General features: G+C 67.0%; 50 protein-coding genes and 1 tRNA gene (1 of these 51 running past the window's edge). 36 read left to right on the forward strand and 15 right to left on the reverse strand.

The genetic code is table 11. From position 1 onward, the window contains the following. Positions 1-29 precede the first annotated feature (29 nt). Genes rluD through AC5P8C_RS09090 form a run of 4 tightly spaced genes read left to right on the forward strand, consistent with a single transcriptional unit; the run spans position 30 to position 2728 of the window. Positions 30-1019 carry a 23S rRNA pseudouridine(1911/1915/1917) synthase RluD gene (rluD, locus tag AC5P8C_RS09075; RefSeq protein ID WP_111098290.1) on the forward strand — a complete coding sequence of 330 codons (990 nt, stop codon included), beginning with the start codon at positions 30-32 and terminating at the stop codon, positions 1017-1019. Continuing rightward, a complete protein-coding gene (pgeF, locus tag AC5P8C_RS09080; protein ID WP_495218583.1) occupies positions 1019-1789 on the forward strand; it encodes a peptidoglycan editing factor PgeF in 771 nt (256 codons plus the stop codon). Before rluD ends, pgeF begins: the two co-directional genes overlap by 1 nt. A gap of 20 nt (positions 1790-1809) precedes the next feature. Next, a complete protein-coding gene (locus AC5P8C_RS09085; protein WP_019338720.1) occupies positions 1810-2316 on the forward strand; it encodes a DUF4166 domain-containing protein in 507 nt (168 codons plus the stop codon). Then, positions 2291-2728, forward strand: coding sequence for a thiol-disulfide oxidoreductase DCC family protein (locus AC5P8C_RS09090; RefSeq protein WP_495218584.1), 438 nt, complete (start codon positions 2291-2293; stop codon positions 2726-2728). The genes AC5P8C_RS09085 and AC5P8C_RS09090 overlap by 26 nt, the downstream gene beginning before the upstream one ends. Positions 2729-2853: 125 nt before the next feature. Here the strand turns inward: AC5P8C_RS09090 and otsA are convergent, their stop codons facing one another. From otsA to AC5P8C_RS09110, 4 genes are all read right to left on the reverse strand, one after another. Then, on the reverse strand, positions 2854-4218 hold the full coding sequence (gene otsA / locus AC5P8C_RS09095) for an alpha,alpha-trehalose-phosphate synthase (UDP-forming) (protein ID WP_495218585.1): 1365 nt from the start codon (positions 4216-4218) through the stop codon (positions 2854-2856). Continuing rightward, positions 4215-5996 (reverse strand): glycoside hydrolase family 15 protein, encoded by a 1782-nt coding sequence (locus tag AC5P8C_RS09100; protein ID WP_031269310.1) that lies wholly within the window; start codon positions 5994-5996, stop codon positions 4215-4217. The genes otsA and AC5P8C_RS09100 overlap by 4 nt, the downstream gene beginning before the upstream one ends. Before the next feature lie 39 nt (positions 5997-6035). Continuing rightward, entirely contained in the window at positions 6036-6794 is a 759-nt protein-coding gene (gene otsB, locus AC5P8C_RS09105; RefSeq protein ID WP_010481547.1) for a trehalose-phosphatase, read from the reverse strand. A gap of 166 nt (positions 6795-6960) precedes the next feature. Next, complete coding sequence (locus tag AC5P8C_RS09110; RefSeq protein WP_495218586.1) at positions 6961-9390, reverse strand: TonB-dependent receptor plug domain-containing protein; 2430 nt, start codon at positions 9388-9390, stop codon at positions 6961-6963. 214 nt (positions 9391-9604) lie between these two features. Between AC5P8C_RS09110 and AC5P8C_RS09115 the strand changes: the two genes are divergently transcribed. The 4 genes from AC5P8C_RS09115 (at position 9605) to AC5P8C_RS09130 (ending at position 15191) form a co-directional block, all read left to right on the forward strand. Beyond that, on the forward strand, positions 9605-10087 hold the full coding sequence (locus AC5P8C_RS09115; protein ID WP_495218587.1) for a DUF3574 domain-containing protein: 483 nt from the start codon (positions 9605-9607) through the stop codon (positions 10085-10087). Between the two features lie 36 nt (positions 10088-10123). Further along, positions 10124-10981, forward strand: a complete 858-nt coding sequence (locus tag AC5P8C_RS09120; RefSeq protein WP_495218588.1) for an XAC2610-related protein — start codon at positions 10124-10126, stop codon at positions 10979-10981. Positions 10982-11090: 109 nt separating this feature from the next. Next, positions 11091-12809 (forward strand): thiamine pyrophosphate-dependent enzyme, encoded by a 1719-nt coding sequence (locus AC5P8C_RS09125; RefSeq protein ID WP_495218589.1) that lies wholly within the window; start codon positions 11091-11093, stop codon positions 12807-12809. Positions 12810-13580: 771 nt separating this feature from the next. Further along, positions 13581-15191, forward strand: a complete 1611-nt coding sequence (locus tag AC5P8C_RS09130) for a SulP family inorganic anion transporter (RefSeq protein ID WP_134731922.1) — start codon at positions 13581-13583, stop codon at positions 15189-15191. Positions 15192-15356: 165 nt separating this feature from the next. Here the strand turns inward: AC5P8C_RS09130 and AC5P8C_RS09135 are convergent, their stop codons facing one another. Beyond that, positions 15357-16067, reverse strand: coding sequence for a glutathione S-transferase (locus AC5P8C_RS09135; protein WP_019660153.1), 711 nt, complete (start codon positions 16065-16067; stop codon positions 15357-15359). A gap of 169 nt (positions 16068-16236) precedes the next feature. On the opposite strand from AC5P8C_RS09135, the gene AC5P8C_RS09140 reads away from it, so the two are divergent. Both AC5P8C_RS09140 and clpB read left to right on the forward strand, forming a co-directional pair. Further along, complete coding sequence (locus AC5P8C_RS09140; RefSeq protein ID WP_019660152.1) at positions 16237-17058, forward strand: DUF3014 domain-containing protein; 822 nt, start codon at positions 16237-16239, stop codon at positions 17056-17058. Positions 17059-17239: 181 nt separating this feature from the next. Further along, entirely contained in the window at positions 17240-19825 is a 2586-nt protein-coding gene (clpB, locus tag AC5P8C_RS09145) for an ATP-dependent chaperone ClpB (protein ID WP_019660151.1), read from the forward strand. 72 nt (positions 19826-19897) lie between these two features. Here clpB and AC5P8C_RS09150 read toward each other — a convergent pair whose 3' ends face one another. The 3 genes from AC5P8C_RS09150 to AC5P8C_RS09160 form a co-directional block, all read right to left on the reverse strand. Next, entirely contained in the window at positions 19898-20698 is an 801-nt protein-coding gene (locus AC5P8C_RS09150; RefSeq protein ID WP_019660150.1) for a MipA/OmpV family protein, read from the reverse strand. A gap of 140 nt (positions 20699-20838) precedes the next feature. After that, the gene (locus tag AC5P8C_RS09155; protein ID WP_233653827.1) at positions 20839-22128 is read right to left on the reverse strand and encodes an ATP-binding protein; all 1290 of its coding nucleotides are present in this window, start codon (positions 22126-22128) and stop codon (positions 20839-20841) included. After that, positions 22125-22862, reverse strand: coding sequence for a winged helix-turn-helix domain-containing protein (locus AC5P8C_RS09160; RefSeq protein ID WP_019660148.1), 738 nt, complete (start codon positions 22860-22862; stop codon positions 22125-22127). The genes AC5P8C_RS09155 and AC5P8C_RS09160 overlap by 4 nt, the downstream gene beginning before the upstream one ends. A gap of 182 nt (positions 22863-23044) precedes the next feature. On the opposite strand from AC5P8C_RS09160, the gene AC5P8C_RS09165 reads away from it, so the two are divergent. Next, positions 23045-24331: an O-acetylhomoserine aminocarboxypropyltransferase/cysteine synthase family protein gene (locus AC5P8C_RS09165; protein WP_019660147.1), complete on the forward strand. Its 1287-nt coding sequence runs from the start codon at positions 23045-23047 to the stop codon at positions 24329-24331. 408 nt (positions 24332-24739) lie between these two features. Here the strand turns inward: AC5P8C_RS09165 and ybaL are convergent, their stop codons facing one another. Further along, complete coding sequence (gene ybaL / locus AC5P8C_RS09170) at positions 24740-26437, reverse strand: YbaL family putative K(+) efflux transporter (protein ID WP_019660146.1); 1698 nt, start codon at positions 26435-26437, stop codon at positions 24740-24742. Between the two features lie 483 nt (positions 26438-26920). Here ybaL and AC5P8C_RS09175 point away from each other — a divergent pair, with 483 nt between their 5' ends. Both AC5P8C_RS09175 and AC5P8C_RS09180 read left to right on the forward strand, forming a co-directional pair. Beyond that, positions 26921-27436: a hypothetical protein gene (locus tag AC5P8C_RS09175; protein WP_019338704.1), complete on the forward strand. Its 516-nt coding sequence runs from the start codon at positions 26921-26923 to the stop codon at positions 27434-27436. Between the two features lie 221 nt (positions 27437-27657). After that, on the forward strand, positions 27658-28509 hold the full coding sequence (locus AC5P8C_RS09180; RefSeq protein WP_495218634.1) for a hypothetical protein: 852 nt from the start codon (positions 27658-27660) through the stop codon (positions 28507-28509). Positions 28510-28613: 104 nt separating this feature from the next. Here the strand turns inward: AC5P8C_RS09180 and AC5P8C_RS09185 are convergent, their stop codons facing one another. Then, entirely contained in the window at positions 28614-31001 is a 2388-nt protein-coding gene (locus tag AC5P8C_RS09185) for a TonB-dependent receptor plug domain-containing protein (RefSeq protein WP_019660144.1), read from the reverse strand. Positions 31002-31336: 335 nt separating this feature from the next. Between AC5P8C_RS09185 and AC5P8C_RS09190 the strand changes: the two genes are divergently transcribed. Further along, complete coding sequence (locus tag AC5P8C_RS09190) at positions 31337-33202, forward strand: ABC-F family ATP-binding cassette domain-containing protein (protein WP_495218592.1); 1866 nt, start codon at positions 31337-31339, stop codon at positions 33200-33202. 91 nt (positions 33203-33293) lie between these two features. Here the strand turns inward: AC5P8C_RS09190 and ampR are convergent, their stop codons facing one another. Continuing rightward, positions 33294-34157, reverse strand: coding sequence for a LysR family transcriptional regulator AmpR (gene ampR, locus AC5P8C_RS09195; protein WP_019660142.1), 864 nt, complete (start codon positions 34155-34157; stop codon positions 33294-33296). Between the two features lie 174 nt (positions 34158-34331). On the opposite strand from ampR, the gene blaL2 reads away from it, so the two are divergent. The 3 genes from blaL2 (at position 34332) to AC5P8C_RS09210 (ending at position 37241) form a co-directional block, all read left to right on the forward strand. Beyond that, positions 34332-35243, forward strand: coding sequence for a L2 family extended-spectrum class A beta-lactamase (blaL2, locus tag AC5P8C_RS09200; protein WP_111101983.1), 912 nt, complete (start codon positions 34332-34334; stop codon positions 35241-35243). 85 nt (positions 35244-35328) lie between these two features. After that, complete coding sequence (locus tag AC5P8C_RS09205) at positions 35329-36543, forward strand: cation:proton antiporter (RefSeq protein WP_019660140.1); 1215 nt, start codon at positions 35329-35331, stop codon at positions 36541-36543. A gap of 53 nt (positions 36544-36596) precedes the next feature. Continuing rightward, the gene (locus AC5P8C_RS09210; RefSeq protein WP_180877699.1) at positions 36597-37241 is read left to right on the forward strand and encodes a hypothetical protein; all 645 of its coding nucleotides are present in this window, start codon (positions 36597-36599) and stop codon (positions 37239-37241) included. A 76-nt stretch (positions 37242-37317) separates the two neighbouring features. Here the strand turns inward: AC5P8C_RS09210 and AC5P8C_RS09215 are convergent, their stop codons facing one another. Next, a complete protein-coding gene (locus AC5P8C_RS09215; RefSeq protein ID WP_495218594.1) occupies positions 37318-38061 on the reverse strand; it encodes a DUF3011 domain-containing protein in 744 nt (247 codons plus the stop codon). A gap of 159 nt (positions 38062-38220) precedes the next feature. On the opposite strand from AC5P8C_RS09215, the gene aspS reads away from it, so the two are divergent. From aspS to queC, 18 genes are all read left to right on the forward strand, one after another. Beyond that, complete coding sequence (gene aspS, locus AC5P8C_RS09220) at positions 38221-39972, forward strand: aspartate--tRNA ligase (protein WP_111098900.1); 1752 nt, start codon at positions 38221-38223, stop codon at positions 39970-39972. Positions 39973-39988: 16 nt separating this feature from the next. Further along, a complete protein-coding gene (locus AC5P8C_RS09225; RefSeq protein ID WP_019660136.1) occupies positions 39989-40309 on the forward strand; it encodes a hypothetical protein in 321 nt (106 codons plus the stop codon). Positions 40310-40340: 31 nt separating this feature from the next. Continuing rightward, positions 40341-40862, forward strand: a complete 522-nt coding sequence (locus tag AC5P8C_RS09230; RefSeq protein ID WP_495218596.1) for a GNAT family N-acetyltransferase — start codon at positions 40341-40343, stop codon at positions 40860-40862. Between the two features lie 75 nt (positions 40863-40937). Next, positions 40938-41570, forward strand: coding sequence for an esterase/lipase family protein (locus AC5P8C_RS09235; RefSeq protein WP_188250405.1), 633 nt, complete (start codon positions 40938-40940; stop codon positions 41568-41570). Between the two features lie 249 nt (positions 41571-41819). After that, positions 41820-42551 carry a YebC/PmpR family DNA-binding transcriptional regulator gene (locus tag AC5P8C_RS09240; protein WP_495218597.1) on the forward strand — a complete coding sequence of 244 codons (732 nt, stop codon included), beginning with the start codon at positions 41820-41822 and terminating at the stop codon, positions 42549-42551. Between the two features lie 105 nt (positions 42552-42656). Next, positions 42657-43178 (forward strand): crossover junction endodeoxyribonuclease RuvC, encoded by a 522-nt coding sequence (ruvC, locus tag AC5P8C_RS09245; protein WP_495218598.1) that lies wholly within the window; start codon positions 42657-42659, stop codon positions 43176-43178. A 13-nt stretch (positions 43179-43191) separates the two neighbouring features. Further along, the gene (ruvA, locus tag AC5P8C_RS09250; protein WP_019660131.1) at positions 43192-43785 is read left to right on the forward strand and encodes a Holliday junction branch migration protein RuvA; all 594 of its coding nucleotides are present in this window, start codon (positions 43192-43194) and stop codon (positions 43783-43785) included. Positions 43786-43834: 49 nt separating this feature from the next. Next, positions 43835-45754, forward strand: coding sequence for a potassium transporter Kup (locus AC5P8C_RS09255; RefSeq protein ID WP_058981547.1), 1920 nt, complete (start codon positions 43835-43837; stop codon positions 45752-45754). Positions 45755-46083: 329 nt separating this feature from the next. Next, positions 46084-47124, forward strand: a complete 1041-nt coding sequence (ruvB, locus tag AC5P8C_RS09260) for a Holliday junction branch migration DNA helicase RuvB (protein ID WP_495218599.1) — start codon at positions 46084-46086, stop codon at positions 47122-47124. Further along, a complete protein-coding gene (gene ybgC, locus AC5P8C_RS09265) occupies positions 47114-47545 on the forward strand; it encodes a tol-pal system-associated acyl-CoA thioesterase (protein ID WP_005410753.1) in 432 nt (143 codons plus the stop codon). Before ruvB ends, ybgC begins: the two co-directional genes overlap by 11 nt. 10 nt (positions 47546-47555) lie before the next feature. Further along, a complete protein-coding gene (gene tolQ / locus AC5P8C_RS09270) occupies positions 47556-48335 on the forward strand; it encodes a protein TolQ (RefSeq protein ID WP_495218601.1) in 780 nt (259 codons plus the stop codon). Between the two features lie 24 nt (positions 48336-48359). Then, positions 48360-48788: a protein TolR gene (gene tolR, locus AC5P8C_RS09275; protein ID WP_005410751.1), complete on the forward strand. Its 429-nt coding sequence runs from the start codon at positions 48360-48362 to the stop codon at positions 48786-48788. Next, positions 48778-49833, forward strand: a complete 1056-nt coding sequence (tolA, locus tag AC5P8C_RS09280; protein ID WP_233653834.1) for a cell envelope integrity protein TolA — start codon at positions 48778-48780, stop codon at positions 49831-49833. The genes tolR and tolA overlap by 11 nt, the downstream gene beginning before the upstream one ends. Before the next feature lie 287 nt (positions 49834-50120). After that, positions 50121-51440 carry a Tol-Pal system beta propeller repeat protein TolB gene (gene tolB, locus AC5P8C_RS09285; protein WP_019660126.1) on the forward strand — a complete coding sequence of 440 codons (1320 nt, stop codon included), beginning with the start codon at positions 50121-50123 and terminating at the stop codon, positions 51438-51440. Positions 51441-51504: 64 nt separating this feature from the next. After that, positions 51505-52023, forward strand: a complete 519-nt coding sequence (pal, locus tag AC5P8C_RS09290; protein ID WP_005418510.1) for a peptidoglycan-associated lipoprotein Pal — start codon at positions 51505-51507, stop codon at positions 52021-52023. Between the two features lie 3 nt (positions 52024-52026). Beyond that, positions 52027-52845 (forward strand): tol-pal system protein YbgF, encoded by an 819-nt coding sequence (ybgF, locus tag AC5P8C_RS09295; RefSeq protein WP_019660125.1) that lies wholly within the window; start codon positions 52027-52029, stop codon positions 52843-52845. 176 nt (positions 52846-53021) lie between these two features. After that, positions 53022-53723, forward strand: coding sequence for a 7-carboxy-7-deazaguanine synthase QueE (gene queE, locus AC5P8C_RS09300; protein ID WP_019660124.1), 702 nt, complete (start codon positions 53022-53024; stop codon positions 53721-53723). A gap of 78 nt (positions 53724-53801) precedes the next feature. Continuing rightward, positions 53802-54467, forward strand: a complete 666-nt coding sequence (queC, locus tag AC5P8C_RS09305) for a 7-cyano-7-deazaguanine synthase QueC (RefSeq protein ID WP_019660123.1) — start codon at positions 53802-53804, stop codon at positions 54465-54467. Between the two features lie 63 nt (positions 54468-54530). Here the strand turns inward: queC and AC5P8C_RS09310 are convergent, their stop codons facing one another. After that, positions 54531-55529 (reverse strand): DUF2268 domain-containing putative Zn-dependent protease, encoded by a 999-nt coding sequence (locus AC5P8C_RS09310; protein ID WP_495218603.1) that lies wholly within the window; start codon positions 55527-55529, stop codon positions 54531-54533. Positions 55530-55707: 178 nt separating this feature from the next. On the opposite strand from AC5P8C_RS09310, the gene AC5P8C_RS09315 reads away from it, so the two are divergent. Continuing rightward, positions 55708-55783: transfer RNA gene (locus AC5P8C_RS09315), tRNA-Lys, on the forward strand. A 76-nt stretch (positions 55784-55859) separates the two neighbouring features. Here AC5P8C_RS09315 and AC5P8C_RS09320 read toward each other — a convergent pair. Together AC5P8C_RS09320 and AC5P8C_RS09325 are read right to left on the reverse strand one after the other, a co-directional pair. Next, positions 55860-56177 (reverse strand): hypothetical protein, encoded by a 318-nt coding sequence (locus tag AC5P8C_RS09320; protein ID WP_191862568.1) that lies wholly within the window; start codon positions 56175-56177, stop codon positions 55860-55862. Between the two features lie 78 nt (positions 56178-56255). Further along, a protein-coding gene (locus tag AC5P8C_RS09325; RefSeq protein WP_191862570.1) for a hypothetical protein crosses the window boundary here: on the reverse strand, positions 56256-56285 show its 3' portion. The gene runs 261 nt beyond the window's last position; 30 of the gene's 291 nt are visible here — the last part of the coding sequence; its start codon lies beyond the right edge, outside the window; the stop codon is at positions 56256-56258.

Consider the following 56285-nt stretch of genomic DNA (forward strand, 5'->3'; position numbering starts at 1 on the left):
CCCCAAAATTTCAAAGAATGCCCCCTGCCATGTCTGAACAACCTTCTGAATCGGCCCGCCAGGCCATCGTCCCCGACACCGCTGCCGGGCGCCGTTTCGACGCCGTCGTGGCCGAACTGTTCCCCGAATACTCGCGTTCGCGCCTGACCGAATGGATCAAGGCCGGGGAGGTGCTGCTGGACGGTGCCCAGGTGCGCCCGCGCGATCCGCTGCGCGGCGGCGAGGTGGTGACCCTCAACGTGGTACTGGAAACCCAGACCGACGCCCAGCCGGAGGACATCCCGCTGGACGTGCTGTTCGAGGACGAGCACCTGCTGGTGATCAACAAGCCGGTCGGCCTGGTGGTACACCCGGGCGCGGGCAACCACAGCGGCACCCTGGTCAACGCCCTGCTGTTCCGCGACCCGTCGGTGGCGGTGCTGCCGCGCGCCGGCATCGTGCACCGCCTGGACAAGGACACCAGCGGCGTGATGGTGGTGGCCAGGACCCTGGAAGCGCAGACCGCGCTGGTCGAGCAGCTGGCGGCACGTGACGTGCACCGTCAGTACCTGGCCATCGTGATGGGCGCGCTGGTGGCCGGTGGTACTGCCGATGCCCCGATCGACCGCCACCCGCGCGATCGCCTGAAGATGGCGGTGCGTGAGGACGGCAAGGAAGCGGTGACCCACTACCGCCTGCGCGAGCGCTTCCGGGCACACACCGCGCTGGAGTGCCGCCTGGAAACCGGTCGTACCCACCAGATCCGCGTGCACATGGCGCACGTGCGCCATCCGATCATCGGCGACCCGCTGTATGGCGGCGCGCTGAAGCTGCCCAAGGGCGCCAGCGACGAGCTGGTGGCCGCGCTGCGCGGCTTCAAGCGCCAGGCCCTGCACGCCGAGACGCTGGAGTTCACGCACCCGATCACCGGTGAGCCGGTGCGCAACACTGCGCCGGTGCCGGAGGACATGCTGCACCTGATGAAGGTGCTGCGCGAAGACAGCGAAGCCTTCGCCGCACGCGAGCGGGACCGCTGGTGATGGCCGCCGCGCTGCCCTTGCTGCAGGCGGACTGGCCGGCGCCTGCGGGCGTCCACGCGCTGACCACGCGCAGGCACGGCGCGGGCATCTCGCCGGCGCCGTTCGCGCAGTTCAACCTGGGCAACCGGCACGCGGCAGATGGTGATACCCCGGCGAACGTGGAGCACAACCGCCAGCTGCTGCAACAGGGGCTGGCGCTGCCGTCGGCGCCGCACTGGCTGCGCCAGGTGCACAGCAGCACCGTGCTGCGCTTCGATGCACCGCCGGTGCCCGGCGCGAGCGAGCCGGTGGCCGACGCGGCGGTAACCTCGGTGCCGGGCGTGGTGCTGGCGATCCTGACCGCCGACTGCCTGCCGGTGGTGTTCGCCGCCGCAGACGGCAGCGAGGTGGGCGCGGCCCATGCCGGCTGGCGGGGGCTGGCCGACGGCATGCTGGAGGCCACGGTGGCCGCCCTGCAGACGCCGCCGGCGCAGCTGCGGGCCTGGCTGGGCCCGGCCGCCGGGCCGTCCGACTATGAGATCGGCGAGGAGGTCTATCACGCCTTCGTCGGCCATGATCCGGCGGCCGAAGCAGCGTTCGTGGCGACGCGCCCCGGTCACTGGAAGGTGGACCTGTTCGCGCTGGCGCGGCAGCGGTTGCAGTCGGCGGGCATGGACCCGGCGCAGGTGTATGGCGGCACGGTGTCGACCATGGCCGATCCGGACCTGTATTCGCACCGGCGCGACCGTCGCACCGGGCGCATGGCGACCCTGGCCTGGATCGCGCCCTGACTCCGCCGCTGTTCGCGTGTGTGCTGGGGCCGGCCTTCGCCACCCTGGCCGCGCCGGTGCAGGCGCTGCATGCCGCGCCGTTGCCATGCCGCTACGTGGGGCAGGCGCGCATCGTGAGGGGGTGGCACTGGCTGGTGCCGCTGCTGGCTGCGTTGGCACGGTTGCCAAAGGACGGAGACGCGCTGCCGACCGAAGTGGCGTTCAGGGCACACGGGCAGGGCGAGCAGTGGGCGCGGCGTTTTGGGCGCTGGCCGATGGTGTCGCGGCTGTGGGCGCATGAGGGATACCTGCGCGAGCAGTTGGGCGCGGTGCGCTTCGAATTTGATCTGCAGGCCCGCGAAGGTGGCATCGACTGGTCGGTGCGGCGGGTCTGGGCCTTCGGGCTGCTGCCGCTGCCGAGGCGCTGGTTTGGTGGCGTGCGTTGCCGCGAAGCCTGGCAGGGTGAGCGTTACACTTTCCTGGTCGATGTGACGCTGCCCTGGGTGGGAGCTCTGATCCGCTATGAAGGCTGGCTCGAACCGCAGTGAGGCCGCCGCCGAGGCTGGGAGCGCGGTGATCGTATTCGATGGCGTATGCGCGCTGTGCAACCGCTGGGTGCGCTTCCTGCTGCGCTTCGACCGCAGGGGGCGCTATCGCTTTGCGGCGATGCAGGGCGCACAGGGCAGCGCGATGCTGCGCGCGCACGGGCTGGACCCGCAGGACCCGATGTCGTTCCTGCTGCTGGACGCGCAGGGCGCCTGGACCGATACCGATGCGATGCTGCGCGTCCTTGAGGGGCTGGGCGGCGCCTGGCGCCTGGCCGGCGTGCTGCGGCTCGTGCCGCGCGGCTGGCGTGATGCGGCGTATCGCGCGCTGGCACGCAACCGCTACCGCTGGTTCGGTCGGCATGAGGCCTGTTACCTGCCCGCACCGGAGCAGGCCGCGCGGTTCCTGGATTGATCGCCTGTCTTTTGTAGAGTCGAGCCATGCTCGACTTGCTTTTTTCTCCTGCCAATAGCAGCCGAGCATGGCTCGGCTCTACAAAACGCAGCCGAGCATGGCTCGGCTCTACAGGAACGCGTGCTTCAACCCTCCAGCGCGTCCAGGTAGCTGCGGCGCCAGTGGTTGATGTCGTAGGTGCGCAGGTGCTCCATCATCGCGTGCCAGCGCTCCTTGCGCCTGCTCAGCGACATCGTGGCTGCGGTGGCGATCGCATCGGCCACGCCGTCCAGATCATGCGGGTTCACCAGCAGTGCCTGCTTCAGTTCGTCGGCGGCGCCAGCCAGCAGTGACAGCACCAGCACGCCCGGATCCTCCGGGTCCTGCGACGCCACGTATTCCTTGGCCACCAGGTTCATGCCATCGCGCAGAGGCGTGACCAGGCCGACCGCCGCCGCCCGGTAGAAGCCGGTGAGCGTGGCATGGGTGAAGTTCTGGTTGACGTACCGCAGCGGCGTCCAGTCCGGCTCGGCATGGCCGCCGTTGATGTGGCCAGCGATCTGCTCCAGCTGGCTGCGCAACTGCCGGTACTCGGTGACATCACCGCGCGAGACCGGGGCGATCTGCAGGTAGGTCAACGAGCCGCGCTGGTCAGGGTGGCGCTGCAGGTAGCGCTCGAAGCCAAGGAAGCGCTCGGGGAGGCCCTTGGAATAGTCCAGGCGATCCACGCCGATTGCCAGCTGGCGGTCGCGCAGGCTGGCGCGAAGATTCTTCACGGCGGTCTTGGTGGCGGCTGTGGCGGCCTGGCGTGCGATCAGCTCGGTGTCGATGCCGATCGGGAAGGCTGCTGCACGGAAGCGGCGCCCGCCCGGCGCTTCCAGCTCGCCGTTGTCGAGCACGCGCCCGCCGCCGAACAGGCGCAGGTAAGTCTGGAAGCGATCGGCATCGCGCTGGGTCTGGAAGCCGACCAGGTCGTAGGCGTACAGCGCGGAGAACAACCGCAGGTGATCGGGCATCGCCTGCAGCAGGTCGGCCGACGGCATCGGGATATGCAGGAAGAAGCCAATGCGGCAGCCGATGCCGCGCTCGCGCAGCAGTGCGCCGAGCGGGATCAGGTGATAGTCATGAATCCAGACGATGTCATCCTCGCGCAGCAATGGCGCGAGCTTGTCGGCGAACAGCGCATTGACCTTGTGGTAGGTCTCGCGGGTACCGCGGTCATAGTCGACCAGATCCAGGCGGAAGTGCAGCAGTGGCCACAGCGTGCGGTTGGCAAAGCCGTTGTAGTAGCCATCGACCTCGCGCTTGCTCAGGTCCATGGTGACGTAGTCGATGTCACCGTCCTTCTGCCGGTGCAGCGTGCCGCTGCCTTCCTTTACGGTCTTGCCGCTCCAGCCGAACCACAGGCCGCCGCGCTCCTTCAGGGCGGCCAGCAGGCCGACCGCCAGCCCACCTGCGCGGTTCTCGCCGGGCACGGCCACACGGTTTGAAACCACGACCAGACGACTCACGATGCCTCCTGCCAGGACCGCGACAGGCGCATCGCGGCGGTGATCAGGCCGACGTGCGAATAGGTCTGCGGGAAGTTGCCCCAGGCCTCGCCGCTGTCGAAGGCCAGATCCTCCGACAGCAGGCCCAGGTGGTTGCGCTGCTTCAGCAGCAGCTCGAACATCTCGCGTGCTTCATCCATGCGCCCGATCGCCGCCAGCGCATCGATGTACCAGAACGTACAGATGGTGAAGCTGGTTTCCGGTTCGCCGAAGTCATCCGGCGCGACGTAGCGGTACAGCGAATTGCCGTGCTTGAGGTCGCGGCCGATGGCATCGACGGTGGCAATGAACCGGGCGTCCATCGCGTCGATGAAGCCGATGTCGGCCAGCAGCAGCAGCGAGGCATCCAGGCGATGGCCGCCGAAGGTATCGGTGAAGTGGCCCAGCTCCTCGCTCCAGGATTCGGCCATGATGCGGGCGTGGATGGTGTCGGCGCGCTCGCGCCAGTAGTGTGCGCGGTCATCACGCTTCAGGCGCACGGCGATCTTGCACAGGCGGTCGCACGCAGCCCAGCACATCGCGCTGGTGTAGGTGTGCACTTCGGTGCGGCCGCGGAATTCCCACAGGCCGGCATCGGGGACGTCGTGCAGGGCGAAGGCCTGTTCGCCCAGGGGTTCCAGGCGGGCAAACGTGTGCGCGTCGCCGGGATCCTGCAGGCGACGGTCAAAGAACAGCTGCGTGGACGCCAGCACCACGCTGCCGTACACGTCGTGCTGGCGCTGCACCCAGGCCAGGTTGCCGCGGCGCACCGGGCCCATGCCGCGGTAGCCGGACAGGCTGGGCACCTCATCCTCGTCCAGCTTGGCCTCGAAACCAATGCCATACAGCGGTTGCAGCGTACCGTCGGTGGTGGCCAGGTTGAAGATGTAACCGAGGAACTGTTCCATCGTGCGCGTTGCGCCCAGACGGTTCAGCGCGCGCACCACGAACGCCGCATCGCGCAGCCAGCAGTAACGGTAATCCCAGTTGCGCACGCTGCCGGGGGCTTCCGGAATGGAGGTGGTCATCGCCGCGATGATCGCGCCGCTGTCCTCGTACTGGCACAGCTTCAGCGTGATCGCACTGCGGATGACCGCGTCCTGCCATTCCAGGGGAATGGACAGGTAGCGCACCCATTCGCGCCAGTAGTCGCGGGTGCGCTGGAAGGCTTCCTGCACGTAGCCGCTGATCGAGCGGTTGAGCGATTCGTCCACGCCCAGGATCAGGTGGACGGGATGGCTGAGCACGAACGGCAGGCCGTCGCGCACGAAGCGGACCGGCACATCGGTGGTCAGCCGCAGCACGTGCTCGGGCAGGATCCAGCGCACATGGTTGCTGCCCCAGGTGGACTCCGGCACGCGCGCGCCCCAATCGGCCAGCGGGCGGGCGCGCACGGTGATGCGTGGGCTACCGGCCAGCGGGCGCACCTGGCGGATCAGGCTGACCGGCCGGTAGAAGCGGTCGTTCTGCCGCCAGCGGGGCGCGAAGTCGAGGATCTCCAGTTCGCCGCCGTGCGTGTCGCGCAGGACGGTGCGCAGGATCGCCGTATTGGTCAGGTACTCCTGCTCGCTGCTGGCGAAGTCTTCCAGCTCGATGGCGAAGTCACCACCGGTCTGCTGGTTGGGGCCGAGCAGGGCACAGAAGGTGGGGTCGCCGTCGAAGGTGGGCAGGCAGCTCCAGACAACGCGGGCACGTTTGTCGACCAGGGCGCCGAAGCTGCCGTTGCCGACCACGCCCAGATCAAGATCGGGTTGGGTCATCACGCGGTACATCTCGGTTGCGGCCGTGGGGGGGCCGGGTCAATAGGCATTCTCACGCAGCCAGGCGTGCACGCTGCGTATGTCGGGCAGCGCGAACACCGCCTTGCTCGGTTCCCGCTCGCCCACCAGCACGCTCCAGCCATGCTGGACGTTGGCGGCGTCGAAGCCGAATTCATCGGTGAGGTCGTCACCGAGGAACACCGGCAGGCGGCCGCGGAAGGGCAGGTACTGCATCATCCGGCGCACGGCACGGCCCTTGTCGGTGCCGACAGGCACGAACTCGACCACATGGTCGCCAGGTTGCAGGCGGTAGCTGGCACGGCCACGCACGTGGCGGTCGGCGAAGGCGCGGACATCGCTGGCGGCATGCGGCGCGCCGCGCCAGTGCAGGGCCAGGCCGACGCCCTTGTCTTCCACCAGCACGCCGGGATGGCCGTGGGCGAAGCGCATCGCCTGCTGGTGCAGTGCGTGCAGCCACTCGGCGGTGTCGTCATCGTGTTCGTCACGCAGCACACGACCATCCTGGCCACGCAGTTCATGGCCGTGCAGGCCAGCGGCAGGCAGTTGCAGGGGAGCGAACAGTTGATCCAGCTGTTCAAGCGGGCGACCACTGACCAGTGCCACGGCACCTTCCAGTCGGTCGCTGATGCGGCCGATGGCTTCACGCACATCCGGCAGCAGCTGCACGGCATCCGGGCGCGCAGCGAATTCGATCAGGGTGCCGTCGACATCGAGGAACAACGCGCAGGCGTCATCCAGCAATGGCGGTGGCGGACGCAGGGGGAGCGGTTCAGCCATGACGCCCAGCTTGCCAGCGTGGGCGTGTACGTGGGGTCGAGGGCAGGCTACGGCCTTGCTTCGGTGGGTGCCGACCGTGGGTCGGCACAAAGGGTCAGCCTGCATTGAACCCAGACAGTGCGGACCAACGGTCCGCACCCACCCAAGGCAATTACACCCAGAGCAATCAGAAGGTATAGCGAACGCGGCCGTAGTAGTAGGCGCCGTTGCTGCCGATCGGCGACAGCACGTCGTACGGCAGGTTGCCGAAGTAGTGGATATCGCTGTTGGATCGATCCGGGTAGTTGTCGGTCAGGTTCTGCCCGCCGATGGCCACGCTCCACTGCGGGGTGATGCGGTACTCCACTTCCGCGTCCAGCTGCCACTCGGCCTGGTAGGTCTGGCGCGGGATGTAGCCATCACCGAAGTTGAACACGCGGGTGGCGCTGCCGTAGCGGTTCACGCGGCTGCTCAGCGACCAGTGGTCATTGCTCCAGGCAGCCGAGAAACTGCCACGTGTACGCGGTGTGGCATCGGTCAGCGTGTTGGTCTCTTCAATCCCGAACAGCACATAATCCGGGTCCAGCGCCTGCAGCTGGGCCGGCGTGGCCAGCACGTTCTTCAGCGTGGTCTTGGTATACGCATAGGTGCCGGTCAACAGCAGCTGGCCATCGCCCAGCGACTGGCGCCAGTTGCTCACCAGCTCGGCGCCACGGGTGCGGGTATCGGCGGCGTTGACGAAGAAGCTGGCGCTCTGCAGGCCGCTGACACCGTAGTTGGCTGCCACGTAGCCGGTCAGTGCATCACCGGTGATGCTCTCCGACAGTGCGATGCGGTCGTCGATGTCGATCTGGAAGAAGTCCAGCGAGAGGTCGAAGTGTTCGCCGATGCGGCTGGTGAAGCCCAGCGACGTGTTCAGGGATTTTTCCGGTTTCAGGTCCTGCGCGCCAAGGCCACGCGCGATCGGATTGTTGACCGACAGCAGTCGGCCCTGCACCAGCTGGCCACCAGCGTTATAGCCGGTGGAGGTGGATTCGTAGCCGATCTGCGCCAGTGAAGGTGCGCGGAAGTTGTTGGAGATGGCACCGCGCAATGCAAACGCCGGCGTGAACTCGTAGCGCAGGCCGAGCTTGCCGGTCAGCTCGCCGCCGAAGTCGTCGTTGTGCTCGTAGCGCGCGGCCAGATCGGTGGAGAACTTCTCGCCGAACTGGCTGGACAGGCTGGCATAGGCGCTGGCCACGTCGCGCGACAGGGTGGCGGCGTCCTGTGGGGTCAGGCCGCCACCGGCCTGCGAGCCGGTCGGGCGGTCGGTGTACGGGCCCGCCGCATAGCTGGCCGGGTCGCCGGGGCGGGTCTGGTAGCGCTCATGGCGCGCTTCCACGCCCAGGCCCAGCGTGTGGCTGATGCTGTCGCTCTGGGTGAACACGCGGCTCAGGTCGAGGTTGCCCACGGTCTGCGCGTACTCGTAGTCGGCGGTCTTGAAGCGGGTCGGGCTGGTCGGGCCCAGCGACGCGTTGAGCGAATCACGCAGGCGGTAGGTGAAGTCGTTCTGGCCGTAATCCAGGCTGCCGTCGTAGCTCCACTCGCCCCACTGGCCGCGCACGCCGGCCACGGCCTGCACGTCGCGGTTCTCGCCTTCGGAGATCGGCCGGTAGCCGTTCGGATAGACCTGCTTCCAGTTGGCATCGCCATCGGGATAGCGGAAGTAGTTGGCGCCTTCGGTATCGCGCTGGTTGAAGGTGCCGAACGCGTAGAACGTCGAGGTCTGGCCCACCGGAATCTCGGTGTTCAGCCACAGGTTGATGTCCTTGCTCTTGCCATCGCCCAGCACGTAGTTGCGCTTGCCCTGCAGCGCCAGGTTGCCCGGGGTCTGGTCCCACGGCGGAATCTGGTCGAAGCCGGCGCGGTTGGTGCCGTTGCGGTGCTTGTATTCCAGGCCGACGCGCAGGAAGCCACCGTCTTCGCCCAGCGAGGTGCCGACCTTGGCGCTGATGTTGCCGGTCTGGCCATCGGTGAGGGTGCGGCCGATCGGCTTGAGGTCGGTGTGGTTGGCACCGTAGCTGGCCTCGATCTCGCCGCCGTCGCCGCCGTTGTCGAGGATCACGTTGATCACGCCGGCCACGGCGTCCGATCCGTACAGCGCACCGGCGCCGTCGCGCAGCACTTCGATGCGCTTGATCGCGCTGACCGGGATCGCATTGAAATCGACCGGGGTGGTGCCCTTGCCGATCTTGCTGTCGGTGTTGACCAGTGCGGTGTGGTGGCGACGCTTGCCGTTGACCAGTACCAGCACCTGGTCCGGCGACAGGCCGCGCAACTGCGCGGCGCGCACATGGTCGGCGCCACCGGAGTTGGACTGGCGCGGGAAGTTGAACGACGGCAGCAGCGCCTGCAGCGCGCTGCCCAGTTCACCGTTGACCACGCCGGCCTTGCGGATGTCCTCGGCGGTGAGCACGTCCACCGGCGAGGTTGACTCAAGCACGGTGCGATCGGCGGCGCGGGTGCCGGTGACGATCACCGTGTCCAGGTTGGTGGCGTCCTGGGCGAGGGCCGGGACGGCAGCGGAGGAAAGCGCGATGGCGAGGCCGAGCGGCGACGCGGGCAGGCGGAAGGACATGGGGGCTCCAGCAACAACGACGACGGGGAAGGGGAGATAGTTTCACTTACATCCATCCGGATGAAGCGATATATTATCTTCGCGTGATGGCCGGTGCCGATGCAAGCCCCTGCCGGCCTGGCATGAGTTGATGCCCTGCTGGCATCAGCACGCCGGGCCGGTGGCGCTGTACGCTGCCGGCTCGCCTTGTCCCCCTTCCCCCGGAGCTGTACCGATGAAACACCTTGGCCTCGTCTTTGCCGTGCTGCTGGCCACCAGTGGCTGCGCCAGCCTGTCCTCGCAGGCGCCCAGCGCCTATGCCACGGCCACCACCGCCGAACTGAAGGGCGATGCTGCACGCCCGTCCGCCGGCCACGGCTGGGTGCGCAGCGAGCTGTACTTCGGCGTGGGCGAGGTGCAGGGCGCCGGCAACCGCCCGCAGGCCGATACCATCAGCGAGGCGCAGTGGCGCACCTTCCTGGACAAGGAGGTGACCCCGCGCTTCCCGGATGGCCTGACCGTGTTCGATGCCTATGGCCAATGGCTGTTCCGCGGTGATGCCTCGCCCAACCGTCTGCGCACCAAGGTGCTGGTGGTGCTGCACGAGGACACCCCGCAGCGCCGCGCCGACATCGAAGCGATCCGCCTGGCGTGGAAGCAGCAGACCAGGCATCAATCGGTGCTGTGGTCGCGGCAGCCGGTCGAGATATCGTTCTGAGTTGAAGGTGCCGCCGCGGTGCCGCAGGGAGCAACGATGAATTACAGGGAATGCGTGCTGGGCCTGGTGCTGGCGGGAGTGCTGGCACCGTCGGCGCAGGCAAGTGGCGACGACGGCGAAACGCTGCGGTTCCAGGTGGCCGCGCATGTGCAGGCGCATGCCGATCCCCTGCAGGACGGCAGCATTGCAGTGCAGCTGTCGCCATCGGGCAAGCGCCAGACGTTGGAGGGCGCGGTGGATGCCGACGGTCATTCGCGCTGGTCGCTCGAAGATGTCGATTTCGATGGCTACCCGGAACTGGTCGCACGCGCTTCGGTGGGCATGGTCAACGAAGCGGTGGCGGTGTACCGGTTCGATCCGGCCAGTGCCGGTTTCCGCGCACTGCAGGCCGATACCCACGGCAAGGACAGTTGTGGTGACCTGATGGGGCTGAGTGTCGACCGTCCGAGCCGCACCCTGACCAGCAGCTGCCGCAGTGGCCCGATGTGGTACACCGACCAGTACCGGTTTGCAGGCGCGAAGCTCCATCTGTACCGCTCTGAGAGCGTGCTGATGCTGGGCGATACCTTGAACGCCGCGCTGCAGTGGGAACAGACCGATGAGCAGGGCCCGTTGGCGGTCTGGCGCACCTATGATCCGGCCGGCCGTGTGCTGGAAAGTGCCATCGCCGATGGCCTGGGTGCACCGCCGGATGGACCGTTGCGTGGCCAGCAGGCCACCGTGGTACCCGCGCGCCTGTTCCTGTTCGACCGCCCCGGTGCGCCCAGCACCAAGCGTTACCTGGTGCAGGGGGATCGCGTGGAACTGCTGGATGAACAGGAGGGTTGGCTGAAGGTGCGGTATCACAACCCGAAAAGCGGCGCGGTGGAGGGCTGGATCAACGTCAACGATTGACGAGACGTCTACCCGCAGTTTGCACATCGAGGCAATGGGCAACTTGCCCACGGGGGCATCACTTCATCAGGTCTAGCCTCGGACGTTCCCCCGTTCGAGGATGTATCCGATGAGCAAGCGCGTGGCCGAAATCGTGGTGGACGCCCTGCAGCAGGCTGGTGTCCGCCGTTGCTACGGCATCGTGGGCGATACGCTCAACCATGTGACCGATGCGATGCATGGCAGCGAGATCGCCTGGGTGCACGTGCGCCATGAAGAAGTGGCAGCGTTCGCCGCCGGCGCCGATTCGCTGGTGAGCGGCGAGTTGACCGCCTGTGCGGGTTCTTGTGGTCCCGGTGGCCTGCACTTCATCAACGGCGTGTTTGAGAGCAACCGCAACCGTGCGCCGATGGTGCTGATCGCCAGCCAGGTGGTGACCAGTGAGCTGGGCATGGAATTTCCGCAGGAAGTGGATTTCAAGGCGGTCTATGGCAGCTGCACGGTGTTCTGCGAGCAGGTGCACAGCCCGGAGCAGGCGCGACGCGTGGTGGCCCTGGCCTGCCAGGCGGCGATCAGCCGGCGTGGCGTGGCGGTAGTGATCCTGCCGGCCGACATCAGCCAGGCTGAGGTGAAGCACGATGTGCCGTTCTCGGTGCACTACACCCAGCCGGTGCTGCGCCCGTCCGACGCCGAACTGCAGCGCATTGCCGAGCTGCTGGGGCAGGGCAAGCGTATCGGCGTCTATGCCGGTGCCGGTTGCCAGGGCGCGCACGCGCAGCTGCTGGAACTGGCCCGGCGCCTGCAGGCGCCGGTTGCGCATACTTCGCGCGCCAAGGATTTCGTCGAGCCGGACAACCCGTACAACATGGGCATGACCGGAATCTTCGGAATCGAGTCTGGCTTCCACACGCTGATGGAGTGCGACACGCTGCTGCTGCTCGGCGCCGACTTCGCCTGGGGCCAGTTCTACCCCGACAAGGCCACGATCATCCAGGTCGACCGCGATGGCAGCCACCTTGGCCGCCGCCACCCGGTGAACCTCGGCGTGGTCGGCGATATCGCGCCCACGCTGGATGCCTTGCTGCCGATGCTGCCGCCGCGCGAGGACAGCAGTTTCCTGGACGAATGTATCGAACGTCGCGACAAGGCGCTGAAGAAGCGCGAGCAGGAAGAACAGCCCGGCGAGGGCGAGCTGATCCACCCGCAGCATCTGACCGCGCTGCTGTCGAAGCATGCCAGCGACGATGCGCTGTTCACCGCTGACGGCGGCTCGCCGATGGTCTGGGTGCTGCGGCATATCCGCGTCAACGGTCGCCGCCGCACGCTGACCAGCCTGCTGCACGGCACGATGGCCAATGCAATGCCGCAGGCCCTGGGCCTGCAGAAGGCGTTCCCCGGCCGGCAGGTGATTTCGCTGTCCGGCGATGGTGGCCTGGCGATGCTGTTGGGCGACCTGCTGACCGCGGTGCAGGAAAACCTGCCGATCAAGGTGGTGGTGTTCAACAATGGCTCGCTGAACTTCGTCGAGCTGGAGCAGAAGGTGGAAGGCCTGCTGGACAACTACACCGACCTGAAGAACCCGGACTTCGGTCGCCTGGCCGAGGTGATCGGCTTCCACGGCCGCACCGTGACCCGCAGCGAGGATCTGGAGGAAGCGGTGCAGGACTTCCTGTCGCAGCGTGGCCCGGCATTGCTGGACGTACACACCAGCCGCGCCGAGCTGGTGATGCCGCCACAGATCGAAGCCAAGCAGGTGGCCGGTACCGCGCTGTATGCGGCCAAGGCGGTGTTGAACGGCCGCTTCGACGACGTGAAGCATCTGCTGGTGGACAACTTCCTGAAGAAGTAGGGGGTGGTCGATGCAGGGCTGCGCCCTGCACCCGCCGAAACCACGGCAACCGCCGAAGCAAGGTCAAAAGCAGGTTTGCCGTGGGTAGGCGGGGTGGGGCCGGTTGCGGGGGCCGCTGCAAGTACGTCCATGTAAGCTCGGTCGCCGCTTGCTCGTGTGCGCAATCCTGCGCACACGGCAAGACCGGGGTTGGGCGTCCTGCCCAACCCGCCCGAGGCATGCCTCGGGCCCATGCGGCTCACGCCCCCGTAACCGGACCCACCCCGCCTTCGACAGCTTCCTGCAATCTGCCGGAACGGGATATTGCACTGGTGGGTGTCGACCTTGGTCGACACGGTGGATCCACGCCATGCGTGGATGAACGAAAGAATGATCGGAATGATCTTCTGTAGAGCCGAGCCATGCTCGGCTGAGAGGCTTCGCGTACAGCAGCCGAGCATGGGCTCGGCTCTACAAAGAGAGCCTGCCTTTGCTTTTGATCTTTTGATTCTTTTCCGTGGCTGGCACGCGCAGGAAACTGTCAGGGGCCGGGCGGGTAGGCTGCGCAGGGGCGTGAGCCGCATGGATGCGGCGACCGAGCTTACAGGGACGTACTTGCAGCGACCCCTGCGCAGCCTACCCGCCCGGCCCACCCCCTGAGGTCCGCTGTCCGCGACCAACCCAGCCACGAGGGGCCCCGCCGTTGGCTGGAACCCATCATTCCACGACGGAATTGGCGCGCCGGCCCCGCTGGGCCTACCATCGGCGGTCCCCACCCCCACCGCCCCTTCCATGTCCGCTCCCGCTTCCGCCGCACCGCGTCGCTGGTTCGTCGCCGGCGACTTCAACGGCTTCTTCGGCCTGGTCGTCGACAACCTCTCCATCCTCGGCTTCATCGCCATGGCCCTGGTCGGGATCTTCCAGTTCCCCGCCGACGTGGTGTTCGGCCGCATGTTCCCCGGCACGGCCTTCGGCGTGCTGATCGGCAACCTGCTGTACACCCTGATGGCGCGCCGGCTGGCCGCGCGCACCGGCCGCGACGATGTCACCGCCATGCCGCTCGGCCTGGATGCCCCGACCAGCATCGGCATGGCGCTGCTGGTGCTCGGCCCGGCCTTCATCGCTTTCAAGCAGCAGGGCATGGACCCGCACGCGGCGGGCATCGCCACCTGGCAGCTGGGCATGGCCGCGCTGGTCATCATGGGCGTGCTCAAGTTCGTGCTGTCGTTCTTCGGCGAAGCGGTCACCCGCGCGCTGCCGCGTGCCGCGCTGCTGGGCTCCATTGCTGGCATCGCGCTGGTGCTGATGGGCCTGCTGCCGCTGCTGGAAACGCTGCGCTCGCCGCTGGTCGGCTTCACCACGCTGGGCCTGCTGCTGTACGTGCTGATCGCCAAGGGCAAACTGCCGGTGCGTGGCCCGGGCGTGCTGCTGGCCTTCGTGTTCGGCACCGTGCTGTATTACGGCCTCGGCCTGGCCGGGCTGGGCGCGCCGGGCTTCCATGTGCCGGCGTGGGTGCCGCCGCAGGTGGTGCTGCCGCTGCCGACGCTGGGCTTCCTCGACGGCCTGCCCACCGCGATGACCTACCTGCCGCTGCTGCTGCCGTTCGGCCTGCTGATGGTGGTCGGCGGCATCAACGTATCCGAAAGCGCGCGCGCGGCCGGTGACGACTACCGCACCCGCGACATCCTGCTGGTGGAAGCGGTGGCCACGCTGGTGGCCGGTGTGTGTGGCGGCGTCGCCCAGACCACGCCGTACATCGGCCAGCCCGCCTACAAGCACATGGGCGCGCGCAGCGGCTATACGCTGCTGACCGGCCTGTTCGTCGGCATCGGCGGCATGCTCGGTATCATCTCCGGGCTGGTGCAGTGGTTGCCGCTGGCGGTGCTGGCACCGATCATCGTGTACGTGGCCATCGACATCACCACGCAGGCGTTCCAGGCCACGCCGCGCCACCATGCCGGCGCGATGGTGCTCGGTTTCCTGCCGTCGGTGGCCTACCTGCTGGCGATCAAGGCACCCGGCTGGATCGCACCGGATCAGCTGGCGCAGCTGCTGACCAAGCTCGACGGCCACGGCCTGCCGGAGCTGGCGGTGATCTTCACTCTCGGCAACGGCTTCATCATCACCTCGATGCTGTGGATTTCGGCGGTGGCGGCGATGGTCGATGGCCGCCTGCGCCGTGCCTGCGGGTTCCTGCTGGTGGCTGCGTTGCTGACACTGTTCGGGCTGATCCACTCGGTGGATCCGCGCGGCGGCATCTACCTGCCGTGGGACCTGGAAGGATTGGCGCGCATCATCAGTTTGCAGTTTGCCGGCGCCTACGTGGCCCTGGCGGTGCTGCTGGGCCTGCTGTCGCTGCAGAAGCAGCCGGTGCAACCGCTGGCTGATCGCACCGATCATTGACCGGTGACGCCGGGCATGGCCCGGCGCTACCGCTCCTTCCACTTCTGGTGCTCTGTAGAGCCGAGCCTGCGCTCGGCTGCTCTGAGCCGAGCATGGCTCGGCCCTACAGGGGCGTGTTGCAGGCGGCGAATGATCACAGCGCGCTCTGCCGGCCAGCGGCCGGCACTACCGTTCGGCGTCCAGCTCCGGGTAGTGGCGGAAGATGCCATTCGTGTTGAACGCCAGACGTCGTTCCGAGGCCAGATAGGCGGCGATGTTCGGCCGCTTCGCCACCCGCGCCTGCAGCGCGCGCAGTAGGGGCAGGGTGGACGCCAGTGCCTGCATGCGGCGTGGAAACATGTAGTCCAGCCCACTCAGTAGCTGGAACAGCGACAGATCCACGTACGAATGCTCGCGCAGTGCATGGCGGCCACCGTTGGCGGCCAGCACCCGTTCGAAGTAGCCCAGGAACTTCGGCAGGCGCTCGCTGCGCAGCGACGCGGCACGTGCCTTGGCCTCGGTCTTCTGCGCTTCGTAGTACTTCGATGCGGCAATCGGATGGTGGGTGTCGTGCACCTCGGCCACCAGGTCGGCGATGGTCAGCTGCAGTTGCAGCGCCTGCATCCGCCGCGAGGCCGCCTGTGGCACCAGGTCCAGCGTCGGGCCGAGGAAATCCAGGATCGCCGCGACCTGCGCGATGACCTGGCGGCCGGCCTTCAGGAACGGCGGCGCGAAGGGCTGCGGGCCTTCGCTGTGGCCCTCCAGGAACGGCTGCATCACCGCATCACCGTGCACCCGCGCCATGTCGATGTAGTCGGCGCCGGCATCTTCCAGCGCCAGCCGCACGAACTCGCCCCGGCCCTGGATGCCGGTCCAGTAATACAGCGCGTACTGCATGGCAGTGTCTCCGCAGGACAAGGCCCCCAGCCTCGCGCGCGGCATGCAAAGCAGGCGTGAGCGCGGCTTTGGCGCAGGGCGAAGCCGAACGGCAGCGGAACAGGCGGGGAACCGGCTGGAACCGGTGGGGTCACACCTTCTCCATGCGTGTGAAACGAGGTGCTGCATCATGCAGAGTGCAAAGGCGGTATGGCCCTGGGTGCTGGGTGTGGTGGTGATCGGCGGCGCGGGCGGTTGGTTGTTCCGGGATCAGCTGAAGCATCTGGCAGATGGTGTTTCGGTGCCGGTGCAGTCAACTGCCGTCAGCACCAGCGCAGCGCCACAACCGCAGGCGGCCGCGGAACCCTCGCCAGCACCGCCGCCGATCAGGCATCCGCTGGACACCGAGGCCGCCGCCGACCCGGCGCTGCCGAAGCTGGCTGACAGCGATGCCGCGGCCTGGGGCGCACTGAGCCAACTGTTCCAGGGCGAGGGGCCGCTGACCCTGCTGCTGCGCGATCACCTGATCCAGCGCCTGGTCACCCAGGTCGACAACCTGGACAAGCCAAGCGTGCCGCCCACTGCGCTGGCCGCACGGCCGCTGCCGGGCAACCTCCAGGTCGAGCCCGGCGAAGGCGGTGATCGCACCGCCGCCAGCAACGCGGCGCGCTATGCGCCCTATGTGCAGGCCTTCACCGCGCTGGATCCGGCAGCAACGGCAACGGCCTACAAGCGCTTCTATCCGTTGATCCAGCAGGCCTACGTCGACCTGGGCCGGCCCGACGGATATTTCAATGATCGCCTGGTCGCGGTGATCGACCATCTGCTGGATACCCCGGAACTGGCCCAGGCGCCTCTGGTGCAGCGCGATGAGCGCGGCCGTTACCGCTTCGTCGATCCCACCCTGCAGTCACGCTCGATCGGGCAGAAGGCCCTGCTACGCATGGATCCTGCACAGGCGCGGGCGATCAAGCAGCAGCTGCGGGCGATCCGCAGCGCGATCACCCGCTGAGCCCGTCCACCGTGCGGAACTGATCGGGATCAACGCGCCGACCACACGCGCTCCGGCATGCTGGCCGCAGGCTGACTGGCCCCGGGGTGCAGTCGCAGCCGCCCTTGAAACCGGGTGGGGCAACCGCATCTTTCCAGCATTGCCGGCCTAGGCCGGCCCTGAAGACCGATGAGGATTCGCAATGCGGATGGACAAGCTCACCTCGCGTTTCCAGCAGGCGCTGGCAGACGCACAGTCGTTGGCCGTGGGCCGCGACAACAGCATCATCGAACCGGTTCACCTGTTCAGCGCGTTGCTGGACCAGCAGGGTGGCAGCACGCGCCCGCTGCTGGCCCAGGCCGGGGTGAACGTGCCGGTGCTGCGCGAGCGCCTGACCGAGGCGCTGGACGCTCTGCCCAAGGTATCTGGCCAGGCCGGCAACGTGTCGCTGGGCAACGATCTGGGGCGCCTGCTGAACCAGACCGACAAGCTGGCCCAGCAGCATGGTGACGCCTTCATTGCCAGCGAGTGGTTCGTGCTGGCCGCGCTGGAGGATGGTGGCACGCTGGGCATGGCGCTGCGCGCCGCTGGTGCCGACAAGACGCGCCTGCAGGCGGCGATCGACAAGCTGCGTGGCGGCGAGAACGTGCAGTCGGAGAATGCCGAGGAGCAGCGGCAGGCGCTGGAGAAGTACACCATCGACCTGACCGCGCGCGCCGAGAGCGGCAAGCTCGACCCGGTGATCGGCCGTGACGAGGAAATCCGCCGCACCATCCAGGTGCTGCAGCGCCGGACCAAGAACAACCCGGTGCTGATCGGCGAGCCCGGCGTGGGCAAGACCGCGATCGTGGAAGGGCTCGCGCAGCGCATCATCAACGACGAGGTGCCCGAAGGCCTGCGCGGCAAGCGCGTGCTGTCGCTGGACATGGGCGCGCTGATTGCCGGTGCCAAGTTCCGCGGTGAATTCGAGGAACGCCTGAAGGGCGTGCTCAACGACCTGGCCAAGAACGAAGGCCAGATCATTCTGTTCATTGACGAACTGCACACCATGGTCGGTGCCGGCAAGGCCGATGGCGCGATGGATGCCGGCAACATGCTCAAGCCGGCCCTGGCGCGTGGCGAGCTGCACTGCATCGGCGCGACCACGCTGGACGAATACCGCAAGTACATCGAGAAGGACGCTGCGCTGGAGCGCCGCTTCCAGAAGGTGTTCGTCGGCGAACCCACGGTGGAGGACACCATCGCGATCCTGCGCGGGCTGAAGGAAAAGTACGCCGTGCACCACGGTGTGGAAATCACCGACCCGGCCATCGTCGCCGCCGCCACGCTGTCCAACCGCTACATCACCGACCGCCAGCTGCCGGACAAGGCCATCGACCTGATGGACGAAGCCGCCTCACGCCTGCGCATGGAGATCGACTCCAAGCCGGAGGAGCTGGATCGCCTGGAACGCCGGGTTATCCAGCTGAAGATCCAGCGCGAGATGCTGAAAAAGGAGAAGGACGAAGCCTCGCGGCAGCGCCTGGCCGATCTGGAGAAGGACATCGATGCGCTGGAGCGCGAGTTCTCCGATCTCAATGAAATCTGGAAGTCGGAGAAGGCCGCGCTGCAGGGCGCAACCAAGATCAAGGAACAGGTCGAGCAGGCCAAGCTCGAGCTGGAAGCCGCGCAGCGCCGCCAGGATTTCGCCAAGATGAGCGAGATCCAGTACGGCCTGTTGCCACAACTGGAAAAGCAGCTGGCTGCGGCCCAGGAAGCCGAGCACAAGGACTTCAAGCTGGTGCAGGACCGCGTGACCGACGAGGAGATTGCCGAAGTCGTATCGCGCTGGACCGGCATCCCGGTCAACAAGATGCTCGAAGGCGAGCGCGACAAGCTGCTGCGCATGGAAGAGGTGCTGCACAACCGCGTGGTCGGCCAGGAGGAAGCGATCAAGGTCGTCTCCGATGCCGTGCGCCGCTCGCGTGCAGGCCTGTCCGATCCGAACCGTCCGGCCGGCTCGTTCCTGTTCCTCGGCCCGACCGGCGTCGGCAAGACCGAGCTGTGCAAGTCGCTGGCCGAATTCCTGTTCGACAGTGCCGACGCGATGATCCGCATCGACATGAGCGAGTTCATGGAGAAGCACAGCGTCGCGCGCCTGATCGGTGCGCCTCCGGGCTATGTCGGCTACGAGGAAGGCGGCTACCTGACCGAGGCCGTGCGTCGTCGCCCGTACTCGCTGATCCTGCTGGACGAAGTGGAGAAGGCGCACCCGGATGTGTTCAACATCCTGCTGCAGGTGCTCGACGATGGCCGCCTGACCGACGGCCAGGGCCGCACCGTGGACTTCCGCAACACCGTCATCGTGATGACCTCGAACCTGGGCTCGCACCAGATCCAGGACATGAGCGCCGACGACAGTCCGGAGGCCTACACGCAGATGAAGGCGGCGGTGATGGGCGTGGTACAGGCGCACTTCCGTCCGGAGTTCATCAACCGGCTGGACGACATCGTAGTGTTCCACCCGCTGGACAAGCAGCAGATCAAGCAGATCGCGCGCATCCAGATGCGCGGGCTGGAGAAGCGGCTGGCCGAGCGCGGGTTGAAGCTGGCGGTCTCCGATGCGGCGTTCGACCTGCTCGGCAACGTCGGCTTCGATCCGGTGTATGGCGCGCGCCCGCTGAAGCGCGCGATCCAGTCGCAACTGGAAAATCCGCTGGCGCAGCAGATCCTGTCCGGCGCCTTCGTCAACGGCGACACCATCGAGGTTGGCAACGACGGCGGTCGCCTGGTGTTCGCCAAAGCGTGATTCACACGGGGCGCCGCCTGGCCGCAGCGCCCCGTTTCCTGCGAGGCATGCCGGGCCATGCCCGGCGCTCACTCAGAAGCGGTGCGTATAGCCGCTCATCAAGCCGAACTGGTTCGCCTTCTGCACGATCGGGCTGTCGGCGGCATCACCGAGCAGGCGCGTGCCTTCGGCCGAGATGTACCAGTTGCCGTTGCGGCCCACGCGGTGGCTCCACTTCAGGCCGACACCGGCACTGACCAGGCCGGCCTTTGGCTTGTGCTCGGCAAAGCCGGTACGCGCCGCCTGTTCCGGGCTGACGCCGTACCAGGTCTGCATGTAACCGCGGTTGCCGTAGTCGGTGGACACGCTGCCGCTGACCACGCCGCCGGCCAGGTCGAACAGCGGCATGCTCAGGTTCAGATGGATCTGCTGGGTGGCCAGGCCGTTCTCGGCCTTGTCCTCGTCCTTGCGGGTGAACTGCCAGGAGCCGCTCAGCACGGCTTCGCCCAGCGTATAACCAGCCGAGACGCCGACCAGGGGACGGGTATCGATATCACCCATGCCGCGCAGGAAGTCGGAACCGCCGAGCAGCGAGTCCTTTTCCTTGCGGATGCCGCTGGCGCCGACATACGCGCGCACGCGGGTGTGCTCACCGATGGAGGTGCCCCAGCCAATGCCACTGGTGCCCAGAAACCAGCCACCGGGCGAGGTGACATCGAAGGACAGCGACGGCGTCGCACGATACTCCTCGCTGCCGCTGTAGCGCGGTGCCACGCCGCCACCGGCGGCTAGCTCGAAGGTCCAGCGGTCATCCTGGGCGTAGGCGGTCGGTGCGGCGAACAGCGGCAACAGGGCCAGGCAGAGCAGGGCGGGGGAACGGCGAAGCTGGGACATGGAAACTCTCGACAATGGGAGGAAGGCAGCGCGCGCATCCGGCGAGTGCTGCAGGGTCGCTAGCGTGGCGATACGCCGGCGACCGATCCGTCCGCAGTTGTGCGGGAGTTGTAATCAACTGTAATTGCACCCAAGGGCGTTCAGCTGGCAGCCAGCGGCCAGTGCATCTCCAGGCGCGCGCCGCCCAACGTGGCGCGGCTGATGCGAAGCTCGCCGCCGTGGCGGACGGCAATGCGGCTGACGATGGCCAGGCCCAGGCCGAAGCCGCCGGTATCGCGGCTGCGGCTGTCATCCAGGCGGGTGAACGGGCGCATCACCTTCTCCCGATCGGCTTCGTCGATGCCGGGGCCATCGTCATCCACGCGCAGGCAGGCGCGGCCGCCGACACCGACCAGCGAGACTTCCACCTGCGAGCGCGCATGGCGCAGCGCATTGCCGACCAGATTGCTGAGTGCCAGCTGCAGCAGGCGTGGTTCGGCATCCACCCGTGGCAACGCACTGGGCTGCACGCGCAGTACCACCCCGGCACGTTCGGCATCACGGCGCGCATCGGCCAGGCAGGCCTGCAGCCAGTCATTGGCTTCGATACGCTGCATCGGTTCGCCTTCGCTGGGGTGCTCCAGGCGCTCATACGCCAGCAGTTCGCTGACCAGCCGGTTGAGTTCGGCCAGATCGCCGTGCAGCCCCTGTGCCAGCCGTGCACGGCGTTCGTGATCGTCGCTGTCCTGCATCAGGTCCAGGCCGAAGGCCACGCGCGCGATCGGCGTGCGCAGCTCATGCGAGATCGCATGGGTCAGGTCGCGCTGGCGCTGCACCAGTTCGGCCACGCGTGCCGCCATGCGGTTGGAGTGGTCGACGATGACCCGGATCTGCGAGCGTGGCGAGACCTGCGCACGTGCCTGCAGATCGCCAGCGCCGATGCGGTCGGCGTGCAGGCGCAGCGCTTCCAGGTCGCGCCAGAGCAGGCGCACCCACGCGTACAGGCTGGCGCCCACCAGCAGCAGGATGCTGAGGTAGGCGGCGATGGTCATGTACGTCGTCATCTGCACCGCGCCAGGCAGGCGCAGGTGCAGCCAGCGGCCATCGCTGCCCTCGATGGGCAGCAGGACCTGCTGGTATTGATCGCGCACGATGAAACCATCGGCCTTCACGGCCACCTGTTCCTGCGCGTCGAGTGCTGGAGGTTTGTCGAGCAGGGTCAGGGCGATGCCGTAGTGTGGCTGCCACTGCTGCAGGCGCTCACGCTGCTGGTCGGCATCCAGGCCGGCCAGGCCACTGCGCAGGGCGTACACCTGACCACGCACCTGCTGGACGAAGACGCGATCCTGCACGGGCGTGTAGATGCCGTCCAGGATGTGGTTGAGGAAGAACACCGACACCAGGAAGCAGGCACCCGTGATAAACCACAACCACAGGAACAGCCGCTTCATGCCGTCCAGGCCGACGGATTGAACTGGTAGCCACGGCCCCACACGGTCTTGATCCGCCGCGGTTCGCGCGCATCATCGCCGAGCTTGCGGCGCAGCTTGCCGATGCTGACATCGACACTGCGGTCCAGGCCGTCAAAGCCGATGCCGCGCACCGCCTGCAGGATATGGTCGCGCGACAGGATCTGCCCCGGCTGGCTGGCCAGCAGCCACAGGATCTCGAATTCCGTGGTGCCCAGCTCGACCGGCTGACCGTGCAGGTGCACTTCGCGCTGCATGCGGTCGATCAGCAGTTCGCCATGCATCAGACGGCTGGGTGTGCCGGTGTTGCTGCTGCCATGGCGGCGGCGCAGCAGGGCGCGCAGGCGGGCCAGCAGCAGGCGCGGCTCGATCGGTTTGTGCACATAGTCATCGGCGCCCGATTCCAGGCCCAGCACCTGTTCGATGTCGTCCTCGCAGGCGGTCAGCATCAGGATCGGCACATCGGAGAAGCTGCGGATCTGCCGGCACACGTCGATGCCGCCCAGGCCGGGCAGCATCAGGTCCAGCACCACCAGCTCCGGCGCGTGCTGGCGGCAGGCGGCGCCGGCCAGGTCGCCGCGGGCCACATGCTGCACGGCGAAACCATGTTCGTGGAGATAGTCGCTGACCAGTTCGGCCAGGCGACGGTCGTCCTCCACCAGCAGGACCTGCGTCGGAGTACCGTTGGCGGTTGGTGTCCAGGGGGATGGCTGCATGCGCGTGGGGCCTCCGTGCCCGGGCAGGAGCGCCCGGCGGCGAAGCCTATCAACGCCCCGTGACCGCTGCCTGAATCGCGGCCAACCTGATAACCCCCGGTATGGGCGTCATCGCCAGCAGCTTTCAGCGGCGGGCGACGGCTGGCCTATGGTGGCGGTTTCCCCGGATGGAGCCTGGCGCAATGAGCGATCCGCAGTGGCAACTGGAAACCCTGGCCGTGCACGGCGGCTACCGTCCCGACCCGACTACCCGCGCGGTGGCGGTGCCGATCTACCAGACGGTGGCGTATGCCTTCGATGACACCCAGCACGGTGCCGACCTGTTCGACCTGAAGGTACCGGGCAATATCTATACGCGCATCATGAACCCCACCACCGACGTACTGGAGCAGCGCCTGGCTGCGCTGGAAGGCGGCATCGGTGCGCTGGCGCTGGCCTCGGGGCAGGCCGCGATCACCTATGCCATCCAGACCATTGCAGAGGCCGGCGACAACATCGTCGCCTCCAGCGCGCTGTATGGCGGCAGCCTCAACCTGCTGGCGCACACGCTGCCGCAGTACGGCATCCAGGCGCGCTTTGCTGATCCGGCTGATCCTTCTGCGTTCGCCGCGCTGATCGACGAGCGCACCAAGGCGGTGTTCGTCGAATCCATCGGCAACCCGCGTGGCAACGTCACCGACATCGCTGCGATTGCGGAGGTCGCGCATGCCGCCGGGGTGCCGCTGATCGTCGACAATACGGTGGCCACGCCTTTCCTGCTGCGCCCGTTCGAGCACGGCGCCGACATCGTGGTGCACTCGCTGACCAAGTACCTGGGCGGCCACGGCACCAGCCTGGGCGGCGCGATCATCGATTCGGGCAGCTTCGACTGGACCGCACAGCCCCAACGCTTCGCGCGGCTCAACCAGCCCGACCCCAGCTACCATGGCGTGGTCTATACCGAAGCCCTGGGGCCAGCGGCCTACATCGGCCGCGCGCGCGTGGTGCCGCTGCGGAATACCGGCGCAGCGTTGTCGCCGTTCAATGCGTTCCTGATCCTGCAGGGCATCGAGACCCTGGCCCTGCGCATGGAACGCATCAATGCCAATGCGCTGGCCGTCGCGCAGTACCTGAAGGCGCACGCCAAGGTAGCGTGGGTGCGCTACGCCGGACTGGCCGACGACCCCGAGCACGCCGCCGCGCAGCGCTATCTGGGTGGGCACGGCTCGGGCGTGCTGACCTTCGGCCTGCCGGGCGGGCGCGAGGCAGGCGCACGTTTCCTTGACGCGCTGAAATTGTTCACCCGCCTGGTCAACCTCGGCGATGCGAAGTCACTGGCCACCCATCCCGCCTCGACCACCCACCGCCAGTTGGATGCGGCGGAACTGGCCAAGGCCGGCGTCAGTGAAGACACCGTGCGGCTGTCGATCGGCATCGAGCACATCGGCGACCTGCGCGCCGACCTGGAGCAGGCCTTGGCCGCCGCCTGATAGCCACGCGCTTGGTCGTCATCGCCACAGGCGATCACCGCCGGCCACGCGATGCGCTAGGGTGGAACTGCCTCTCCAAGGCGTGGCAACGTGGCGATCCAGATCCCCGGTCGATGCGGGTCGACCGGGGATTTTTTTTGTTTCCGGGGTCAGATCCGTTTTCCTGCGGCAACGGATCTGACCCAATGCACCAATAGCAGCGGGGAACTGTCGAAGGCGGGGTGGGTCCGGTTGCGGGGGCGTGAGCCGCATGGATGCGGCGACCGAGCCTACATGGACGTATTCACGGCGTCCCCCGCAACCGGACCCACCCCGCCATCCCACGGAATGCCTGCTTTTGCTTTTGCCGTTGCAGTTGAAGTTGCTTCAGCAGGCGCCGGGCTGCAAGCCCTGCCGCAAGCACACTTCTCACACCACCGGGATACTGTGCTGCCCCAGATTCCGGTACGGCGGTGTGGACATGATCATCTCCGCCAGCGAGTACGCCAGCTCACGTTCGGCCATCACCGTGCCATCGGCACCGTGTTCCAGCAGATGCTTCACTTCCGCATCGCTGTGCGCGCGCGCCAGCAGGGTCAGGTCCGGGTTGATCGCACGCAGCTTGGCCAGCGCCTCACCGGCTTCCAGCGGCTGCGGAATCGCCAGCACCGCAATCTTCGCCCGCTCAGGATGGGCCTCGGCCAGCACCCGGTCGGCCGCCGCACTGCCGCGGATCGCCGCCAAGCCCTTGGCGTGCGCCGCCTCGACGTGTTCCTTGTTGTCATCGATCACCAGCACCGGCACGCCACGGTCGCTCAGCACCTGCGCCAGTTCGCTGCCGACCCGGCCATAGCCGATCACGATGGCGTGGTCATGCAGGTCCCGTGACGGGCCGATGGCTTCAGGCGGCTCGGGTGCCTGCGGGGACTGCTCCTGCTTGGCCTGCCAACGGTCGAGCAGGCCGAACACCAGTGGGTTGAGCATGATCGACACCAGCGCACCGGCCAGCACCAGCGACTGGCCTTCCTTCGGCAGGATCTGCAGCGCCACGCCCAGGCCGGCGATGATGAAGGCGAACTCGCCGATCTGTGCCAGGCTGGCCGAGATGGTCAACGCGGTGCTGGTCGGGTGGCCGAACGCACGCACGATGAAGAACGCGGCGGCCGACTTGCCGAACATGATGATCAGCACCGTGGCCAGCACCTGCCACGGGTGCTGCACGATGATGTTGGGGTCGAACAGCATGCCGACCGACACAAAGAACAACACCGCGAACGCATCGCGCAGCGGCAGCGAATCATGCGCGGCCTTGTGGCTCAGTTCTGATTCGTTGAGCAGCATGCCGGCAAAGAACGCGCCCAGCGCGAACGAGACGCCGAACAGCATCGCCGAGCCGAACGCCACGCCCAGCGCGATCGCCAGCACGGACAGGGTGAACAGCTCACGCGAACCGGTACCGGCGATGCGTTCCAGGATCCACGGGATGACCCGGCGCCCGACCACCAGCATCACCGCCACGAACAGGCCCAGCTGCACGAAGGTCCAGCCGATGTCGGCCAGCACGCTGCCCAGCGAATGCGATTCCTTGGCCGCGTCGGGACCAAACACGCCGGCCATCACCGGCATCATCACCAGTGCCAGCACACAGGCCAGGTCTTCGACGATCAGCCAGCCGACCGCGATCTTGCCGCGCATCGTCTCCAGCAGCCGGCGTTCCTCCATCGCCCGCAGCAGCACCACGGTACTGGCCGTGGCCAGCGAGAAACCGAAGATGACGCCATGGATGGCCGGCCAGCCCATCAGCGAGGCCACGCCCCAGCCGAGCAGGGTGGCCACCGCGATCTGGCCGATGGCACCGGGAATGGCGATGGCCTTGACCGCCATCAGGTCCTTCAGCGAGAAGTGCAGGCCGACACCGAACATCAGCAGCATCACGCCCAGTTCGGCCAGCTGGTTGGCCAGCGCCTGGTCGGCGACGAAGCCGGGGGTGAACGGGCCTACGCAGATGCCAGCAACCAGGTAACCGACCAGGGGAGACAAGCGGAGCTTGTTGGCCAGCGCGCCGAAGATGAAGGCGAGCCCCAGGCCAACGGCCACGATGTTGATCAGGTCGGTGTCATGGTGCATCGGCACTCGCAGGAAATCGGGGGGATGCCCCGATTTTCACCGATGCGGCCACATACGGCAAACCCGGCCAGCGTATCGGATCGTTGCGTGGGCGGAGCCATCAGTGGTCGGCGTCCGGCCTGGCGTGTGCGGCGCGATCGAGGGTGGCGCTGTCGGGATCGGACCTGTTTGGGGTGACCAGTTGCTCTCGACCGTGAACCGGAGCCAGACCGACGCCACCCGAGACGGGCACGGGAAGGAGGATGGTTTCGATACGCGGCGGTGCCATCGCAGGACCCTTTGCCCCTGTGCGAAGGTTTTTCAGTCGATCCAATGATATACGAGGGTGGGAAGTCATTCTGGTGGCGCGCGTTCTGGGCAGGACGCCTGAGGTCTGGCCGAAGTTTTCCCGAGCCCCGCACGCGTCACCATGTGCTCATTGCCCCTTCTGCTTGCCAACCAGGCGGGGCCTGCTCTCTTCAGACTGCGTGGGTGGATGACCGCATGAAGCTTCCCGACATCGACGTAGTGATTCAGGCGGTAGGCCAGGACACGAGTTCTGCTTCCATGTCCCGGTTGCTCCTTGAACTGGAAATCGGCGAGGTCGACTTCCGTCGCTATCCGTTCAACTTGGCCGGAAGGCGAATATGGACCGACAGCGAGGGTTCGCTGCAGTTGGAATTCAAGGACATCGGACTACTGAAGGACATTCCGTATCACGATCTGGACGATGGCCCATGGGTGCTGACTGACGCGATCTTCTGGGGAGTCAGGAAAAACAAGCGGGCCTACGCTGGGTCTTTACCCCACGGAGTGAGCTTTTCCATGCTGCGTCCACATGTCAGGGAGCGACTTGCCGTTCTGGGTGCAGGGAACGCTGTCGAGATGGGCTTTTCTGGAGAAGTGGATATCTGGTGGGTCAGCGGTCTGGAGCTTACGGTGGATTTTTCCGGTCCCGGAGATTCGATTCGCTGCGTATCCGTTGGCATTCCGGTGGACCGTACTCATAGCCAAGCGTAATCGCGGCGTATGCGCAACCCGCTCGAATGGACAGTGGGGCTTCCATGATTCTTCCAACAAATATGGTGCACATCCAGGCAGTAACAGCCCTGTTTGGCAGAAGCGCCACTGACCCAGCCGTCTCAACGATGCTGCAGTCGCTTGGCGTCAGGCGAAGGCCAGAGCTGGCCCGTCCTGCCAAAAGCCCTTACGAGGCGATTGTGCGTGTGAGCGCGCGGGGCATGCTGTTCTCCTTCAGCGAGCGCAACTACTGGAACGGGCGATCCATTGCTTCGCACGGCAAGAGCGGTGAGCTGATCTTCACCAACGTTGCGGTGACGGCCGGCATTCCGGATGTCATGCGCAGGTACGAAGGCGACCTGCTGTTTGGCCTGCAATGGGAGGACGACAGGACGACAGCGCGCGAAAGGCTCGCCACGGCGGGCTTTGGGGACAGCTTGCACGCCGGCAGGCGTGACGCGTGGTGGCTGCCTGACTACCGCATCCGTCTGACGTATCAGGCTGGATGCATCAAACAGGCAGGAGCGCGTGGGATCTTCGATATCAGCTTGGGAATTCCCATGCATCCATTGGCTTGCGCACCGGCAACGCGCGAGTACCCTTCGGCGGAGCAGGTGCTCGCTGTCCTCGGCAGATCGACCAATGACCCCGATTTCCAGGTCGCGTTCCGGGACCTTGGTCTTGCGAGTCTGATGGCGGAGGCGAGCAGCGAGGTCGTTGATAGAGCCGACGAGCATGGCTTCATCCTTTACTTTGACAGTAGGCAGGGCGTGCCCGGTAGCCATCCGGTATGCACCGGCATCAGTTTCGTCCGCGATCGACTGGGAAACTCAAGAGCCTGGGCTGGGCCGCTGCCATTCGGCCTTCAATTCGATGATCCGCCGTCCATTCTCGAAGAGCGCATGGATCAACGAGCCAGTCGTTGGCTTGATGAAGGAACGTTTGGCAGCGCGAGGTGGTCGCTGCCTGGTCTTCAAGTGAGCGTGAATTTTGACAGTCTGGACAACTGTCTCGAGTCTGTCCGTGTGATCGTAGAAGGTCATCGCACGTCCAATTGCCAGCCGCGCGGCTGATCTTGCCCGCAGCACATAACAAAACACCCGCCGGATCACTCCGGCGGGTGTGAGAGATGTGGCTAGGAGTTGTCGGCCCGCGGCCGGCACTACCAGAGCCTCGCTTACCAGGTGTACTTGATCCGCCCGTACACATACGCGCCGTTGAAGCCGAACGGCGAGTAGTTGCTGTAGGGCAGCATGCCGAAGGTGGAGTTCTGCAGGTCTTCGGTGCGGTCCGGGTACTTGTCCAGCAGGTTGTCGGCGCCCACGGTCAGGGTCCAGTTGCTGCTCGGCTTGTAGCTGGCCGAGGCATCCACCACCCAGGCATCGCCGTAGGTCTGGTCGCGCAGCGCGGTGGCCGAGTTGCGCACGGTGAACTTGCCGTAGCGGGTGGCGGCCAAGCCCAGCTCCCAGTGGTCCGAACGCCAGGTGCCGCTCAGGATCGCCTTGTCGCGCGGGTAGCTGTCCTCGATGCGGCCAATTTCATCGCGACCGATCAGCGACTGGGTCAGGCCCAGCGTGCCGAACACCGGCGGGGTGCCGCCGACACGGCGCACTTCGGTGTCGTTGTAGCTGTACGCAGCGGTCAGCTCCAGGCTGCTGGCGCTGAACGGCACGGTGTAGCTGGAGACGAAGTCGACGCCGCGGGTGCGCGTATCCAGGCCGTTGGTGAAGTACGAGAACGCGGTCACCTGCGGCAGGCCGAGGGTGCCCAGCAGCGCGCTGGTGGCGGCGTTGGTGGTGATGCTGGACGAGAGCGCGATGCGGTCATCAATGTCGATCTGGTACGCATCGACGGTGATGTACAGGCGGTCCACCGGCTGCAGCACCAGGCCCAGGCTGTAGGAGGTGGAGGTCTCGGCCTTCAACGGCGAGGCGCCCAGCGCCTGCGCGGCCGGGCTGGTGGTCGGGAAGGTGCCACGCTCGACGAACACGCCATTGAGGAACTGGCTGGTCACCGCCTGGTAGCCCTGCTGCGCCAGCGACGGTGCACGGAAGCCGCTGGAGGCGGTTGCCCGCAGCGCGACCTTGTCGGTGAATGCATAGCGCGCCGACAGCTTGCCGGAGAAGCGGTCGCCGAAGTCCGAGTAGTCCTCGTAGCGGCCGGTGATGCCGGCCGAGAACTTCTCGGTCAGGTCCGCTTCCAGGCCGGCATAGACCGCGTAGTTGTGGCGGTCGGCATGCACTTCATTGGTCGGGGTGAAGCCCGCGAAGCCCTGCGCGCCGCTGCCGGTGTACGAGTTCAGTTCGCCCGGGTTCTGGTCCCACTTCTCCTTGCGGTACTCACCGCCGAAGGACAGCGTGACCGGGTAGGCCAGGCCCCAGTCCAGTGACTTGGTCAGGTCGGCATTGAAGATGTCCTGCTGGTACTTCAGCGTGCCGTCGTAGAACGAGCGCGGGCTGGTGGCGCCGAGGCTGTAGTTGATGCTGTTGCGGGTGTGGAAGTCGAGGGTGTTCTCGCCGTGGTTCAGGCTCAGGTCCCAGGTCCAGCCGTTGTCGGTGTTGCCCTTGACCCCGGCCACCAGCGAGCGGTCCTTGGAGTACTGGTTGATCTCCGGCACGTAGCCGTCCGGGTAGGTCTGCGCCAGCAGCGCGCTCTGCCCGCTGTGGTTGCGCGAACGGTAGAACGCGAACGAGGTGATGTCGCGGTTGCTGAGCAGCGCGCTGGCGTAGCCGGTCACGTGGTCGCTGAAGTCGAAGCTGGCGTTGGCCGAGGCGGCGGTGGCATCCACGCGCGGGTCGCCGACGATGAAGGTCTTCTGGCCGATGCTGGGGAAGTTGCCGGTGTTCGGCGTGGTGCCGCGGTACGGGCCGGCGCGGTTGCTCTCGTCCTGCTGGCTGATCTGGCCGGCCACGTGCACCCGGCCGCGGCCGTTGCCGAACTCGACGCCGGTGTCGCCGGAGAGCTGGTACTTGTTGCCGTCACCGGCCGAGTACTGGCCGTAGTCCACGGCCAGGCTGCCGCCACGGCCGCTGCCCTTGAGCACGATGTTGATGACGCCGGCGATGGCGTCCGAGCCGTACTGCGCCGACGCGCCGTCGCGCAGCACTTCCACGCGCTCGATCGCGGCGATCGGGATCGCGTTGATGTCCACCGCCGACGAGCCACGGCCGATGCTGCCGTTGACGTTGATCATCGCCGAGGTGTGGCGGCGCTTGCCGTTGACCAGCACCAGCACCTGGTCCGGTGACAGGCCGCGCAGCTGCGCCGGGCGCACGCCACTGGTGCCGTCGGTCAAGGCCGGGCGCGGGAAGTTCAGCGAGGGCAGGGCGCGCGACAGTGCGGTGGCCAGCTCACTGGTGCCGGTGGACTGCAGCACTTCAGGGGTGATGATGTCGATCGGCGACTGCGATTCGGCGACCGTGCGGTCGGCCACGCGGGTGCCGGTGACGATCACCGTGTCCAGGGTGTTGGCGGCGGTGCCGGCCTGCTGGGCAGCGGCACCGAACGGAGAGCCACCGAGTGCGACAGCGACGGCGGCGGCGATCAGGCTGGTCTTGCGGGTCATCGGGATGGGGCTCCGGTTGGCGGGGGCGGCACCGGAATCGACATCACGGGGGTGAGGCGGACGGCGGTTGTTGCGGTGCGCAATACAGCAATTAACGGGATATTCAGTGCCTGTCAAATGCCGGTCATCGAAAAAAACGTTGCAGCAGCAACCATTTAGCCCGGACAGGCATCGGCGGGGAGGAGACCCGGGACGCGCGCGGCGGGGACGTGGGAGAGAGGAACGTCGGCCACTGCGCATCCCGGGACGCGTCAAGTATTCGTTAACGCTAGAATTGCGTCGCAGGAACAGTGCTCACCAGCACATTCCATCCGGTTATATGGACCCCTCCCCCGATGATCTCCCTTCGTAATTTCGCCTTGCGCCGCGGCGAGCGGCTGCTGTTGTCCAATGTCGACCTGACCCTGCACGCCGGTTACCGGGTAGGTGTGGTCGGCCGCAACGGTGCTGGCAAGTCCAGCCTGTTCGCGGCGGTGAAGGGCGAGCTGGAGGCCGACAAGGGTGACGTCGACCTGCCCGGCAAGGTCCGTATCGCCAGCGTGGCCCAGGAAACCCCGTCGCTGCCGGACCCGGCGCTGAGCTTCGTGCTGGGCGGCGACACCGAGGTGGCCGCGGTGCTGGCCGAAGAGGCCGAGGCGACCGCGCGCGAAGACTGGGAGGCGGTGGCCAACGCACACACCAAGATGGCCGAGATGGGGGCCTACGACGCCGAAGCGCGCGCCGGCAAGCTGCTCCACGGCCTTGGTTTCCCGGCCGAGACCCATCACCGCGCGGTCTCCTCGTTCTCCGGCGGCTGGCGCGTACGCCTGAACCTGGCCCGCGCGCTGATGATGCCCAGCGACCTGCTGCTGCTGGACGAACCGACCAACCACCTGGATCTGGACGCGGTGTACTGGCTGGAACAGTGGCTGCTGAAGTACCCGGGCACCCTGCTGCTGATCTCGCATGACCGCGAGTTCCTCGACAACGTGGCCACCCACACCCTGCACCTGCACGGTGGCGGCGCCAAACTCTACCCGGGCGGCTACACCGATTTCGAGCGCCAGCGCGCCGAACAGCTGCGCCAGCAGCAGATCGCGCACGAGAAGGAGCAGGCCGAGCGTGCCCACCTGCAGAGCTTCATCGACCGCTTCAAGGCGCAGGCCAGCAAGGCCGCGCAGGCGCAGAGCCGCATGAAGCGCCTGGCCAAGCTGGCCGGCACCGAAGCGGTGCGCGCCGAGCGTGAGTGCCGTATCGAGTTCGCGCCGCCGGCCAAGCTGCCGTTCTCGCTGATCCGCCTGAACCACGTCGAGGCCGGCTACGGCAAGGACGCGGTGATCCTGCACAACGTCGGCTTAGGTCTGGAAGCGGGCCAGCGCATCGGACTGCTCGGCCCGAACGGTGCGGGCAAGACCACCCTGGTGAAGACCCTGGTGGGTGAACTGGCGCCAATCGTCGGCGAGCGCATGGCGCACCCGGACCTGAAGATCGGCTACTTCGCCCAGCACACGGTGGAGTCGCTGCACGAAGGCCAGTCGCCGATGGAGCACTTCCGCGAGATCGCCCCGGACGCACCGAACCAGTCGTTCCGCGACTTCCTCGGCAAGTGGAACTTCCCGGGTGACCGCGCGTTCGAGCCGGTCGACGGCTTCTCCGGTGGCGAGCGCGCACGCCTGGCGCTGGCGCTGATCGCCTGGCAGCAGCCGAACGTGCTGCTGCTGGACGAACCGACCAACCACCTTGATCTGGAAATGCGCGAAGCGCTGGCCGAAGCATTGGCCACCTTCGAAGGCGCGATCGTGATGGTCTCGCACGACCGCCATCTGATCGGCCTGGTCTGCGATACCTACTGGCGCGTGGCCGATGGCGAGGTCGAGCCGTTCGATGGCGACCTGGATGCCTATGCCGCGTGGCTGCGGACCCGCCCGCAGGCGCAGGGCACCAAGGCGCGCATGGAACAGGTGGAAGAGCCGGTGGTGGTCAAGACCGCCCCGGTGGCGCAGGTGGTGCAGAAGAAGCCGGTGAACCCGCACAAGCTGGCCGCGGCCGAGGCCAAGGTGGCCGAGCTGGAGGGTGCACTGGCCGAGCTGGACCGGCAGCTGGCCGACCCGGCCAACTACGCCGATGCCACGCGGATGGCGGTACTTGGCCGTGACCGCGAAACCGCCGCCGCGCAGCTGGAAAAGGCCGAAGCCGCCTGGATGGAACTGCTCGAGTCCTGATGCCATCGGTAGCGCCGGGCCATGCCCGGCGAGCGCAACGGATCGCAAAAGCCGCCGGGCATGGCCCGGCGCTACCCACGTCCCCTGCGTTTCATCCTTGCGCCTGCAGCCACTCGCGGAACCGCTTTGCCGGCTCGCGCTCTGCACGCGAGCGCAGCCGCGTCAGCCAGTAGCGTCCCAGCTCCAGTGTGGTGCCGAACGGCTGCAGCAGGCGGCCTTCGGCCAGCTCCTGCTCGAACATGCGCAGCGGCAGCAGCGCCACGCCGGCACCACCGGCCGCGGCCATCGCCACGGTCAACGACGAATCGAACACCGGCCCGCGCGCTTCCACGCCACTGACGCCTGCCGCCTGCAGCCAGCGCGGCCATTCGTCGCTGCGATAGGAGCGCAGCAGCGGCAGCGTGCCCAGGTCGCGCGGCTGTTTCAGCCGCCGCGCCAGTGCCGGCGCGCACAGCGGCGCGAACGGCGCGTCGAGGATCGCCGTGCAGGCCTGGCCCTGCCAGTCGCCATCACCAAACCGGATGGCCAGGTCCAGGCCTTCGCCGGCCAGGTCGATGCGGTTGTTGTGGGTCTGCAGGCGCAGCTCGATGTCCGGGTGCGCTGCCTCGAACGCGGCCAGCCGTGGCAGCAGCCAGCCGGTGGCGAAGGTACCGACCACGCCCAGGGTCAGCACTTCACGCGCAGGTCCGCCGGTGTAACGCGCGATGCTGGCCGAGATGCGTTCAAACGATTCGTTGAGCACCGGATACAGCGCCGCGCCTTCTTCGGTGAGCGCCACGCCGCGCGGCAGGCGATGGAACAGGCGGATGCCGAGCCGGTCCTCAAGCCCGCGAATCTGGTGGCTCAGCGCGGCCTGGCTGACACACAGCTCCAGCGCGGCACGGGTGAAGTTCTGGTGGCGGGCGGCGGCCTCGAAGGCGCGCAGCGCGTTCAGGGGCAGGGTAGGGTGCAACATCGCGCAGTCGTGAGCTGGAGTGATGGCTGATCCTAACGCTTCAACCATGGATTTCGGAAAATTAAGGGGTTGAATGCGTCAGGCATTAATTCACTTCATGCCTCCTGTTGATTTTTTGCGCTGGTCGCCCCCGATAGCGGCTTCAATAATCGAGCGGTCCCCAGGAGAACCCGTATGCTCGCCCGTCGCCGATTCCTGCAGTTCAGTGGTGCCGCCGTGGCTTCCCCGCTTGCCCTGCCGCTGCTGGCACGTGCTGCGGGCAAGACCACCGCCAACGCACCCACCGATGCCGCCATTACCGCCGCCACTGACTTCGCCGCGCTGGAAAAGGCCTGCGCCGGACGCCTCGGCGTGACCCTGCTGGACACTGCCAGCGGTCGCCGCATCGGTCATCGCCAGGACGAGCGCTTCCCGATGTGCAGCACCTTCAAGAGCATGCTGGCGGCTACCGTGCTCAGCCAGGCCGAGCGCACGCCGGCATTGCTGGACACCCGCGTGCCGGTGCGCGAGGCCGATCTGCTCTCGCACGCACCGGTTACCCGCCGCCATGCAGGCAAGGACATGACGGTGCGCGATCTGTGCCGTGCCACGATCATCACCAGCGACAACACCGCCGCCAACCTACTGTTCGGCGTGGTCGGTGGCCCGCCCGCAGTGACCGCGTTCCTGCGCGCCAGTGGCGATACGGTGAGCCGCAGTGACCGCCTGGAGCCGGAGCTGAACAGCTTTGCCAAGGGCGACCCGCGCGACACCACCACGCCGGCGGCGATGGCCGCGACCCTGCAGCGCGTGGTGTTGGGCGAGGTACTGCAACCGGCTTCGCGGCAGCAGCTGGCCGACTGGCTGATCGACAACGAAACCGGCGACGCCTGCCTGCGCGCGGGCCTGGGCAAGCGTTGGCGCGTGGGTGACAAGACCGGCAGCAATGGCGAAGACGCGCGCAACGACATCGCCGTGCTGTGGCCCGTAGCCGGAGGCGCCCCGTGGGTGTTGACGGCTTATCTGCAGGCGGGCGCGATCAGCTACGAGCAACGCGCTAGCGTGCTGGCACAGGTGGGGCGGATTGCCGACCGGTTGATCGGATGAGGTAACCGGGGTCATTCAAACGTGGGTTGCCGGATCGGTTCGGCGCGCGCATCCTGCGCGCGTTCGAACCCCACGGAAGACCCCGATGAGCCATGAGTTGATCTACCTGCTGCTGATCTTCGCGCTGCTGGTGATCCCGCGCGCGCTGCAGCGCTTCAGCCTGCCCGCACCACTGACCTGCCTGCTGTTCGGCATCATCGGCATGCTCTGGCTGGGGGATCAGGCACATGATGCGGTGATCGGACTGCTGGCCACCCTGGGCATTTCCTCGCTGTTCCTGTTCGCCGGCCTGGAAGTGGATCTGCAGGCGCTGCGCCGGGGCATGTGGCCGCTGCTGGCACATCTGGTCATCCGTACCGGCACGCTGTTCGGGGTGGGCTGGCTGGCTTGGCGCTATGCGGGGCTGCCGTGGCAGGCCGCTGGCCTGTTGGCGTTGGCGCTGCTGACGCCGTCCACGGGCTTCATCATGGATTCGCTGTCGCGGCTGGGCCTGAGCGAGGACGAGCGGTTCTGGGTGACCAGCAAGGCCATCGCCGGCGAACTGCTGGCGCTGGCGGCGTTGTTCATCGTGCTGCAGGCCGGCGATCCGGGGCATATGGCGCTGTCCAGCCTGGCGCTGCTGGCGATGATGGTCGGCCTGCCGTTGCTGTTCATCGCGCTGGGTCGCTGGGTGGCACCGCATGCGCCCGGCTCGGAATTCTCGCTGCTGGTGATGGTCGGCATGGTGGCGGCCTACATCACCTACCTGCTGGGCGTGTACTACCTGGTTGGCGCGTTCATCGCCGGCCTGGTCGCGCGCCTGCTGCACCAGCGCATGCCGCTGCTGGCCTCGCACGAGAACCTGCACGCGCTGCGCTTGTTCGCCTCGTTCTTCGTGCCGTTCTACTTCTTCAACGCCGGCACGAAAGTTCCCAGCGAAGCGCTCAGCTTCGAGGCGCTGGGGCTGGGCATCGTGATCACCCTGGTGGTGCTGCCGCTGCGCATCGGCGTGGTCTGGCTGCAGCGCCGGGTGATGTTCGGCGAGAGCTTCCGCAGCAGCCTGCGGGTCTCGCTGGCGCTGGCACCGACGCTGATCTTCACCCTGGTGCTGGCGGCGATCATGCGCGAGCGCTTCCAGATCCCGGCGGTGCTGTTCGGTGCGCTGTTGCTGTACGCGGCGCTGACTACGCTGCTGCCTTCGCTGGTGTTCCGTACCCCGTTTGACGTTGATCCGGTGGAGCAGGAGCCGGCCGGTCAGGGCGAGGCCGCACCGGTGGCGGCGACCGAAGCACTACCGACAGCACCGTCTGCCGAGCGCTGAGCGGGACTGGCGCGCGGTTTGCGCCCATCGTCCATGGCCGTTAGGGTTGGGGCATGAGATCGATTGCCGTTGCCACTACCGCCGCTTTCCTGCTCAGCCTCGCTGCGTGCACGCAGCGCTCCGATACGGTCGCCCATGATCTGGCGACCGCACCGGCCGACGCCTTCATGGCCGCCATCGCTGCACATTGCGGCCAGGCCTACGCCGGCAAGGTGGTGGAGGACTCGCCGGCACCGACCGGCAAGGATCCGTTCGCCGGGCAGCGCCTGGTCATGCATGTGCGTGGCTGCGCCGACCCGGCGCATGAGCTGCGCATCCCGTTCCACGTGGGTGATGACCACTCGCGGACCTGGGTGCTGACCCGCACGCCGAACGGGCTGCGGCTGAAGCACGACCACCGCCACGAAGATGGCAGCCCCGACGCGATCACCCTCTACGGTGGCGACAGCACGCCACCGGGCACCGCCGAGCGCCAGCAGTTCCCGGCCGATACGGAGTCGGTGGCGATGTTCCGCCGCGCCGACATGCTGGCGTCGACCCACAACACGTGGGCGATGGAGATCGATCCCGACCAGACCTTCGTCTACGAGCTGACACGCCCGGACGGCCGCCGCTTCCGCGTGCAGTTCGATCTGAGCAGGCCGGTCGACCTGCCACCGCCGCCTTGGGGTGATGAGGCCGCGCAGCCAGCCCGGTAGCGCCGGGCCGTGCCCGGCGGGTTTTCTGCAGTTGACCGCGCCACTGCGCTCGCCGGGCATGGCCCGGCGCTACCCCTCACCGCGTGCCGAAACGCGCCCGGCAGCCGTTGCTCACCCACACCTGGCCACGCGAGTAACCCCAGCTGCGGCCTTCCTGGCAGGCGCTGCCCGACAACTGCTGCTGCAGCACCGGCCGGCCCTGGCGCTCATCCCAGTCGCAGGTCTGCGAGCGGTTGTTGTTGCTGCTGCAGGTGACGGAATAGTTGCTGTTGCCACCGCCCCAGCCGCCACCGCCACCGCCCCAGCCGCGCGCCTCGGCGAATTCGGCGCGGCAGCCATTGCTGACCCATACCGCGCCATTGCGCACGCCCCAGGTACGACCTTCGTCGCAAGGGCTGCCGGACAGCTGGCGGACCAGGCGGGCATTGCGCCAGCCGACCGGGCAGCTGCGCTCACGGTTGTTCTGGCTCTCGCAGCGGATGGTCTCGCCGGGCCGGCCGTTGTTGCCGCCCCAGCCACCGCCATTGCCGCCGCCCCAGCCACCGCGGGCCTCGACGAACTCCGCTCGGCAGCCGTTGGTGACCCAGATGCTGCCGTTACGGCTGCCCCAGGTTCGTCCTTCATCACAGTCCGAGCCGGACAGCTGGCGCACCAGCTGCGCATTGCGCCAGCCGGTGTTGCAGACCCGTTCGCGGTTGTTCTGGCTTTCGCAGCGGACCACGCCGCTCTGCGCATGCGCGGAAGGGGCGGGCAGGGCAAGGGTACCCAGGGCACCCAGGCTGAGGGTTACGGCCAGGCTGGCCAGGGACAGCGGTTTCATGGCGGCATCCCATACGGTGGCAGGTGCCCGACTATAGGGAGGGGGGCGATCAAGCCGGTGTGACTGGCCGGATTTGCCCCGGCCGGGGCCTCGGCCGCAGAATACGAGGCTTTCCGGCCCCCATCCGGTGCCGGCGTTCTCCAGCGGAGCTTCCCCCCCATGCGTACCCACTTCTGCGGCCTGGTCGATGAGACCCTGATTGGCCAGACTGTCACCCTCGCCGGCTGGACCGACGTGGCCCGTAACCAGGGCGGCGTCTGCTTCATCGATCTTCGAGATCATGAAGGCATCGTGCAGGTGACCGTGGAAGTCGACAACGCCGACGTGTTCGCCGTGGCCGCGTCGCTGGGCTATGAGGACGTGCTGCAGGTGGAAGGCGTGGTGCGTGCCCGCCACGCGGTGAACGACAAGATGCGCACCGGCAAGGTGGAAGTGATCGCCACTGCCATCACCGTGCTGAACAAGGCCGCGCCGCTGCCGTTCCACGCCCACGAGAACCCGGGCGAGGAAACCCGCCTGAAGTACCGCTACCTGGACCTGCGCCGCCCGGAAATGCAGCGCATGCAGCGCACCCGCATCAAGCTGGTGCAGGCCCTGCGCCGCCACCTGGACGAGAAGGGCTTCCAGGACATCGAGACCCCGATCCTGACCAAGGCCACCCCGGAAGGCGCCCGCGACTTCCTGGTGCCGGCGCGCATGCACCCGGGCGAGTTCTACGCCCTGCCGCAGAGCCCGCAGCTGTTCAAGCAGATCCTGATGGTGGCCGGCTTCGACCGCTACTACCAGATCGCGCGCTGCTTCCGCGATGAAGCACTGCGTGCCGACCGCCAGCTGGAGTTCACCCAGCTGGACATGGAATTCGCCTTCGTGCGCGAGCGCGACGTGCAGGACTTCGTCGAAGACATGATCCGCGCCATCTTCAAGGAAGTGGTCGACGTCCAGCTGGATGCCAGCTTCCCGCGCATGACCTGGGCCGAGGCGATGCGTCGCTACGGTTCGGACAAGCCGGACCTGCGCATCGCGCTGGAGCTGGTCGACGTGGCTGAACTGGTCAAGGACAGCGAGTTCGCAGTGTTCACCGGCCCGGCCAACGATGCCGAAGGCCGCGTCGCCGCGCTGCGGATCCCGGGCGGCGCAGCGCTGAGCCGCAAGCAGATCGACGAGTACGCCGCGCACGCCGCCAAGTACGGCGCCAAGGGCTTGGCCTACATCAAGATCGCCGACAACGGCGAAATCAGCTCGCCGATCCAGAAGTTCTTCAGCGAGGCCTCCTTCGCTGCGCTGGTCGCCCATGTTGGCGCCGGCAACGGCGACATCGTGTTCTTTGGTGCCGGCGGCTACAACAAGGTCTCCGACTTCATGGGCGCGCTGCGCCTGAAGGCCGGCAAGGACTTCGGCCTGGTCGCCGACGGCTGGGCGCCGCTGTGGGTCACCGACTTCCCGATGTTCGAATGGGACGAGGAAGAACAGCGTTACGTCGCCCTGCATCACCCCTTCACCGCGCCGGCAGTGGACGACATCGCCGACCTGCGCGCCAACGCCCGTACCGCCGTTTCGCGCGGCTACGACATGGTGCTCAACGGCAATGAGATCGGCGGCGGTTCGATCCGTATCCACCGTCCGGACATGCAGAGCGCGGTGTTCGAGCTGCTGGGCATCGGTGCCGAAGAAGCCCGTGCCAAGTTCGGCTTCCTGCTCGACGCTCTGAACTACGGCGCGCCGCCGCACGGTGGCATTGCCTTCGGCATCGACCGCATCGCCGCGCTGATGGCCGGCACCGAATCGATCCGCGACGTCATCCCGTTCCCGAAGACTACCGGTGCACAGGATCTGATGACCGACGCGCCGTCGCCGATCGTCGACGCGCAGCTGGCCGAAGTGCACATCCAGGTTCGCCCCAAGACCAACTGATCAGGAGATCCAGGCAATGACCGAGTTTGCGTTTTCGCTGGAGTGGGAAAAGCTGGGCAATGAAGGCTCCGAGGCCAACCTGGTCACCGAGCGTGCACGGGTGTTCGGTGGTTGGCTGGTCCGCGTCGGTACCAACCCGGCGGCGATGGCCCTGACCTTCGTCGCCGACGGCGAAGGCCGTTGGGACGGTGAAGACTTCGGCGTCGAGGATTACGAGGACGACGAAGAGGAAGAGTACGACGAGGACGAGGAAGGCGAGGAAGAAGAGGACGAGGACGAAGAGGAGTACGAGGAAGAGGACGGGGAAGAAGAAGCGGAGTCGCCTGAAAAGGCTTGACCCCTGCTTCGCCCTGGCGTCAACTTCCTGCATGTATTCGATCCGCCGCGCCACTGTGGACGACGCGCCGACCCTGTCGGCGCTGGCCGCCCGCACGTTCACTGAAACCTTCGGCCATCTGTACCCGCCGCAGGACCTGCAGGCCTTCCTGGAGGAGGCCTACGCGGTCGAGCGCCAGCGCGTGATCCTGGCCCACCCCGATTACGCGGTGTGGCTGCTGGAACTGGATGGGGGGGCGGTCGGCCATGCCGCCGCCGGCCCCTGCGGTCTGCCGCACCCGGACGTGAAGCCCGGTGACGGCGAACTCAAGCGCCTGTACCTGATCAAGACGCAGCAGAGCTGCGGCTGGGGCAGCCGCCTGCTGGAAACCGCGCTGGCCTGGCTGGAACACGAGGGCCCGCGCACCCTGTGGTTGGGCGTGTGGTCGGAGAACTTCGGCGCACAGCGCTTCTACGCCCGCTACGGTTTCGAGAAGGCCGGCGAATACCTGTTCCCGGTGGGCGACACGAACGATCTCGAATTCATCCTGCGCCGCGCACCGCGCGCGGCCTGATGTTCACTGCCGCTTGCTGCGCGCGCGTGTTCAATCACCGTACGTTCCTGCCCCGCTGACCGCCAGGCTGTTTGCATGACTCCCCCCGTATTGCTGCTGCATGGCATCTGGAATGCCCGCGCCTGGGTCGGGCCGCTGGCCTGGCGCCTGCGCGCGCGCGGCTTCCAGGTGCACGCGTTTGGTTATTCCTCGGTGTTCGGTGGCCCGGACGTGGCCGTACCGCAGCTGCTGGAGCGGCTGGCCGACGCCGGCCCGCTGAGTTTGGTCGGCCACAGCCTGGGCGGGCTGCTGGCGCTGGAAGCGCTGCGGCGCAATCCGCAGCTGCCGGTGCAGCGCGTGGTCTGCCTGGGTTCGCCGCTGCGCGGCAGTGGTACCGCACGCTCGTTGTCCGAGCACGGCTGGGGCCTGGCGCTGGGCCGCAGCAGCGAGCTGCTGCTCGATGGCCTGCCGGACTGGCAGGGCCGGGCGGAGGTTGGCCTGATCGCCGGCTCGGTACCGCATGGGCTGGGCAGCCTGCTGGGTGCCATCGACGATGCCTCCGACGGCACCGTGGCACTGGCCGAGACCCGCCTGCCGGGGCTGGCCGACCATTGCGTGGTGCGCACCAGCCACAGCGGCCTGGTGGTATCGCCCGACGCCGCGCGGCAGACCGCGCATTTCCTGCGTCATGGCCGTTTCGACCACAGCCGCGACGCCGTCGCCGCGTAAGTTGGTGGGAGCGAACGGCCTGCCAGGGTGCGTGCGAACGGCCTGCCAGGGTGGGTGCGAACCGTTGGTTCGCACGCTCTTCGCCGGGCATGGCCCGGCGCTACCGGGAAAAGCACCACCAGATCGCCAGCGGTAGCGCCGGGCCATGCCCGGCGAGCGCAGCGGCATCCATCGGGCCTAGACACGGTTGCAGCGCCCGATCAGGTAGAATCCGCGCCTTGATCCTGAAGCAGCCAGACGGTAGCACCCATGGGTAGAGGCCCCTCCATCGAAGCCCGCAAGAACGCGTCCGACGCGAAGCGTGGCAAGATTTTCACCAAGATCATCCGCGAGATCGGCGTCGCCGCGCGCGGCGGTGGAGGCGACCCCAACAACAACCCGCGCCTGCGCGTGGCGGTGGACAAGGGCCTGGCCGTGAACATGTCCAAGGACGTGATCGAGCGCGCCATCAGGAAGGCCACCGGTGAACTGGAAGGCGTCGATTACGAGGAAGTCCGCTACGAGGGCTACGCCCCCGGTGGCGTGGCCGTGATCGTCGACTGCCTGACCGACAACCGCGTGCGCACCGTGGCCGATGTCCGCCATGCGTTCAGCAAGTGCGGCGGCAACATGGGCACCGAAGGCTCGGTGGCCTTCATGTTCAAGCGCCTGGGCGTGCTCAGCTTCGCCCCGGGCGCCGACGAGGAGGCCATCACCGAAGCCGCCATCGAGGCCGGCGCCGATGACATCGTGGTCTATCCGGACGACGGCTCGATCGACGTGGTCACCAGCCCTGACGCCTTCAACGCGGTCAAGGACGCGATGACCGCCGCCGGCCATGTCGCCGATCACGCGGAAATCACGTTCCGCGCGGACAACGACATCAAGGTCGAGGGCGAGGTCGCCCTGCAGGTCAAGAAGCTGCTGGACATGCTGGAAGATCTGGACGACGTGCAGGACGTGTACTCCAACGCCGAACTGGGCGCCGACGCCTACGCCTGAGCCGTCCTCGACGGCCTGGGCGCGGGCCGTTGAACGGTCACCGCGGACAGTCATGAGCCCATACGCCTCCCAGCGCACCCCGTTCCACCCTGCCAGGAGCGCAGCATGACCCGCATCCTCGGCATCGACCCCGGTTCACAGCGGACCGGGGTCGGCATCATCGATGTCGACGCCGCCGGGCGCGTCACCTACGTGCACCACCAGCCGCTGGTGCTGCTGGGCGCGGAGGATTTCCCGCAGCGCATGAAGCTGCTGGTGCTCGGCCTGGCCGACCTGTGCCGCGAGTTCCAGCCGCAGGAAGTGGCCATCGAACGCGTGTTCATGGCCCGCAACCCCGATTCGGCGCTGAAGCTGGGCCAGGCCCGGGGCGCGGCGATTTCCGCCGTTGTGCTGCGTGACCTGCCGGTGCATGAATATGCCGCCAGCGAGATCAAGCTGGCGGTGGTCGGTCGTGGTGGTGCCGAAAAGCAACAGGTTCAACACATGGTCGGGCTCATGCTCAACCTGAAAACCAAGCTGCAGGCCGACGCGGCCGACGCGTTGGCGGTGGCGATCACCCATGCCCACGTAAGGGCAACGGCCAACCGCCTGGGGCTCAGTGCCGGCCAGGCGTGGGGCCGCAAATGAGGAGCTGCACGCAATGATCGGTCGACTGCGCGGCATCGTCGCCTACAAGGCGCCGCCGTGGCTGGTGGTGGACGTGAACGGAGTGGGCTACGAGCTGGAGGCGCCGATGAGCACCTTCTATGACCTGCCCGAACTCGGCCGCGAGGTCACCCTGTACACCCATTACGCGCAGAAGGAAGACAGCGTCTCGCTGTACGGCTTCCTGCGCGAGGGCGAACGGCGGCTGTTCCGCGACGTGCAGAAGGTCAGTGGCATCGGCGCGAAGATCGCGCTGGCCGTGCTCTCCGGGGTCACCGTCGAGGAATTCGCGCGCATGGTCCAGGCCGGTGACATCACCGCGCTGACCCGCATCCCGGGCATCGGCAAGAAGACCGCCGAGCGCATGGTGCTGGAACTGCGCGACCGCGCCGCCCAGTTCGGTGCCGGCGGCGCGCTGCCCACCGGCAGCGGCCCGGCCGCGGCCGACCCGCTTTCCGATGCCACCGTGGCGCTGCAGCAGCTGGGCTACAAGCCTGCTGAAGCGGCCCGCATGGCCCGCGACGCCTTCACTGAAGGCGATGAAGTGGCCACCGTGATCCGCAAGGCGCTGCAGTCCGCGCTGCGCTGAGTCGGCTTCCTTTCTCTCAACGAACCGCCTGAGCCTCGCCAGGAGTCCCATGTCCAGCAGTCAAACCACGCACGCAGCTGCCCCCGGCGGCCACGGTCACGCTCCTCCCGCCGGAGGCCTGGCGCTGATCATCGGTGCGATCGGCGTGGTCTTCGGTGATATCGGCACCAGCCCGCTGTACACCCTGAAGGAGGCGTTCTCGCCGCACTACGGGCTCAACAGCGACCACGACACGGTACTGGGCGTGCTCTCGCTGGCGTTCTGGGCACTGAACATCGTGGTCACGCTGAAGTACGTGACCATCATCATGCGCGCCGACAATGACGGCGAGGGCGGCATCATGGCGCTGATGGCGCTGACCCAGCGCACGCTGCGCAACGGGTCGCGCTCGGCCTACGTGGTGGGCATCCTTGGCATCTTCGGCGCCTCGCTGTTCTTCGGCGACGGCGTGATCACCCCGGCGATCTCGGTGCTTGGCGCGGTCGAAGGCCTGGAGGTGGCCGCGCCCGGCCTGCATGCCTTCATCGTGCCGATCACGGTGGTGGTGCTGCTGATGGTGTTCGCCGCGCAGCGCTTCGGCACCGAGAAGATCGGCAAGGCGTTCGGCCCGATCACGTCGGTCTGGTTCATTTCGCTGGCGGCGATCGGCATCTACAACATCGTCGATGCGCCGGAAGTGCTGAAAGCCTTCAACCCGTGGTGGGCGATCCGCTTCTTCATGGAGCACAGCTGGCACGGCATCTTCATCCTCGGTGCGGTGGTACTGGCGGTGACCGGCGGCGAAGCGCTGTACGCCGACATGGGCCACTTCGGTGCCAAGCCGATCCGCCATGCCTGGTACTTCTTCGTGCTGCCGTGCCTGGTGCTGAACTACCTGGGGCAGGGCGCACTGGTGCTCAACCATCCCGAGGCGCTGAAGAACCCGTTCTTTGAGGCAGTGCCGTCGTGGGCGCTGTACCCGATGATCATCCTGGCCACCATGGCGGCGGTGATTGCCTCGCAGTCGGTCATCACCGGTGCGTTCTCGGTCTCGCGTCAGGCGATGCAGCTGGGCTACATCCCGCGCATGCGCATCAAGCACACCTCGCACGACACCATCGGCCAGATCTACATCCCGGGCATCAACTGGGGCATCGCGGTGATGGTGATCGGCCTGGTGCTGGCCTTCCGCAGCTCGTCCAACCTGGCCGTGGCCTACGGCATCTCGGTGTCGGCCACCATGCTGATCGATACCCTGCTGCTGGCCCTGGTGGCCCGCTCGTTGTGGCCGAAGGCACGCGCCTGGCTGCTGCCCCTGTGCGTGGTGTTCTTCATCATCGACCTCGGCTTTGTCATCGCCAACGGCGCCAAGCTGCTGCAGGGCGCCTGGTTCCCGGTAGTGCTGGGCATCTTCCTGTTCACCATGATGCGTACCTGGCGCCGGGGCCGCGAGCTGCTGCGCGATGAGATCCGCAAGGACGGCATCCGCCTGGATACCTTCCTGCCTGGCCTGATGCTGGCGCCTCCGGTACGCGTGCCGGGCACCGCCGTGTTCCTCACTGCGGATCCGACCGTGGCCCCGCACGCACTGATGCACAACCTCAAGCACAACAAAGTGCTGCACGAACGCAACGTGTTCCTGCATGTGGAAACCCTGCCGATCCCGTATGCGATGGAAGGGCAGCGGCTGAAGATCGAATCGGTGGGCGACGAGTTCTACCGGGTCTATGTGCGCTTCGGCTTCATGGAGACCCCGGACGTCCCACTGGCGCTGATGCGCTCGTGCGACCACGGCGGCATCTACTTCGACCCGATGGACACCACCTTCTTCGCCAGCCGCGAGACCATCGTGGCCACCGCCAACCGCGGCATGCCGATCTGGCGCGACAAGCTGTTCGCGCTGATGCACCGGAATGCCGCGCCGGCGACCGGCTTCTTCCGGATTCCGGGTAACCGGCTGGTGGAACTCGGCGCGCAGGTGGAGATTTAATCTCCACCGTCGATTCCTCCAGAGATCCGTCCACGCATGGCGTGGATCTACCGTGCCGACCAACGGTCGGCCCCCACCAAAGCAGAACGCCGTTCCGACAGACCGCAGGAAACTGTCGAAGGCGGGGTGGGTCCGGTTGCGGGGGCGTGAGCGCCATGGATGGCGCGACCGAGCCTACATGGACGTATTTACGGCGTCCCCCGCAACCGGACCCACCCCGCCATTCCCCAGGAAGCCCGCTTCGGCTGTTGCTCTGGATGTTGCCGTTGCCTCTGCGGGCGCCGGGCGCAGCCCGGCCGAACCCCGCACTTTTGCCGCATAATCTGCACATGACCGACGACCGCATCATCGGCGCCGGCGCCACCCGCGAGGATGACGCCGCCGACGCCAGCATCCGCCCCAAGCGCCTGGCCGACTATCTCGGCCAGGCCCCGGTGCGCGAGCAGATGGAGATCTACATCGAAGCGGCCAAGGGGCGCGGCGACGCGCTCGACCACGTGCTGATCTTCGGGCCGCCCGGCCTGGGAAAGACCACGCTCAGCCACGTCATTGCCAACGAACTGGGCGTGGCCCTGCGCGTGACCTCCGGCCCGGTGATCGAGAAGGCTGGCGACCTGGCTGCGCTGCTGACCAACCTGCAGCCGCACGACGTGCTTTTCATCGACGAGATCCATCGCCTGTCGCCGGTGGTGGAGGAGGTGCTGTACCCGGCGATGGAAGATTTCCAGATCGACATCATGATCGGCGAGGGCCCCGCTGCCCGCTCGATCAAGATCGACCTGCCGCCGTTCACCCTGATCGGTGCCACCACCCGTGCCGGCCTGTTGACCGCACCGCTGCGTGACCGCTTCGGCATCGTCCAGCGGCTGGAGTTCTACAGCGTCGAAGAGCTGACCCGCATCGTGCGCCGTTCGGCGGCGATCCTGGCCATCGACTGCACCGCCGATGGGGCAGGGGAGATCGCGCGCCGCGCGCGTGGCACCCCGCGTATCGCCAACCGCCTGCTGCGCCGCGTGCGCGACTACGCGCAGGTAAAGGCGGGCGGCCACATCGACGAGGTCGTGGCGCAGGCCGCGATGAAGATGCTCAAGGTTGATCCGGAAGGCTTCGACGAGCTCGACCGGCGCCTGCTCAGGACCCTGGTCGACTACTTCGATGGCGGCCCGGTCGGCATCGAGTCGCTGGCCGCGGCGCTGTCCGAGGAGCGCGGCACGCTGGAAGACGTGGTCGAGCCCTACCTGATCCAGCAGGGCTTCCTGGTGCGTACCGCGCGCGGCCGCATGGCGACTCACAAGGCCTACCGGCACATGGGCCTGAAGCCGAAGAATCCGCCGCAGGACCTGTTCGCGGAGGTTCCCGATGTCGGTTGAGCCACTATTCAGTTGGCCGACACGCATTTACTGGGAAGATACCGACGCTGGCGGCGTGGTCTACCACGCCCGCTACGTGGCCTTCATGGAACGGGCCCGGACCGAATGGATGCGTGCGCTCGGCTACGGCCAGGAGCGCATGCGCGCCGAGCATGGGATGGTCTTCGCGGTGCGCTCGATGCAGATGGATTTCATCAGGCCGGCACGGCTGGATGACACCCTGCAGGTGAGTGCCCGCCTGGTCCAGCTGAAGAAGGCCAGCATGGTCTTCGACCAGCAGATCCTGCGCGACGGCGAGTTGCTGCTGTCGGCCCAGGTCCGCATCGCCGCACTGGACGCGGCCAGTTTCCGCCCGCGTGGCATGGACGAGGCCGTCCTTGCCGTGCTGCAACCCCACCTCCACCCCGAATCCGAACACTGAGGAACAACGGATGATCGCAACGCTCCTGGCCCTGCAGGCCACGGTCACCGAGGCACTGCCGGCCGACGTCAGCAACGCCGCGACACAGACCCTTGCCCAGGCCACCACCGGCGGCGGCATCAACTACCTCGAACTGATGGCCAAGGCCAGCCTGCCGGTGAAGATCATCGTGCTGCTGCTGCTGGTCGGCTCGTTCGTCAGCTGGGTGATCATTTTCCGCAAGGCACGCGTGTTCAAGCAGGCCACCCGCGAAGCCGACGAGTTCGAGAACCGCTTCTGGTCAGGCGCCGACCTGGGCAAGCTGTACAGCGCCGCCACCGACCGCAGCCGCAGCGTGAGCGGCCTGGAAGCCATCTTCGAAGCCGGTTTCCGCGAGTACACCCGCCTGCGCGACAAGCGCCGCCTGGATGGCCGTGCGCAGCTGGAAGGCGCGCAGCGTGCCATGCGCACCACCTACACCCGCGAAGTGGACCAGCTTGAGCGCAACCTGGAACTGCTGGCCAACATCGGTTCGACTGCCCCGTACGTGGGCCTGGTCGGTACCGTGTTCGGCATCATGGTGACCATGCACGACATGATCAGCAGCGGTGCGCAGGCCGGTATCGCCGCCGTCGCGCCAGGCATCTCCGAAGCCCTGTTCGCCACCGCCATCGGCCTGTTCGTGGCGATCCCGGCGGTGTGGGCCTACAACCGCTTCACCACCCGCGTGGAGCGCATGTCGGTGCGGTTCGAGACCTTTGCCGAAGAGTTCAGCTCCATCCTGCAGCGCCAGAGCGCTGGCGACGAGTAAGCGCCTGACCCGGGAGTCCAAGCCATGTCCGCTGCCATCGGTCGCCGCAAGCGCCGCAAGCTGAAATCGGAAATCAACGTCGTTCCCTACATCGACGTCATGCTGGTGCTGCTGATCATCTTCATGGTCACCGCGCCGCTGCTCACCCTGAGCTTCGACGTCGACCTGCCGCAATCCAACGCCAAGGCGCTGGAAAGCAAGCAGGACCCGGTGATCGTCTCGGTGCGCCAGGACGGCCAGCTCAGCCTGAAGCTGCCCGACGCCAAGGAACCGACCGCCGTGTCGGCCGAGGAACTGGAGGGCCGCCTGGCCGGCATCGCCGCCCAGGACAAGGGCGTGCGCGTGATCGTCGCCGCCGACCGTGCCGTGGCCTATGAAAAGGTCATCGCCGCGATGGATGTGATCAAACGCGCCAAGGTAGACAAGGTAGGCCTGGCCACCGATGCACGCTGAAGCCCTGCCACCTTCGCATCAGCGCGAACCCGGCTGGGGCCTGCCCCTGGCACTGGCACTGCTGGTGCACCTGCTGGTCGCGCTGGTCTTCATCGTGGCCTGGTTCTGGTCACCCGAGCGCAACACCGATGCCGCCGCCGGTGACCCTTCGGTGGAGGCCAGCCTGGCGCTGTCCGCGTCTGAGGCGTCCGCCGCGCGCCAGGCCCTGCGCCAGTCGGAAAAGCTGGAAGACCTGCCGCCGCCGGTGGCCGAGCCGATCCCGGTGCCGGAAGACACCATTCCGCCGCCGCAGCCGATTCCCGAGCCGCGCCCGCAGGACGCCTCCACGCCCCAGCAGCAACAGGCGCAGGAGCGCGTCGCGCAGCCGGACACCAAGGACCAGGAAGCGGTGAGCGCACTGGCCATCTCGCAGGAGAAGGCCAGGCAGGAACAGGAAGCCAAGCGCCGCCAGGAGCAGATCGACCTGACCGAACGCAAGCGCCAGGAAGAGGCCGAGCAGAAGCTGCGCCTGGCCAAGCAGCAGGAAGAAGACGCGAAGAAGAAGCTGGCCGATCAGGCGCGTCAGGCCGCGGACAAGGCCGAGGCCGAGAAGCAGAAGAAGATCGCCGAGATCCGTGCCCGTCGTGAGCAGGCCGAGAAGGAAGCCAAGCTGGCCGAGCAGAAGCTGCGCCAGGTGGCTGCTGCGCGCAATGCCGCCGGCAGTGCCGCCGCCGGTTCCAGCGGTGCGTCCCAGCCGGCTGCCGGTGGTGGTGGCAACAGCGATGATCTTTCGGCCAAGTACGCTGCGGCGATCCAGGCCAAGGTACTGTCGCAGTGGGTACGGCCGGACACGGTGCCGCTGGGCCAGCGCTGCCAGATCACCATCACCCAGATTCCGGGTGGCACAGTGATGCAGGCCAAGGTCAGCCCGAACTGCCCGTACGACGAGGCCGGCAAGCGTTCGATCGAGGCCGCCGTGCTCAATGCGCAGCCGTTGCCGTACCGCGGCTTCGAGTCGGTGTTCGCGCGCACGCTCAACTTCACTTTTACCGCCCAGGATCGCTGAGGCGGGCAGGGCAGGGGGGGGGGCTCGGGCCACTCCTGCCCACGGATGTCGCGCTTGCCTCTGGTGTGCTCGGTTTCGGCCGGGCAGGCTTTAGGCTGCTGTCGAACACCGCCCCGCTGGGCGGAGTGACCGGGGCAGGCAGGTGCGATGTTAGCCACGACGTTAACGGTGCGTGAGAGGACGGGCTGGAACTGACCCGGAATTCACGTACCCTTGGTTCATGATTGCGAAGCGGTTCACTCCTGCTTTGCTATCCCTCGTTCCGGTTTCCCCCTATTGAGCGCTCCATGAAAAAGATGCCTCGCTGGCTTGCCGTGTTTGCGGCCCTGTTGCTGCCCTTTGCTGCCGTCGCGCAGCAGAAGGGGCTGGATATCGACATTATCGGCGGCAATGCCTCCGCGCTGCCGATCACCATCGTGCCGATGCCCTACCAGGGTTCGTCGGCCGCTCCGCAGACCGACGTCGCTGGCGTGGTCCGTGCCGACCTGGAGCGTTCGGGCCAGTTCCGCACGCTGCCGGAAGCGCAGATCGTCGAAAAGCCGGTGCGTGGCGGCGACATCCAGTTCGCCACCTGGCGCGCGCTGAAGCAGAACTACATCGTGGTCGGTCGCGTACTCGACGCCGGTGCCGGTGCCTACCGCGTCGAATACGAACTGTTCGACGTGCCCAAGGGCGAGCGCCTGCTGGGCCTGGCGATGACTGCCCGCGGCAACGCCATGCGCGACGTCGCCCACCAGATGGCCGACGCCATCTACGAGAAGATCACCGGCATCCGCGGCGCCTTCTGGACCCGCATCGCCTACGTGACTGCCAGCGGCAAGGGCGACGCCATGCGCTATGCGCTGATGGTGGCCGACTCCGACGGCTTCAACCCGCAGACCATCGTGCGTTCGGCCGAGCCGCTGCTGTCGCCGTCGTGGAGCCCGGATGGCAGCAAGCTGGCCTACGTCAGCTTCGAGCGTGGCAATTCGGCCATCTACATCCAGAACATCGGCACTGGCGCGCGCGAGCTGGTCACCAGCTTCCGTGGCATCAACAGCGCCCCGGCGTTCTCGCCGGACGGCCGCAAGCTGGCCCTGACCCTGTCGCGTTCGGGCAACCCGGAGATCTACGTGATGGACCTGGGCAGCAAGCAGCTGACCCAGCTGACCAACCACTTCGCCATCGATACCGAGCCGACCTGGGCACCGGACGGCAGCGCGGTGTACTTCACCTCCGATCGCGGCGGCCGTCCGCAGGTCTACAAGGTTGGTGCCGGTGGCGGCAGCGCCGAGCGCGTGACCTTCCAGGGCAACTACAATGCCAAGCCGTCGGTGTCCTACGACGGCAAGAAGATCGTCGTCGCCCAGGGTTCTGGCAACAGCTACAAGATCGCGATGATGGACAGCTCGCTGGGGTCGCCCCGCTGGAGCACGCTGTCCCCGGGTTCGCTGGATGAATCGCCGAGCTTTGCGCCCAACGCAAGCATGGTGCTGTACGCCGCCCGCGAAGGTGGCCGTGGTGTGTTGTATGCCGTTTCGGCCGATGCGCGGGTTCGCCAGCGCCTGGTCCTGGCTGACGGTGATGTGCGCGAACCGGCATGGTCCCCATACCGTACCCAGCGCTAAAAGAGTGTTAATATTTTCGTTGTCTTGAACCCCTCATCGGCTTAGGAGCCACAAAGGTATCGCCATGAACAAGTCCACCCGCGTTCTGCTTGTTTCCCTGCTGTCTGTGGCCGTCCTGGCCGGTTGCTCGAAGAAGGTGAAGGAAGAGCCGGCAGCCCCGGTCGACACCGGCACCTCGACCACCACCCCGACCGGTCCGTCGACCTCTGGCCTGTACGGCCCGGGCGACCTGGACACCGACGCTTGCCTGCGCCAGCGCGTGGTCTACTTCGACCTGGACAAGGAAGACGTGAAGCCGGAATTCCAGGCCATCATGGCGTGCCACGCCAAGTACCTGCGTGACCGTCCGTCCTCGCGCATCACCCTGCAGGGCCACACCGACGAGCGCGGTTCGCGCGCGTACAACCAGGCCCTGGGTGAGCGTCGCGGCAACGGCGTCAGCTCGGCCCTGCAGGCCAACGGTGGTTCGGCTTCGCAGCTGACCGTCGTGTCCTACGGTGAAGAGCGTCCGGTCTGCACCGAGTCGAACGAGTCCTGCTGGTCGCAGAACCGTCGCGTCGAAATCGTCTACACCGCGCAGTAATCCATGCGCATTGGCATCAAACTGATGCTGGTCGTTGCGGCAGCCCTCGTGGCTGCCGCACCGGCGCACGCACAGCGACAGAGCCTGGCTGACCGTGTCGGCGCGCTCGAGCAGCAGATGTACAACAACAGTGCCAACCAGGACCTGTTGAACCAGATCAATCAGCTGCGGCAGCAGGTCACCAGCCTGCAGGCCTCGATCGAGCAGTTGCAGCACGACAACGCCCAGCTCAAGCAGTCCGCCCAGGACCAGTACCTGGATCTGGACAGCCGCCTGAACCGGTTGGAAGGGGGCAACGCCGCCCCGGCCCTGCCGCCCGTTCCGGCGAGCGCGCCCAAGGCCGCACCGGCCCCGGCAAAACCCGCAGCGGCGGCCACTTCCGAGCGGCCGCCTTCCGTCCATGGTGATGCCGGCAGCCTCGCCGCCACCGGTGACGAGCGCACCTCCTACAACGTTGCCTTCGATGCCTTGAAGGCCGGCAGGTACGACGATTCGGCGCAGCTGTTCCTGAGCTTCCTGGAGTTGTACCCGAATGGCGTCTACGCGCCGAACGCGCTGTACTGGCTGGGCGAGAGCTACTACGCCACCCGCAATTTCCCGATGGCCGAGACCCAGTTCCGTGAACTGCTCTCGCGCTATCCGACCCACGACAAAGCCGCGGGCGGCCTGCTCAAGATCGGCCTCTCGCAGTACGGCGAGGGCAAGGTAGACCAGGCCCAGCAGACGCTGGAGACCGTCGTGGCGCAGTACCCCGGCTCGGACGCCGCGCGCACCGCGCAGGACCGTCTGCAGTCCATCCGCCTGGGCAAGCAGATCCGCTGATCCGCTGACCGGGCGTACAATGGGTGCCCTGTAGAGCCGAGCCCATGCTCGGCTGCTTTCGTTTCCGGACCGGCAAACCCGCCCGGTTGCTGTTGTAGAGCCGAGCCATGCTCGGCTGCTTTCGTTACCGGCCACGGTAGCCCACCCGCCACGTGTCCCACCAAGAAGTGCCCGCCATGACCGCCGTTACCCCATCCAGCGCCGCCGCCACGCCCAGTGAGATTGTGCAGTCGCCCCTGCCACGCCTGAAGATCACCGAGATCTTCACCTCGCTGCAGGGCGAAGCCGATACCGCCGGCTGGCCGACCGTGTTCGTGCGCCTGACCGGCTGCCCGCTGCGCTGCCAGTACTGCGATACGGCCTATGCCTTCCATGGCGGCACCTGGTGGGACATCGACGACATCGTGGCCGAGGTGCTGGCCCAGGGCGTGCGCCACGTCTGCGTGACCGGCGGCGAGCCGCTGGCGCAGAAGCGCTGCCTGGTGCTGCTGCAGAAGCTGTGCGACGCCGGCATGGATGTCTCGCTGGAAACCTCCGGCGCGCTGGACGTCAGCGCGGTGGACCCGCGTGTATCGCGCGTGGTCGACATCAAGACCCCGGGGTCGGCCGAAGTTGCGCGCAACCGCTGGGAGAACCTGCCGCTGCTGACCGCACGCGACCAGATCAAGTTCGTCATCTGCAGCCGCGAGGACTACGACTGGGCCAAGGCCCTGGTCGCCGAGCACGAGCTGGTGAAGCGCTGCACCGTGTTCTTCTCGCCCAGCAAGGGCGAGATCACCGCGCGCCAGCTGGCCGACTGGATCGTCGAAGACCGCCTGCCGGTGCGCTTCCAGATGCAGTTGCATAAAATCCTGTGGAACGACGAGCCGGGCCGATGAGCCTAGGCAACGTTCCCTGATGTAACTCCGGCGCGGGACAGCGTGCTGGCTTTCCCCTCCCAACCGGATGTTTTACCCATGAAGAAGGCAGTCGTGCTTCTCTCCGGCGGCATGGATTCAGCCGCCGTCATCGCCATGGCCCAGGAACAGGGCTTCGCCGTGCATGCCCTGAGCGTGCGCTATGGCCAGCGCCACACCTCCGAACTGGATGCCGCCGCCCGCGTGGCCGAGGCCCAGGGCGTGGTCGCGCACAAGACCGTGGACGTGGACCTGCGCAGCATCGGTGGCTCGGCGCTCACCGATGACATCGACGTACCCGAGGCCGGCGGCGCCGGCATTCCGGTCACCTACGTACCGGCGCGCAACACCATCATGCTGTCGCTGGCCCTGGGCTGGGCCGAAGTGCTCGGCGCCAACGACATCTTCTGCGGCGTCAACGCGGTGGATTATTCCGGCTATCCGGACTGCCGCCCCGAGTTCGTGGCCGCGTTCCAGGCGCTGGCCAACCTGGCCACCAAGTCGGGCGTGGAAGGTGCGGGCATCAAGGTACACGCGCCGCTGCAGTTCCTCAGCAAGGGCCAGATCGTCAGCGAAGGCGTGCGCCTGGGCGTGGACTTCGGCCTGACCGTGTCCTGCTACAACGCCGACGCCAACGGCGCCGCCTGCGGCCACTGCGATGCCTGCCGCCTGCGCGCGCAGGGTTTCGCCGAAGCCGGCGTGCCGGACCCCACGCTGTATGCCTGAGGTGATGGGGCTGATGCCCCAATGGTGGGTGCGAACCGTTGGTTCGCACTCTCTGTCCCGGCGCTACCAGCGGCTGGAGTCTGGTAGTGCCGGCCGCTGGCCGGCAGCCTCATCAGGCAACCACCCCGATGCCTCGATGAACGCCCGCACCGCCCCCGCATCGGCATAGTCCAGCTCGATCATCCGCGCGATCCCCGCCTTCTCATCAGCCTGCTGTCGTATGTACTCCTGCGCGATGCGATACCCGGCGTAGTACCCCACATCACTCACCCCGAACGGATTTCGGCCGTTGTTGTACAGCCAGTTGTCCAGGTCATCGCCGTCCATTTCAGCGACAAAACGCGCGCGGATCTCCTCCTCGTGCGCGGGCCCGTAGCTGTACAGTGGCAACGCCGGCCGACGCCCACTCAGCCGTTCGGCCACATACTCCGCCACGCCTTCGCGCACCGCGTACTGCGCCAGGCTGCCGGTAGTCTCGCGCTGCTGGGTATGCACGTACTCGTGCAGGTTGTTCTGCGCGTTGTTCGCCCCCGGACGGCTGTCGTAGAAGATCCGCAGGCGATCGCGCATTTTCGCCGGCAACTCGCTCACGTCCACGCGCTCATCGCCCAGCGCCATCTCCGCACCGATCAGCACCTTGTCACCCAGCGTGGTCCCGCCAGTACGCAGCACGCCCACGGCATAGGTGATGGTGGCCGGGCGCAGGGCGGGGTAGAGCGTGCGGAAGGCGGCCAGGTCCCGCTCCAGAGTGGCGCTGGCCTGCTGCGCGTTGGCGGTCAATGGGCGTACCGACGTCCAGAAGCGCGGCCACGCGCGCATGGCCTCGGCGTATTCGCGGGCGGTATAGTTGCGCACCTGCATCAGCGCATGCAGGCCGGGGCTGCCTGGATCGATGTAGCGCTCCTGCACGAGTGCGACCTGGCGTTCAACGTCGGGCTCGGCGCGTACCGCGTCATAGGTGGCCCAGAAGCGGCCGATGTCGTCGGTGACGACCTGGGGCGGGGCGGCCAGTGCCTTGCAGGGCAGCAGCAGGGCGGCAACGAGGCAGAGGGGCAGGCGCATCCGTGGCTCCGGGCAGGAATCACAGCTGGGATGCGCGTGAGGCCCGGAAGGTTTAAGCGGGTTCGCCAGATCGGGTAGTGCCGGCCGCTGGCCGGCATCCTCGACACGCTGGGGTTTCACCCGGCCCGCCAAAGTAGGGTAGAATGCCCACCCCGCCGAAAGGCTGGGGCAGTGCAATGGGCCGTTAGCTCAGTCGGTAGAGCAGAAGACTTTTAATCTTTTGGTCGAAGGTTCGAATCCTTCACGGCCCACCAATTGCATCCAATGACCCAGGTCATTCAGAAGGGCACCGCAATGCGGTGCCTTTTTTGTTGCGCTTCTCCACGGCAACTACTTCGTCCGCGCAGTCTTCGCTTTAGCCGCCGCCGCGTCAGCAGCCTCCTGTGCGGCCGTTGCTGCTGCATTCGCAGAACGTGCCGCCTCCGCTCTTGCCGCCTCGAAATAGGTGAGCCGCTGCAGACTGGTTCTGCGTTCCAGTTCCATTGCTGCGGCGAAGCTCTCCGGATGCTTTGCAGCACAGGCCTCCTGCACCAGTTGCACGGCACGATCAGACAGCCCGGGCTGGATGTTGCCGAGCAGGCAATCGGCATACGGTACGGGCGCGGCCGAGCTGGCAGCCAGCGCGACAATGAGCAGGGCGCTCAACATGCAAACCTCCTTGTAGGTTTCAAAGGGACTGGCAACCAGTCCGTCCCAAGTATGGACCGGATCTGGGTGCAACGGCGGCTACGCCGGCCGGATATCCCGGCACACCAG

This window comes from Stenotrophomonas sp. YJH_SMC_46 (assembly GCF_059370315.1).

Coding starts and splice junctions, on each gene's coding strand:
- rluD (WP_111098290.1), top strand. CDS start 30: ATGTCTGAACAACCTTCTGAATCGGCCCGCCAGGCCATCGTCCCCGAC.
- pgeF (WP_495218583.1), top strand. CDS start 1,019: ATGGCCGCCGCGCTGCCCTTGCTGCAGGCGGACTGGCCGGCGCCTGCG.
- AC5P8C_RS09090 (WP_495218584.1), top strand. CDS start 2,291: ATGAAGGCTGGCTCGAACCGCAGTGAGGCCGCCGCCGAGGCTGGGAGC.
- AC5P8C_RS09100 (WP_031269310.1), bottom strand. CDS start 5,996: ATGACCCAACCCGATCTTGATCTGGGCGTGGTCGGCAACGGCAGCTTC.
- otsB (WP_010481547.1), bottom strand. CDS start 6,794: ATGGCTGAACCGCTCCCCCTGCGTCCGCCACCGCCATTGCTGGATGAC.
- AC5P8C_RS09110 (WP_495218586.1), bottom strand. CDS start 9,390: ATGTCCTTCCGCCTGCCCGCGTCGCCGCTCGGCCTCGCCATCGCGCTT.
- AC5P8C_RS09115 (WP_495218587.1), top strand. CDS start 9,605: ATGAAACACCTTGGCCTCGTCTTTGCCGTGCTGCTGGCCACCAGTGGC.
- AC5P8C_RS09120 (WP_495218588.1), top strand. CDS start 10,124: ATGAATTACAGGGAATGCGTGCTGGGCCTGGTGCTGGCGGGAGTGCTG.
- AC5P8C_RS09125 (WP_495218589.1), top strand. CDS start 11,091: ATGAGCAAGCGCGTGGCCGAAATCGTGGTGGACGCCCTGCAGCAGGCT.
- AC5P8C_RS09130 (WP_134731922.1), top strand. CDS start 13,581: ATGTCCGCTCCCGCTTCCGCCGCACCGCGTCGCTGGTTCGTCGCCGGC.
- AC5P8C_RS09135 (WP_019660153.1), bottom strand. CDS start 16,067: ATGCAGTACGCGCTGTATTACTGGACCGGCATCCAGGGCCGGGGCGAG.
- AC5P8C_RS09140 (WP_019660152.1), top strand. CDS start 16,237: ATGCAGAGTGCAAAGGCGGTATGGCCCTGGGTGCTGGGTGTGGTGGTG.
- clpB (WP_019660151.1), top strand. CDS start 17,240: ATGCGGATGGACAAGCTCACCTCGCGTTTCCAGCAGGCGCTGGCAGAC.
- AC5P8C_RS09150 (WP_019660150.1), bottom strand. CDS start 20,698: ATGTCCCAGCTTCGCCGTTCCCCCGCCCTGCTCTGCCTGGCCCTGTTG.
- AC5P8C_RS09155 (WP_233653827.1), bottom strand. CDS start 22,128: ATGAAGCGGCTGTTCCTGTGGTTGTGGTTTATCACGGGTGCCTGCTTC.
- AC5P8C_RS09160 (WP_019660148.1), bottom strand. CDS start 22,862: ATGCAGCCATCCCCCTGGACACCAACCGCCAACGGTACTCCGACGCAG.
- AC5P8C_RS09165 (WP_019660147.1), top strand. CDS start 23,045: ATGAGCGATCCGCAGTGGCAACTGGAAACCCTGGCCGTGCACGGCGGC.
- ybaL (WP_019660146.1), bottom strand. CDS start 26,437: ATGCACCATGACACCGACCTGATCAACATCGTGGCCGTTGGCCTGGGG.
- AC5P8C_RS09175 (WP_019338704.1), top strand. CDS start 26,921: ATGAAGCTTCCCGACATCGACGTAGTGATTCAGGCGGTAGGCCAGGAC.
- AC5P8C_RS09180 (WP_495218634.1), top strand. CDS start 27,658: ATGCTGTTCTCCTTCAGCGAGCGCAACTACTGGAACGGGCGATCCATT.
- AC5P8C_RS09185 (WP_019660144.1), bottom strand. CDS start 31,001: ATGACCCGCAAGACCAGCCTGATCGCCGCCGCCGTCGCTGTCGCACTC.
- AC5P8C_RS09190 (WP_495218592.1), top strand. CDS start 31,337: ATGATCTCCCTTCGTAATTTCGCCTTGCGCCGCGGCGAGCGGCTGCTG.
- ampR (WP_019660142.1), bottom strand. CDS start 34,157: ATGTTGCACCCTACCCTGCCCCTGAACGCGCTGCGCGCCTTCGAGGCC.
- blaL2 (WP_111101983.1), top strand. CDS start 34,332: ATGCTCGCCCGTCGCCGATTCCTGCAGTTCAGTGGTGCCGCCGTGGCT.
- AC5P8C_RS09205 (WP_019660140.1), top strand. CDS start 35,329: ATGAGCCATGAGTTGATCTACCTGCTGCTGATCTTCGCGCTGCTGGTG.
- AC5P8C_RS09210 (WP_180877699.1), top strand. CDS start 36,597: ATGAGATCGATTGCCGTTGCCACTACCGCCGCTTTCCTGCTCAGCCTC.
- AC5P8C_RS09215 (WP_495218594.1), bottom strand. CDS start 38,061: ATGAAACCGCTGTCCCTGGCCAGCCTGGCCGTAACCCTCAGCCTGGGT.
- aspS (WP_111098900.1), top strand. CDS start 38,221: ATGCGTACCCACTTCTGCGGCCTGGTCGATGAGACCCTGATTGGCCAG.
- AC5P8C_RS09225 (WP_019660136.1), top strand. CDS start 39,989: ATGACCGAGTTTGCGTTTTCGCTGGAGTGGGAAAAGCTGGGCAATGAA.
- AC5P8C_RS09230 (WP_495218596.1), top strand. CDS start 40,341: ATGTATTCGATCCGCCGCGCCACTGTGGACGACGCGCCGACCCTGTCG.
- AC5P8C_RS09235 (WP_188250405.1), top strand. CDS start 40,938: ATGACTCCCCCCGTATTGCTGCTGCATGGCATCTGGAATGCCCGCGCC.
- AC5P8C_RS09240 (WP_495218597.1), top strand. CDS start 41,820: ATGGGTAGAGGCCCCTCCATCGAAGCCCGCAAGAACGCGTCCGACGCG.
- ruvC (WP_495218598.1), top strand. CDS start 42,657: ATGACCCGCATCCTCGGCATCGACCCCGGTTCACAGCGGACCGGGGTC.
- ruvA (WP_019660131.1), top strand. CDS start 43,192: ATGATCGGTCGACTGCGCGGCATCGTCGCCTACAAGGCGCCGCCGTGG.
- AC5P8C_RS09255 (WP_058981547.1), top strand. CDS start 43,835: ATGTCCAGCAGTCAAACCACGCACGCAGCTGCCCCCGGCGGCCACGGT.
- ruvB (WP_495218599.1), top strand. CDS start 46,084: ATGACCGACGACCGCATCATCGGCGCCGGCGCCACCCGCGAGGATGAC.
- ybgC (WP_005410753.1), top strand. CDS start 47,114: ATGTCGGTTGAGCCACTATTCAGTTGGCCGACACGCATTTACTGGGAA.
- tolQ (WP_495218601.1), top strand. CDS start 47,556: ATGATCGCAACGCTCCTGGCCCTGCAGGCCACGGTCACCGAGGCACTG.
- tolR (WP_005410751.1), top strand. CDS start 48,360: ATGTCCGCTGCCATCGGTCGCCGCAAGCGCCGCAAGCTGAAATCGGAA.
- tolA (WP_233653834.1), top strand. CDS start 48,778: ATGCACGCTGAAGCCCTGCCACCTTCGCATCAGCGCGAACCCGGCTGG.
- tolB (WP_019660126.1), top strand. CDS start 50,121: ATGAAAAAGATGCCTCGCTGGCTTGCCGTGTTTGCGGCCCTGTTGCTG.
- pal (WP_005418510.1), top strand. CDS start 51,505: ATGAACAAGTCCACCCGCGTTCTGCTTGTTTCCCTGCTGTCTGTGGCC.
- ybgF (WP_019660125.1), top strand. CDS start 52,027: ATGCGCATTGGCATCAAACTGATGCTGGTCGTTGCGGCAGCCCTCGTG.
- queE (WP_019660124.1), top strand. CDS start 53,022: ATGACCGCCGTTACCCCATCCAGCGCCGCCGCCACGCCCAGTGAGATT.
- queC (WP_019660123.1), top strand. CDS start 53,802: ATGAAGAAGGCAGTCGTGCTTCTCTCCGGCGGCATGGATTCAGCCGCC.
- AC5P8C_RS09310 (WP_495218603.1), bottom strand. CDS start 55,529: ATGCGCCTGCCCCTCTGCCTCGTTGCCGCCCTGCTGCTGCCCTGCAAG.
- AC5P8C_RS09320 (WP_191862568.1), bottom strand. CDS start 56,177: ATGTTGAGCGCCCTGCTCATTGTCGCGCTGGCTGCCAGCTCGGCCGCG.